This is a genomic window from Bradyrhizobium sp. CB2312 (genome assembly GCF_029714425.1).
GTDB lineage: Bacteria > Pseudomonadota > Alphaproteobacteria > Rhizobiales > Xanthobacteraceae > Bradyrhizobium.
Genome location: NZ_CP121668.1, coordinates 8,040,336 through 8,098,006 on the forward strand (window position 1 = coordinate 8,040,336; position 57,671 = coordinate 8,098,006).

The 57,671-nt window shown below is 59.6% G+C and carries 44 protein-coding genes, 13 pseudogenes and 1 riboswitch (2 of these 58 cut by a window edge); of the genes and pseudogenes, 35 read left to right on the forward strand and 22 right to left on the reverse strand.

The window, feature by feature from the left end; genetic code table 11:
- Positions 1–414, forward strand: partial view of a hypothetical protein gene (locus QA642_RS38855; protein ID WP_283081618.1) — the 3' portion only. 24 nt of this gene lie to the left of the window's left edge; the window shows 414 of its 438 coding nt (coding positions 25–438); its start codon lies beyond the left edge, outside the window; its stop codon occupies positions 412–414.
- A 38-nt stretch (positions 415–452) separates the two neighbouring features.
- On the opposite strand, the gene QA642_RS38860 is transcribed toward QA642_RS38855, so the two are convergent.
- A complete protein-coding gene (locus QA642_RS38860) occupies positions 453–770 on the reverse strand; it encodes a hypothetical protein (protein ID WP_283081619.1) in 318 nt (105 codons plus the stop codon).
- Between the two features lie 1,565 nt (positions 771–2,335).
- Between QA642_RS38860 and QA642_RS38865 the strand changes: the two genes are divergently transcribed.
- The gene (locus QA642_RS38865) at positions 2,336–4,783 is read left to right on the forward strand and encodes an NEL-type E3 ubiquitin ligase domain-containing protein (protein WP_283081620.1); all 2,448 of its coding nucleotides are present in this window, start codon (positions 2,336–2,338) and stop codon (positions 4,781–4,783) included.
- 286 nt (positions 4,784–5,069) lie between these two features.
- Here QA642_RS38865 and QA642_RS38870 read toward each other — a convergent pair whose 3' ends face one another.
- The gene (locus QA642_RS38870; protein ID WP_283081621.1) at positions 5,070–5,438 is read right to left on the reverse strand and encodes a hypothetical protein; all 369 of its coding nucleotides are present in this window, start codon (positions 5,436–5,438) and stop codon (positions 5,070–5,072) included.
- A gap of 445 nt (positions 5,439–5,883) precedes the next feature.
- Between QA642_RS38870 and QA642_RS38875 the strand changes: the two are divergent.
- A pseudogene (locus tag QA642_RS38875) lies at positions 5,884–6,141 on the forward strand (transposase); the annotation flags it as partial.
- A gap of 242 nt (positions 6,142–6,383) precedes the next feature.
- On the opposite strand, the gene QA642_RS38880 reads toward QA642_RS38875, so the two are convergent.
- Entirely contained in the window at positions 6,384–7,436 is a 1,053-nt protein-coding gene (locus QA642_RS38880; protein WP_283079773.1) for an IS110 family transposase, read from the reverse strand.
- 62 nt (positions 7,437–7,498) lie between these two features.
- Between QA642_RS38880 and QA642_RS38885 the strand changes: the two are divergent.
- From QA642_RS38885 to QA642_RS38895, 3 genes and pseudogenes are all read left to right on the forward strand, one after another.
- Positions 7,499–8,428 (forward strand): annotated as a pseudogene (locus QA642_RS38885) (IS3 family transposase); the annotation flags it as partial.
- Positions 8,429–8,431: 3 nt separating this feature from the next.
- A complete protein-coding gene (locus QA642_RS38890; protein ID WP_283081622.1) occupies positions 8,432–8,722 on the forward strand; it encodes a chorismate mutase in 291 nt (96 codons plus the stop codon).
- Between the two features lie 771 nt (positions 8,723–9,493).
- On the forward strand, positions 9,494–10,693 hold the full coding sequence (locus QA642_RS38895; RefSeq protein ID WP_283081623.1) for an IS256 family transposase: 1,200 nt from the start codon (positions 9,494–9,496) through the stop codon (positions 10,691–10,693).
- A 346-nt stretch (positions 10,694–11,039) separates the two neighbouring features.
- On the opposite strand, the gene QA642_RS38900 is transcribed toward QA642_RS38895, so the two are convergent.
- A complete protein-coding gene (locus QA642_RS38900) occupies positions 11,040–11,261 on the reverse strand; it encodes a hypothetical protein (protein ID WP_092219384.1) in 222 nt (73 codons plus the stop codon).
- A gap of 627 nt (positions 11,262–11,888) precedes the next feature.
- On the reverse strand, positions 11,889–12,200 hold the full coding sequence (locus QA642_RS38905; protein WP_283081624.1) for a hypothetical protein: 312 nt from the start codon (positions 12,198–12,200) through the stop codon (positions 11,889–11,891).
- Between the two features lie 63 nt (positions 12,201–12,263).
- Between QA642_RS38905 and QA642_RS38910 the strand changes: the two genes are divergently transcribed.
- Positions 12,264–12,386 (forward strand): hypothetical protein, encoded by a 123-nt coding sequence (locus tag QA642_RS38910; RefSeq protein WP_271611083.1) that lies wholly within the window; start codon positions 12,264–12,266, stop codon positions 12,384–12,386.
- Between the two features lie 1,176 nt (positions 12,387–13,562).
- Here QA642_RS38910 and QA642_RS38915 read toward each other — a convergent pair.
- Positions 13,563–13,790 carry a hypothetical protein gene (locus QA642_RS38915; RefSeq protein WP_271608517.1) on the reverse strand — a complete coding sequence of 76 codons (228 nt, stop codon included), beginning with the start codon at positions 13,788–13,790 and terminating at the stop codon, positions 13,563–13,565.
- A gap of 801 nt (positions 13,791–14,591) precedes the next feature.
- Between QA642_RS38915 and QA642_RS38920 the strand changes: the two genes are divergently transcribed.
- Positions 14,592–14,930, forward strand: a complete 339-nt coding sequence (locus QA642_RS38920) for a hypothetical protein (RefSeq protein ID WP_283081625.1) — start codon at positions 14,592–14,594, stop codon at positions 14,928–14,930.
- A gap of 154 nt (positions 14,931–15,084) precedes the next feature.
- Positions 15,085–15,405 (forward strand): hypothetical protein, encoded by a 321-nt coding sequence (locus QA642_RS38925; protein ID WP_283081626.1) that lies wholly within the window; start codon positions 15,085–15,087, stop codon positions 15,403–15,405.
- Positions 15,406–15,427: 22 nt separating this feature from the next.
- On the opposite strand, the gene QA642_RS46635 is transcribed toward QA642_RS38925, so the two are convergent.
- Positions 15,428–15,634, reverse strand: coding sequence for a hypothetical protein (locus tag QA642_RS46635; RefSeq protein ID WP_167381111.1), 207 nt, complete (start codon positions 15,632–15,634; stop codon positions 15,428–15,430).
- A gap of 258 nt (positions 15,635–15,892) precedes the next feature.
- Here QA642_RS46635 and QA642_RS38935 point away from each other — a divergent pair, with 258 nt between their 5' ends.
- The 3 genes from QA642_RS38935 to QA642_RS38945 all read left to right on the forward strand — a co-directional run bounded on the left by QA642_RS38935 (position 15,893) and on the right by QA642_RS38945 (position 18,144).
- On the forward strand, positions 15,893–16,138 hold the full coding sequence (locus QA642_RS38935) for an ATP-binding protein (protein WP_246790202.1): 246 nt from the start codon (positions 15,893–15,895) through the stop codon (positions 16,136–16,138).
- Positions 16,139–16,150: 12 nt separating this feature from the next.
- Positions 16,151–16,756, forward strand: coding sequence for a response regulator FixJ (gene fixJ / locus QA642_RS38940; protein ID WP_194389483.1), 606 nt, complete (start codon positions 16,151–16,153; stop codon positions 16,754–16,756).
- A 788-nt stretch (positions 16,757–17,544) separates the two neighbouring features.
- A complete protein-coding gene (locus QA642_RS38945; protein ID WP_283081627.1) occupies positions 17,545–18,144 on the forward strand; it encodes a hemerythrin domain-containing protein in 600 nt (199 codons plus the stop codon).
- Between the two features lie 1,187 nt (positions 18,145–19,331).
- On the opposite strand, the gene metE is transcribed toward QA642_RS38945, so the two are convergent.
- Positions 19,332–21,677, reverse strand: coding sequence for a 5-methyltetrahydropteroyltriglutamate--homocysteine S-methyltransferase (metE, locus tag QA642_RS38950; RefSeq protein WP_283081628.1), 2,346 nt, complete (start codon positions 21,675–21,677; stop codon positions 19,332–19,334).
- A gap of 101 nt (positions 21,678–21,778) precedes the next feature.
- Positions 21,779–21,981, reverse strand: a riboswitch (cobalamin riboswitch).
- Positions 21,982–22,921: 940 nt separating this feature from the next.
- Between metE and QA642_RS38955 the strand changes: the two genes are divergently transcribed.
- Entirely contained in the window at positions 22,922–23,704 is a 783-nt protein-coding gene (locus tag QA642_RS38955; RefSeq protein WP_283081629.1) for a nodulate formation efficiency C protein, read from the forward strand.
- A gap of 549 nt (positions 23,705–24,253) precedes the next feature.
- On the opposite strand, the gene QA642_RS38960 is transcribed toward QA642_RS38955, so the two are convergent.
- Both QA642_RS38960 and QA642_RS38965 read right to left on the reverse strand, forming a co-directional pair.
- Positions 24,254–24,436 (reverse strand): hypothetical protein, encoded by a 183-nt coding sequence (locus QA642_RS38960; protein WP_271608525.1) that lies wholly within the window; start codon positions 24,434–24,436, stop codon positions 24,254–24,256.
- Positions 24,437–24,703: 267 nt separating this feature from the next.
- On the reverse strand, positions 24,704–24,862 hold the full coding sequence (locus QA642_RS38965) for a hypothetical protein (RefSeq protein WP_194389490.1): 159 nt from the start codon (positions 24,860–24,862) through the stop codon (positions 24,704–24,706).
- A 605-nt stretch (positions 24,863–25,467) separates the two neighbouring features.
- Between QA642_RS38965 and QA642_RS38970 the strand changes: the two genes are divergently transcribed.
- The 6 genes and pseudogenes from QA642_RS38970 to QA642_RS38995 all read left to right on the forward strand — a co-directional run bounded on the left by QA642_RS38970 (position 25,468) and on the right by QA642_RS38995 (position 33,823).
- Positions 25,468–26,208, forward strand: a complete 741-nt coding sequence (locus QA642_RS38970; protein ID WP_271608636.1) for a thermonuclease family protein — start codon at positions 25,468–25,470, stop codon at positions 26,206–26,208.
- A gap of 10 nt (positions 26,209–26,218) precedes the next feature.
- On the forward strand, positions 26,219–26,956 hold the full coding sequence (locus QA642_RS38975; protein WP_271608526.1) for a carbonic anhydrase: 738 nt from the start codon (positions 26,219–26,221) through the stop codon (positions 26,954–26,956).
- A 2,397-nt stretch (positions 26,957–29,353) separates the two neighbouring features.
- The gene (locus QA642_RS38980) at positions 29,354–30,520 is read left to right on the forward strand and encodes an acyl-CoA dehydrogenase family protein (RefSeq protein WP_283081630.1); all 1,167 of its coding nucleotides are present in this window, start codon (positions 29,354–29,356) and stop codon (positions 30,518–30,520) included.
- A 2,407-nt stretch (positions 30,521–32,927) separates the two neighbouring features.
- Positions 32,928–33,122, forward strand: coding sequence for a hypothetical protein (locus QA642_RS38985; RefSeq protein WP_283081631.1), 195 nt, complete (start codon positions 32,928–32,930; stop codon positions 33,120–33,122).
- 20 nt (positions 33,123–33,142) lie between these two features.
- Positions 33,143–33,539: pseudogene (locus QA642_RS38990) on the forward strand (hypothetical protein).
- The gene (locus QA642_RS38995) at positions 33,494–33,823 is read left to right on the forward strand and encodes a hypothetical protein (protein ID WP_283087156.1); all 330 of its coding nucleotides are present in this window, start codon (positions 33,494–33,496) and stop codon (positions 33,821–33,823) included. Before QA642_RS38990 ends, QA642_RS38995 begins: the two are co-directional and overlap by 46 nt.
- A gap of 412 nt (positions 33,824–34,235) precedes the next feature.
- On the opposite strand, the gene QA642_RS39000 is transcribed toward QA642_RS38995, so the two are convergent.
- Positions 34,236–34,883, reverse strand: coding sequence for an FkbM family methyltransferase (locus tag QA642_RS39000; RefSeq protein WP_283087067.1), 648 nt, complete (start codon positions 34,881–34,883; stop codon positions 34,236–34,238).
- A gap of 207 nt (positions 34,884–35,090) precedes the next feature.
- The gene (locus tag QA642_RS39005) at positions 35,091–36,209 is read right to left on the reverse strand and encodes an IS630 family transposase (protein WP_283081632.1); all 1,119 of its coding nucleotides are present in this window, start codon (positions 36,207–36,209) and stop codon (positions 35,091–35,093) included.
- A 376-nt stretch (positions 36,210–36,585) separates the two neighbouring features.
- Here QA642_RS39005 and QA642_RS39010 point away from each other — a divergent pair.
- The 4 genes and pseudogenes from QA642_RS39010 to groL all read left to right on the forward strand — a co-directional run.
- Positions 36,586–36,760, forward strand: a pseudogene (locus QA642_RS39010) (IS66 family transposase); the annotation flags it as partial.
- Between the two features lie 295 nt (positions 36,761–37,055).
- Positions 37,056–37,157, forward strand: a pseudogene (locus tag QA642_RS39015) (co-chaperone GroES); the annotation flags it as partial.
- Positions 37,158–37,263: 106 nt separating this feature from the next.
- The gene (locus tag QA642_RS39020; RefSeq protein WP_027562730.1) at positions 37,264–37,578 is read left to right on the forward strand and encodes a co-chaperone GroES; all 315 of its coding nucleotides are present in this window, start codon (positions 37,264–37,266) and stop codon (positions 37,576–37,578) included.
- An 85-nt stretch (positions 37,579–37,663) separates the two neighbouring features.
- The gene (gene groL, locus QA642_RS39025) at positions 37,664–39,304 is read left to right on the forward strand and encodes a chaperonin GroEL (protein WP_092219351.1); all 1,641 of its coding nucleotides are present in this window, start codon (positions 37,664–37,666) and stop codon (positions 39,302–39,304) included.
- A gap of 255 nt (positions 39,305–39,559) precedes the next feature.
- Here groL and QA642_RS39030 read toward each other — a convergent pair whose 3' ends face one another.
- Positions 39,560–40,141, reverse strand: coding sequence for a hypothetical protein (locus tag QA642_RS39030; protein ID WP_283081633.1), 582 nt, complete (start codon positions 40,139–40,141; stop codon positions 39,560–39,562).
- Positions 40,142–40,360: 219 nt separating this feature from the next.
- Here QA642_RS39030 and QA642_RS39035 point away from each other — a divergent pair, with 219 nt between their 5' ends.
- A complete protein-coding gene (locus tag QA642_RS39035; RefSeq protein WP_283081634.1) occupies positions 40,361–40,690 on the forward strand; it encodes an alpha-L-arabinofuranosidase C-terminal domain-containing protein in 330 nt (109 codons plus the stop codon).
- Positions 40,691–40,955: 265 nt separating this feature from the next.
- Here QA642_RS39035 and QA642_RS39040 read toward each other — a convergent pair whose 3' ends face one another.
- The 4 genes and pseudogenes from QA642_RS39040 to istA form a co-directional block, all read right to left on the reverse strand.
- On the reverse strand, positions 40,956–41,195 hold the full coding sequence (locus QA642_RS39040; protein WP_283081635.1) for a hypothetical protein: 240 nt from the start codon (positions 41,193–41,195) through the stop codon (positions 40,956–40,958).
- Positions 41,192–41,359: pseudogene (locus tag QA642_RS39045) on the reverse strand (transposase domain-containing protein); the annotation flags it as partial. The pseudogene QA642_RS39045 and the gene QA642_RS39040, both read right to left, overlap by 4 nt.
- Before the next feature lie 121 nt (positions 41,360–41,480).
- Positions 41,481–42,293 carry an IS21-like element helper ATPase IstB gene (gene istB / locus QA642_RS39050; protein WP_208764263.1) on the reverse strand — a complete coding sequence of 271 codons (813 nt, stop codon included), beginning with the start codon at positions 42,291–42,293 and terminating at the stop codon, positions 41,481–41,483.
- The gene (gene istA / locus QA642_RS39055; RefSeq protein WP_283081636.1) at positions 42,290–43,840 is read right to left on the reverse strand and encodes an IS21 family transposase; all 1,551 of its coding nucleotides are present in this window, start codon (positions 43,838–43,840) and stop codon (positions 42,290–42,292) included. Before istA ends, istB begins: the two co-directional genes overlap by 4 nt.
- 122 nt (positions 43,841–43,962) lie before the next feature.
- On the opposite strand from istA, the gene ltrA reads away from it, so the two are divergent.
- Both ltrA and QA642_RS39065 read left to right on the forward strand, forming a co-directional pair.
- Positions 43,963–45,147, forward strand: coding sequence for a group II intron reverse transcriptase/maturase (gene ltrA / locus QA642_RS39060; RefSeq protein WP_283081637.1), 1,185 nt, complete (start codon positions 43,963–43,965; stop codon positions 45,145–45,147).
- Between the two features lie 79 nt (positions 45,148–45,226).
- Positions 45,227–45,786 (forward strand): annotated as a pseudogene (locus QA642_RS39065) (transposase); the annotation flags it as partial.
- 17 nt (positions 45,787–45,803) lie between these two features.
- On the opposite strand, the pseudogene QA642_RS39070 reads toward QA642_RS39065, so the two are convergent.
- Positions 45,804–46,976 (reverse strand): annotated as a pseudogene (locus QA642_RS39070) (IS110 family transposase); the annotation flags it as partial.
- A gap of 251 nt (positions 46,977–47,227) precedes the next feature.
- Here QA642_RS39070 and QA642_RS39075 point away from each other — a divergent pair.
- From QA642_RS39075 to QA642_RS39090, 4 genes and pseudogenes are all read left to right on the forward strand, one after another.
- Positions 47,228–47,497 (forward strand): annotated as a pseudogene (locus tag QA642_RS39075) (transposase domain-containing protein); the annotation flags it as partial.
- Between the two features lie 93 nt (positions 47,498–47,590).
- Positions 47,591–47,860 carry an IS66 family insertion sequence element accessory protein TnpB gene (gene tnpB, locus QA642_RS39080; protein WP_283081638.1) on the forward strand — a complete coding sequence of 90 codons (270 nt, stop codon included), beginning with the start codon at positions 47,591–47,593 and terminating at the stop codon, positions 47,858–47,860.
- 80 nt (positions 47,861–47,940) lie between these two features.
- Positions 47,941–49,462 (forward strand): annotated as a pseudogene (locus QA642_RS39085) (IS66 family transposase).
- Complete coding sequence (locus tag QA642_RS39090) at positions 49,459–50,061, forward strand: plasmid pRiA4b ORF-3 family protein (RefSeq protein ID WP_283081639.1); 603 nt, start codon at positions 49,459–49,461, stop codon at positions 50,059–50,061. The pseudogene QA642_RS39085 and the gene QA642_RS39090 overlap by 4 nt, the downstream one beginning before the upstream one ends.
- Positions 50,062–50,097: 36 nt before the next feature.
- Here the strand turns inward: QA642_RS39090 and QA642_RS39095 are convergent.
- A pseudogene (locus QA642_RS39095) lies at positions 50,098–51,093 on the reverse strand (IS256 family transposase); the annotation flags it as partial.
- Between the two features lie 793 nt (positions 51,094–51,886).
- Here QA642_RS39095 and QA642_RS39100 point away from each other — a divergent pair.
- Entirely contained in the window at positions 51,887–52,177 is a 291-nt protein-coding gene (locus QA642_RS39100) for a hypothetical protein (protein ID WP_283081640.1), read from the forward strand.
- Positions 52,144–52,575, forward strand: a complete 432-nt coding sequence (locus QA642_RS39105) for a reverse transcriptase domain-containing protein (protein ID WP_283081641.1) — start codon at positions 52,144–52,146, stop codon at positions 52,573–52,575. The genes QA642_RS39100 and QA642_RS39105 overlap by 34 nt, the downstream gene beginning before the upstream one ends.
- Before the next feature lie 222 nt (positions 52,576–52,797).
- Here QA642_RS39105 and QA642_RS39110 read toward each other — a convergent pair.
- Positions 52,798–53,727, reverse strand: a pseudogene (locus tag QA642_RS39110) (IS3 family transposase); the annotation flags it as partial.
- Between the two features lie 62 nt (positions 53,728–53,789).
- On the opposite strand from QA642_RS39110, the gene QA642_RS39115 reads away from it, so the two are divergent.
- Positions 53,790–54,842 carry an IS110 family transposase gene (locus QA642_RS39115; protein ID WP_283079773.1) on the forward strand — a complete coding sequence of 351 codons (1,053 nt, stop codon included), beginning with the start codon at positions 53,790–53,792 and terminating at the stop codon, positions 54,840–54,842.
- A 242-nt stretch (positions 54,843–55,084) separates the two neighbouring features.
- On the opposite strand, the pseudogene QA642_RS39120 reads toward QA642_RS39115, so the two are convergent.
- Both QA642_RS39120 and QA642_RS39125 read right to left on the reverse strand, forming a co-directional pair.
- Positions 55,085–55,342: pseudogene (locus tag QA642_RS39120) on the reverse strand (transposase); the annotation flags it as partial.
- Between the two features lie 697 nt (positions 55,343–56,039).
- Positions 56,040–56,516 (reverse strand): Lrp/AsnC family transcriptional regulator, encoded by a 477-nt coding sequence (locus QA642_RS39125; protein WP_283081642.1) that lies wholly within the window; start codon positions 56,514–56,516, stop codon positions 56,040–56,042.
- 17 nt (positions 56,517–56,533) lie between these two features.
- Here QA642_RS39125 and QA642_RS39130 point away from each other — a divergent pair, with 17 nt between their 5' ends.
- Together QA642_RS39130 and QA642_RS39135 are read left to right on the forward strand one after the other, a co-directional pair.
- Entirely contained in the window at positions 56,534–56,842 is a 309-nt protein-coding gene (locus QA642_RS39130) for a hypothetical protein (RefSeq protein ID WP_283081643.1), read from the forward strand.
- A 461-nt stretch (positions 56,843–57,303) separates the two neighbouring features.
- Positions 57,304–57,671, forward strand: partial view of an extracellular solute-binding protein gene (locus QA642_RS39135; protein WP_283081644.1) — the 5' end (the start) only. It continues 655 nt past the right edge of the window; the window shows 368 of its 1,023 coding nt (coding positions 1–368); its start codon is at positions 57,304–57,306; its stop codon lies off the right edge, out of view.

Here is a 57,671-nt window from a genome sequence, read left to right on the forward strand (position 1 = left end):
AAGCATCTCGCGACTTTGGCGCCGCGACAGACAGCGCAGGATGAGCTCACTTTTGATGAAAGCGGCATTGACCGATCAAGCGAGTTCATTGCCAAGGCTGCTACAGTGAGACATCGCCCGGAATGGGCCCGCTCTGGCATTCAGAAGACCAAACGCACGACTGTCAGAAATGGAGCTCGCTTCATGAGTCTCCCATTCTTCGAATATGTCTTGAAGCAGCGCGGTCGAAGGTGGTTGTGGTCCGTTCACAACGCCGACGGCGCGCAGGTGATGACGGGTTCAGGACGTAACCGCTCCGCCGCCATCTACCAAGCTAACAGAGCGCTTTTTCAATTGCTGCTGAACGCGCCATATCGCCTCGGAGCTCGAGCTATCCGACAGGCTCGGCGAGGTCGGCTTACGCCCAAGCTTTAGGCGTACGCCTACGACGGAGCTTTCGATTACCCACATTTCTAGATCTGCGATTCTTTAAGCCGCGCACTTAGAGCACCAAGTCGTGCAGCCCGCTCCAGGGCAGATTTCCTTAGCTCTGTAGTCAGAACTTTAGGGGCTTTCAAGGCTTCGTCGAGCGCGTCATTGATGAGAGCGGCGTCTCCGGGATCAATTTCGTATATCATCTTCAAGGCCGCAGCGAGATCGGTATCACTCCGCTTCGGCGGACGCTCAGGAATGTCAGTGGACGCAATCGGATCAGACTGCGCATCAACCAGCAACAGCGACCAGTGATTGCCGCGCTGATCTCTGTCCGTATTGCTGGCATCGCTTACCATCCGCCTTGAGCCACCGCGCGCAGAGATTCGTCCATCATCTTCAATGCAGTCAGGAGGTTTTTATTGTTCGGAAACAGCTCTGCAGCGCGCTTGATGCGTGAACGCTAACATGCAAGGGGCCCCAATGCGCCAGCAGAAGAACGGTTATGATTGCGGCGTCTTTGTCGTAGACGAGAATAGTAAGGTCCGCCCAGACATCGCCGCAGAACGACTTCTCAACATCGATCAGGCCTGAGGCGGATACGCCGGATGCTATTTGATGAGGGCATCGACCTTCGGCCGCAAAGCATCATCGATGCCGCCTGTAAGCGATTGCGGCAACTGCATGTCGGCCATATCCCGCCAGGCGTAAGCGGGACTGGCCAGCCCCATGAAGACGAAAACAATACCCGGGAACGCGCATGGCTTGGCTCCCCTTCCGCACAGCAATGGCTGGAAATAAGACCTCTCAAATCAGTCCGTAATTCGTGCCGACGGGGTTACTGCCTTGACGGAGACCAACTGGCATTGATTCCTCAGAAAGGCACAAAGGTCTCTGGCAGGCGATTTGGGACTTCAACGGAAATGACCATCGCCACGTGGGTCTGCTGTTTGGCCTCTCGAGGCAGCGTGCAACGCTTCTACTCCGCTGAAGGCAACAAAGTGCCCGGCGTGATCAATTGTACGGTCTACAAGAGTTTGCGAAAACTCCGACCTTTAAGAGCGACGACCGCGAAGGTCACATTTTCTTCGAAAACTCGTGCTAACCATCGTCTGATTGTTCCGGCCGGATGTACGCTGTGGCATGACAGGAGCCCCGGCCTTCATGCCGGGGTTTTTCGTTTCCCTCGCGAGAAGTCCGCCGATACACTTTGTGAAAGAGCGCCTTTCCATATTTGCGCAAGAACAAGGCAGTGGCGGCCTCACAGCCTTCGTATGCCAACTTCCAATCCCCAGCCTCCCCGGCGGTGGCCACCGCATGCGCGTGACAAATTGCAGTTTTGCGCAGTGTCTACTTCCCTGCTGCTGCCGTGAGAGCAATCGGCATAGCCATCTTGCACCACCCTAACCGTCACCCCGCGAGCGTGGGCACGATTAGCGGATAACATCCCGTTACCTGATCTTCTCCAGCCGGTGGTTGCCAGAGCGCATCTGGTGATTTTCGAGGTGAGACGATAGACTTCGGCCCGCCTCCGATGAACTTACTGGCGCAGCAATCGGTCCACCAGTCACCTAGAAGAAGGTGCGCAGCGTGGCGTCAAGTTAAGGTGATATTTGCTGTGCGACCTAGCTGCGCAGTGATCGGATTGCCGGATGCAGGGCGGGAGATGCAATTTGCTGACTTGCTCTCGCGGAGTATGAGCACGTCTTCCCTCGAGATCACGCCGGCAAGGCTCAAGTCTGCGTAGCAGACATACGCAAGCTGTCACTGCAGTGATGCATCCAGCAATAAGTGTTCCACGAAGGCTTACGGGACAGTTACGATCATTCTGATTCCTCGTCAGCTTCTAGAAAGCTAAGCCTCTTAGCGTGAACGTACTTATCCAGACCGGCGCTAGCTGCTCAGATCTGACTCGGAGGGTGGGATGGATGCGCTCAATAACCTCAACCCGTTCGAGACCCGTGTCGATCAGACGTACTACGATCGGCGGCAACAGCAGCAGGCCGACCAAGCCGGGTTTCAGCAGCACGTGAATGACTTGCGTCTTCATGGTCGCCTGCCTCCCAATTCAATTAGCCTCGGCGAGCCACCCTGTGTTGCTTCGAACAGAGGTGCGGATCGTTTGGGAATGCCGCACGAGGATGTAGTCCGACAAGGCACCTCGCGGTCGCCGTCGGATTCGTTCGCCTGCTCTGAACAAGACGATCAGCGTGTGCTTTTTCCGGTCGCTGATCGCGACGGGCAGTTGCCGGATGGCAATTTCAGTCTGACAGATGATTGGCACGCCATGGATTCAGCTGCCGATTGGCCGCCGTATAGTGTCGATCAGGAGGAGCATTCGTGGGCCGAGGCCGGTGATGTAGCGCCGGAGTCGTCAACATCCGCCGCAAATCGTTCCGAGCAAAATTTCGGGGCATCGATTCTAGGCCGACAGCCCCGGCCGGGCGATGGCAATACCTCTAGACTGACCCCGGCCGCAGCGCAGTGGACCATAGCCTTGCAAACGGGGGCTCCGGGGCGCGCAAGCGGTCAGACGCATGAAGACCCTGTCTTCAGCGAGTCGCGGCTTAACCAGATCCTGGATGGTTGGGCCGAGGAGGAAGGGCAGTCGCAAGACGAGAACCGCGAAGAGGCTGTAAGACGAATAAAAGCCTGGAGTGAGGCGGGCGACGTCTATGCAGGGCTGGAGCTCTTAAATCTATCCCTGACGACACTGCCGGCGGCCCTTCCGCCTGGGCTTCAGTCGCTCAACGTGAGCGACAACGAGCTGGTGCACCTGCCTGACGCCCTCCCGCCTAGACTGCGGGCGCTCGGCGCCAGCGGCAACCGGTTGACCCGCCTGCCCGACACACTCCCTAACGGGCTTCAGTCACTTGCCATCGGGGGCAACCGGCTGACCAGTCTGCCTGAAAACCTTCCAGAGGGGCTTTTGACACTCGCGGTCGGCAGTAGCCGCTTGACCAGCCTGCCAGATACTCTGCCGGATGGGCTGCAGGACCTCGACGTCCGCGGCAACCGGTTGACCAGACTGCCCGACGCCCTCCCCATCGGACTTCAATCACTTGCCGTCGGCGGCAATCGCTTGACCAGCCTTCCCAACACACTCCCGCCTGAAATCCAAGAGCTCGAAGCCGATGGCAACCGGCTGACCAGCCTTCCCGACACACTCCCCGTCGAACTGCAGGTGCTCTTTGCGCGCGACAACCAGCTGGACAGTTTGCCCGAGACCCTCCCCCCCGAGCTCCAGAGACTTCACGTCAGCGGCAACCGGCTGACCAGCTTACCCGACAATCTCCCCGTCGAACTGCAGGTGCTCGAGGCACGCAATAATCGGCTGAGCAGCTTGCCGCAGGCGCTGCTAACCCGGCTAGGTTTTGGGTGCATGGTTTATTTGGAGAATAATCCGCTGCCCGAGCAGGTGCGTACGAATTTGGCGGAAGCCCTCAATTCCCCGGGCTATGACGGCCCGCGGGTCTTCATCTCGATGGGTGAGGGACCGGCGGTGGATCAGGAACGGTCGCTGGCCGAGGTGGTAGCGGACTGGATGGACGGGGAGCCGGAGGTGATCGACGCCTGGCAAAACTTCGCCGGCGAAGCGCGGGCGCCCGAATACGCGCTCTTCCTCGATAGGCTACGGAACACCGTAAATTATGATAATCCTCATTTCCGGGAGGCCGTCGCCGAGGATCTGCAGCAGGCTGCGATCAGACCGCACTTGCGCGAGCAGTATTTTCAGTTGGCTTTCGGGGCGAGCGAGAGCTGCCAGGATCGCATCACTCTGACCTGGAACAGCATGCAGACCGCACGCCTGAACGCTGATGTCGAGGACGGGGCCTATGACGATCGGCTCGGCGAGCTCATCCAGAAGGCCCGAGTCTTGTTCCGCCTGGGCGCACTCGAGCCGATTGCCCGTCAGAAGGTCAACTCACTCCAGTTCGTCGATGAGATCGAGGTCTATCTCGCCTATCAGGTCAAGCTACGTGACCGGCTGGACCTGCAGCTCATCGCTCCGGACATGCGGTTCTATGACATCTCGTACGTCACTGAGCACGACCTCACCGCAGCCGAGACGCAGGTGCGGAATGAGGAAGCGGCGGGGTTCGCCGATTTTATGGCAACTCGCTGGCAGCCCTGGGAAACGGTGGTGAGCCGGATTGCCCCCGACGCCCATGCAGAGATGCAGAACCGGCTCGCCGAGGCGATGGACGGGGAGTTTCCGAGCCGGCTCGAGCAGCGACTCGCCGACCATCACCTGACCGGAAACAGCGACGCCGAGTTGCAGTTCGGAGCCCAGATCCGCGACGAGATCGCCCGCGAGATCAAGGGCGCACTGATGCGGCAGGTGCTCGCGGATCATGCGCTTGAGCTGTGAAGCGGCCGTCCACTTGGCGAGGATTCCGGCGCGCCGAACGGGCTGTTCGTTGAACGTTATGCCGGCAGGATTAGGCACGTGGCAGTCACGAGGCGCGCAGAGGAGCTTCGACGACCGCTTGACGAGGAGCCCGCAGAGGAGCTTCAGGAATGGCGAGATGGATCACTTCACCTCGTCGGCTTTCGCGCAAGCCGAATTGCATTCAGAGCAGTTCTCTCAAGGAGAGCTTCGGCGAGTGCTGGATCATCTGGATGATGAAGCCGTGCCGTCGGCGGCCTCCGTCGCTTCAGAGGAGCTTCGGCGTCTGGAAAAACAATCGCATGATGAGCTTCACGACTAGGAGACAATCATCCTGCTGCGTCGGTTTAGCGCTGTAACCGGCGACGGTCGCCGGTGAGACGTAAAAGATGATGACCAAGAGTCGGAGCCAAGTCCATGTCACGAGGGCGAGCGCGAGCTGGCCGATGCTGAACGTCGCGGCGCCAGCGACGAGGGCGACAGCGATGCCGCCCGGAGCGCCGGCTCCCGTGTGGAAGGCCCAAAGACCAACCGTTACGCCGGCGAAGACGGGCAACGCGAAGACTGCAAGCGTGAAGAGCAGCCACGCGAAAACGCCTATGACGAGGAAAACGAGCAGTGGTGCGAAGGTGATCATGTCGGTGGGCTCCGTGAATCATAGGTCTGACGGTTGCGCCTTTCACCACCGCGGCGCGAGCGTGAGTATAACCGCAAATAGAGGCCGTCGGGAATGGCATCCGTCGGACGTTCTGCTACACCCGAAAAGCGGCACCCGATCCGATGACGTGGCATTGGCCTTCCGATGTCAGAACCCGGTTAATCGGCTCGGATCCAGAAATCACGTCCACTCGCTAAGGTGCTTGCATAAAACTCTTGAGCGGGCCCATAAGGCGTCAACGTTAGCTCGCACTCGAGGTCTGACTCAAGAACAGTAGTACAGAGGCTCGTTATGAAGCCCGAAAAACATCGTGCGCATCGAAGGGACCTGAGACGTTGGAAGCTCCACCCGAATTGAATGTGAGCTTGCCCCCCGGGCTTAATCCAGTTTGAAGTTCGTTCTGGCCCACGACAAGGACCAGAGCATGAAGCGCAGCCGCTTTTCGGAAGAGCAGATCATCGGGATTTTGAAGGAGCATGAGGCCGGCGTGTCGGTCGCCGATCTGTGCCGCAAGCACGGCGTCAGCGACGCCAGCATCTACAAATGGAAGGCCAAGTTCGGTGGGCTGGAGGTGTCGGAGGCCAAGCGGCTGAAGACGCTGGAGGACGAGAATACGCGGCTGAAGCGGTTGCTGGCTGATGCGATGCTGGACAATGCGGCGTTGAAGGACCTCCTGGGAAAGAATGTATGACCCGCCCCGCCCGTGCAAGGGTCGTTTCGATCAGGACGATGCAGTCTGCACAAATGTATCCGGCCTCTTGCAAGTGGGCCGCTGTTGCGGCCAGGCCATGATGAGATCCGCGCGTGCCGTTCCCAGATAAATGGTCCGGGCTCAAAACCCGCTTTTTTGCACAGGGCTTACGGCGCGCCGATCGACTGTCTCGTCATCACTTTCACGAGCCTCGCAGTCTGGAACAAACGGGATCAGCTAAAGGCCGGATCCCGCCGTTCGTAGCTTGCGCCGGGCTTGGTCATCACCACCCATGCGATCCGCGCAATCTTTGCCGCCAAGGCGACGGTGACCTTGTTGGTGTGCATGCGTGCCTGAAGTCCATCAAGCCAGGCGCCAAGGTGATATCGCGAGCGATCAAGATGTGTCACGCAGGAGCGGGCGCCGTGGATGATCATCCGGCGCAGATATCGGTTGCCGCGCTTGCTTATCCCCAGCAGCTTCGTTTTGCCTCCCGTAGAGTATTCTCTGGGAACAAGACCCAGCCAAGCTGCCATATCGCGGGCCTTTTTGAACTGTCGGGCAGATCCAGCTGCTGCCAAAAGCGCCGTCGCCGCGAGTGGACCAATGCCCGGGATAGTCATTAATCGACGTGCGGTATCGCTTTGAGAGGCAACCGCCTCAATCTCGCGGTTGACTTCAGCGATCCGCAGCTCCAGCTGCCGCAGCTCGTCGAATGTAGATGCCAGAATGCGACGCATGGCCGACGTTAGATCATTCGATTCATCTGCCAAAACTCTCGGCAGATCTGCCTTGAACTTGCCGGCGCCCTGGTGAATAGCGATCCCATATTCCAGGCAAAAAGCGCGCATCTGATTTATGAGGCACGTCCGTTGCGACATCATCCGATCGCGAACACGATGCAGCGCTTGCAGGTCAATGTGCTCAGGCGACCTTAGCTCGACGAAGCGCATTGTTGGTCTCGTCACGGCTTCGGCGATCGCCGCGGCATCGATGATGTCATTTTTGTTGGACTTCACATATGGCTTCACGAATTGAGCTGGGATAATGCGAACGGTGTGCCCCATGGCGGCGATCTTGCGGGCCAACCATTGCGAGCCGGAGCAGGCCTCCATCCCCACCAAAGCCGGTCCTGCACGTTCGAAGAACTGCAAGAGCGTATCGCGCCGAAAGGTCGCCTTCTGGATCGGCATTCCGGCGGCGTCGAGTCCAACGACGTGGAAAAGGTTCTTGCCAATGTCGATCCCAAACACCGTTGCCGGCCTGGGCTTGTTCCGTGTCCTCATTGCTTCCTCCTTTCAAAAGCCAACTCAGTCTGACTGAGAGGACGGGGCGGGTCATCCCATTAGTGGTGACGCCCGCCGCCGAGCGGAAAGCAGTCGCCCATCTGCGAACGGCATTCGGGATGAGCGAACGGCGGGCGTGTAAAGCCATCGGCTGCTGCCGTATGACAGTGAGATACCAGACGGCCCGAGCGGACGATGCCGGCCTTCGCCAGCGCATGAGGGCGATCGCCCAGGAGCGCCGTCGCTTCGGCTATCGGCGCCTGCACGTTCTGCTCAAGCGAGAGGGTTATGTGATCAACCACAAGAAGCTGTTCCGGCTCTACCGGGAAGAGAAGCTTGCGGTGCGCCGCCGCGGCGGTCGCAAACGGGCGATCGGGACCAGGGCGCCGATGACCGTGCCGATGGCGCCCAACGACCGCTGGTCGCTCGACTTCGTGTCGGATCAGCTCACCGATGGCCGCCGCTTCCGCGTCCTGACCGTGGTTGATGATTGCACCCGCGAGTGCCTGGCGCTGGTGGCCGATACTTCGCTCTCCGGTACCCGGGTGGCGCGGGAACTGGACCGGCTGATGATGGAGCGCGGCAAGCCGAAGATGGTGGTCAGCGACAATGGCAGCGAGTTGACCAGCAACGCCATCCTGACATGGGCCGATGAGAGCCGTGTCGCATGGCACTACATCGCGCCGGGCAAGCCCATGCAGAATGCCTTCATCGAGAGCTTCAACGGCCGTCTGCGGGATGAACTGTTGAACGAGACGCTGTTCACGTCGCTGGCCCAGGCCCGCGTCGCGCTCGGATGCTGGCGGGCCGATTACAACAACGCACGACCTCACTCGCAGCTTGGATGGAAGACGCCGTCCGAGTTCGCCTTTACCCGCCACCCGCGCCGGGATCTGGCGCTGCGCTATGCCGAGGGCTCCGCGCCAGCTCCCGTCGCTACCACCGCCCAACCGGGCAAACCCAACCGTCAGGGCGAACTGAGGACTGGATAAAACTTGGGGGCAAGGTCAAATGCTCTTCGGAGCAGCATCGACAATCTGGACGCCGCCCTGATTCACATTCTCGCGGAACGTTTTAGGTGCACTCGAGAGGTGGGAAAACTAAAGGCTCGATTGCAAATGCCTGCTGCCGATCCAGGTCGGGAGGAGAGACAGACAACAAGACTGCGTGCGCTCGCACAGGCCGCCAACTTTGACCCAGACTTTGCTGAGAAGTTCCTGGCCTTCATCATAACAGAAGTGATCCGGCATCATGATCTTGCTCGTGAAGAGATCGGTACAGTGTAGAATTGCCTCGTTCAGCATGCGACGCGCGGCCCGTAAAGCTTGACAAGCAAATCCTGCTTCGAAGGATGCGCTGCTACTACGCGGATGTGGACGACTATCCTTGCGTTGCGGGCGCCTCGGTTTTCCTCTCCGCATACTCGGCCAGAGTTGAACCGGCGTCGGATCGACGCTTGGACGTTCTGCGGTAAGGTTCATGTGGGGGATCAAAGCGGTGCGCGGGTTAGTCTCACCAGCTCGCCGCAGAAGCATTGCGTCAATGCCTTCCGGCAGCAGTCTCGGCAACGGAGCGCCAGATCGGTGTTCCAAGCCGGCAAGTCTCGCGGGAGGCGCCAAGCCTCATCGTCGGCAGAGGCCTAAAGAAGGTCGAACGTCGGCCCAGTCAATTGATGAAGGCGCCGCAAGGCCGCTCAGTGGCGCGCCGGGTAAAGCGATCAGCCAATGAGTTCGGCCCAGCCCGACCAAGACTGTCTCGCCGAATCTGAAAAAGCTGCTGGCCGAACGGATGTTAGATTCGGACCTAGGAGTTCGTTTAAGACTGGTTAGATTCTCGGAAGCTAACGCGCCTAGAACTGGGCGCTTTGGCCCCATCGCCTGCGTCCGGAGACGAGCGTTTCGGTCGTGTCCTCGGAAGTGGTGTAGCTCGGTAGAGCAAAGCCGCCCGGACGCGCGCCCTCAAATAGCGCCGTAGCGGGCGGGCGGCTTTGCGGTGGTCACCGGCAGTTCTCCGGTAGGATCGGGTTGCGACACGCCAACGCAACCGAGGAACCACCGATGACCGACGATATGATGAACCTGCGCACGCTCGTGGAGAAGACCCCCGATGCCGATCTGTTGCGCGAGATGATTGGCTTTGCTGCCCAGCGCCTGATGGAGCTGGAAGTCGAAGGCCAGACCGGAGCGGCCTACGGCGAGAAGAACCCCGAGCGTCTGGCCCAGCGCAACGGCTATCGCGACCGGATCTGGGAGACCCGCGCCGGGTCAGTCGAACTGCGCATCCCCAAGCTGCGCAAGGGCTCCTACTTCCCGGGCTTCCTGGAGCCGCGCCGGATGGCCGAGAAGGCGCTTACCGCCGTGGTGCAGGAAGCCTATGTGCAGGGCGTCTCGACCCGCTCGGTCGACGATCTGGTGCAGGCGATGGGCATGAGCGGCATCTCCAAGAGCCAGGTGAGCCGGCTCTGCGGCGAGATCGACGAGAAGGTGAAAGCCTTCCTCGCCCGCCCGATCGAGGGCGATTGGCCGTACCTGTGGATCGACGCCACCTATGTGAAGGTGCGTCAGAATGGCCGCATCGTCTCGGTCGCGGTGATTGTCGCCGTCGGCGTCAACAGCGACGGCCGGCGCGAGGTGCTCGGCATGGATATTGGTCCCTCCGAGGCCGAGACGTTCTGGACGGCGTTCTTGCGCAAGCTCGCCCGCCGCGGCCTGCGCGGTGTCAAGCTGGTCGTTTCCGACGCCCACGAGGGCATCAAGGCCACCGTCCGAAAGGTGCTCAACGCCAGCTGGCAGCGGTGCCGCGTCCACTTCATGCGCAACGCGCTGGCGCATGCCGGCAAGAGCGGGCGGCGCGTCGTCTCCGCCTTCATCGCTACCGCGTTTGCCCAGGACGATGCCGACGCCGCAACAGCGCAATGGCGCAAGGTCGCCGACCAGCTCCGCCCCAAGCTGCCCAAGCTTGCCGGCTTCCTCGACCAAGCCGAGACTGACGTGCTCGCCTACATGACCTTCCCGCCGCCGCATCGGACCAAGCTGCACTCCACCAATCCGATCGAGCGCCTCAACGGCGAGATCAAGCGACGCACCGAGGTGGTCGGCATCTTCCCCAACGAGGACGCCATCGTCCGCCTCATCGGAGCGATCCTGCTCGAGCAAAACGACGAATGGGCCGTCCAGCGTGCCCGTTACATGACGCTGGAAACCATCGCACCAATGAGCGATGATCCAACCGTCAGCCTTCCGGCGATCGCCAGCTGACCAGCCCGGCTCTCGCCGGCGAACGCGGTGACCCGCCGCCACCTACACCACGCTAGGGGACACGATCAGCGTTTCGGGGGTTCATCTTCGAGACAGGCCTATGGGCTAAGGGTATCTCTTCACTCGCGATCATACATCGCTAGCGGCCGTCGAAAGCGCCTTCCAAAAAACTTGATCAAAGATGAGGACGCGTTGGGGCCCGTTCCGCGACGTTGAAGGCCATCCAGCACGTGCGTGAAAAACTCTCTCAGCGCAGATCGGCAAAGCTAATTTGCGACGAAGTTTCTGCGACCAAAGAGGGCGGCCCGCAAGCCGCCCTACCCCCATTAGCCAGTGTTGCTCAAAATCACCGCTGATGTCCGAGTCCAATTCCGAGATTTAAGGCCTTCTGGCGCAGCGCGCCGGCGCTGCGCCTAGTCATTTTTGCTAACTTTATGACCGGGGTCCGAGCCTTCGAATGAACTTTGAGCTCTTTGATATCTGCCTTCGTCCACTCGCGCCGCTTGACGCGTTTCTTTGTTGCTTTTTTCACGATGAATGCTCCTTCTGAGAAGAGCGCTTGTAACATAGTTTTTTCGCAGCGACGACCGTAAAAAAAGAACAGTCATCGGAACTCGCGCCAGGTATTAGCTCGGTCATGCTTTCGGAAGACAACGTCTGGACTAGTGCAGCTGTGGAATTGTAAACTTCGTGCAGACTCTGTGTAGAGAGGCTTCGTTACAATTAAATGCTCAATCCACGCCTTTCTATTCGAAACTAAGCACGTAGACTAACATGTTCTGGAATGAGCAAGCCAATCGCGATGAACCTGAACAGCTGCATCTCGGGGAGGTTCGTGATTTGTATTAAGCCTAGAGTGATCAAACATCGAGGCCCTGAGAACATCGGGGCGGTCTCTTGCTATGGTCACCTTATGACGATTAGCGCACTTTATCTAAACGCCAGAGCTCCCTTGGGGCGTGCGCGAATACTAGATCGATCGGGTCTTCGTGTCGGCCGTTCGGGCTCGGCTCAACGCGTTGGAGTGCACGAAGACATCAGCTCCTCCATTCCGTAGGTTGGATGAAGCCAGTGGCCATCAGCAAGGGATTGAGCGGCAAGCCGTCACGCCGATAGCCCTTGCGCGTGCTCAATCGCTTGCCGGGGAGCGCTTTCTGCGCGCGCTGGTTCGTAGCTGCGAGCACACCGGGGGCGGCTACCCATCTTCGCGCTCTTGCGCGATCTCCCGCTTAGCCTGACCCTGCATAGCACCCACATCTACCAATTCGAGCCTTTCAAGAGTCTTCCTTCCCTCGTCGGTGATAATCCAGCACCCGGCCTCTCGCTCGATCAGCCTTTGGCCAAAAATATCGAGTTGGGGCGCTCGGCTCGCGATACGCTTCATACGCGCCGGCCACTCTGGGCCGCTGCTGTAATAAATGGCCAAATGCTGTTTAACGACTTCGATGCTCGCCCGTCCGTGTGGCTGGCCGGCAAGTATCTTCAGTATGGACAGCTGAAAACTCACGCGCGCACGCCATCGAGTCGGGGAAAAGCTCCATAATACTTATCGGAGGGAAGCCGCAGCGCCGTGCGCGGCTTTTCAAAAGAAACCTTGCGCCATAAGCCTAATGAAGCAGAATACCCGCCTGCCGTCGACGCGGTAAACAAGGTTCTCGACGGGATCGGCGACATCCTGCCAGAAGTGTTTTGAAGAATGGGTCAGCGGAGATAGCCGCGTTGGCTACGCGTCTGACGAGGTCTCGACCGCCGTCTTCGACCGATTCGAGATCAGACTACGTCGGTGGTAACCGCGCTGTTGCACATCTTGGCGAATAACATCGCTCACTGAACACACCGCCCGCTTCTTTCGCTTCCAACTGCCGGCCACCCCCGCAGGGATCGCCCCCCCTCGCGGAACGACCAAAAGATCGCGTCTTCCGTTCACATAAATATCGAACATGTCGTCCCTCGGTTGACACCAGCGTAGATCGCCGGTTCATACATTTGGTGACATCGAAGCAACAGTTGCGCTTAAAGAACTACGCGAGTTGCCTCCGGATTTCGCCTGCACTTGACAGTGCACGGCGCAAACTCGCTTCTCCTTCACGTGCTCCGCATTGCCGAGAATGCAGGAGCCTTCGCGCGCGCCTTATTGTCGCTAACAGATTCCCCTTGTCCGGGCGTCGTTCAAGGCAATAAGCCTTGCAGGCTACCGTCGGATCGATAGCGAGCCGGTGAACTGAATTGTCCTTTGGACAGAGGCCTGATCTGTGATGCGAGGGACTTTTGCCGCTCGGACGAATTTGATTGAGCATTTGTCTGCCGTGGCAATTCTCTTTCGTTCTGAGTTTATCCCTGGTCGCGCGATCGAATCGTACTCGGATGCTGATGTTACAATGTACGTGAGGACTGTCGTGGGTCCGATGGTGCCGACGGACGCGAACGTGTTCACGTCCCAACTTACCGCCCGTTCATAGCGGTGATTGAGGATGACGGCTGCGCTGGCAGGCTGGCGGCGAAAGTGAGCAATACGCAGAAGGTAAACGCCGGATCGTATTAACATCGCCGCCAGAAACAGCGAGTACAGACACAAGGGCTGTCGTGGATTCCGAGGCGGCAATGAGGCTTGTCCTGTGTCGACTCAGGGGCATTGATGTGTGCAGATTGGCTAACCACGCAGACCCTTTGAGACAGCCATGGCTGCCAGAGGCAGACTTGTTCTTGTCACGAATCAAACAACACCGATTTGTGGGAGCGGATCCTTTGATCCGGATGGCCCTGCCGGTATGACGCTATCGCTGTGGTCGAGGCGACCCTGTCCGGGACCACGCTTAGATTACAGATTGACCCACAATCCAATTCGCAGACTCGCTCCGCCAAAGTCAAGCTAACCAGCCCATGCCGGCGGCAATGCAGTCGGGGTTCGGAGCTCTATCACATCGGCGAAGACGGTCCAATCGCGAACACTCTTTTGCTTGCAGAAATCACTCTCCGCCTGCTGTGCAGCAGCGCACAGCGAGGTGGCATTAACCTTGAACGTCGCCTGACAGGCACGATGTTCGTGCCCGGTATCGTCACAAACGATCTTGATGAACCGAACATCAAATGAAATCATGGCATCCTCTTCTTGTGGGTTTGCTTATGCACCATTCTGCCATTCGCTCCACAAGTGTATTTGATCTGCCTCAAGCGGCATCCCCAACCGGTTGTCCGTCGAGATAAGTTCGAAGCTTTGGTAGCGCGTCTCGCGCGCTCCTGTTGTCGCGCAGACCACGCGGCCACTACTTTTCCAGCTTGGCGGATCGCACTCTGTTTTGCGAAGAGGGATAACGCCTTCTGGTCTGCTCATGCCCTCGACTGACAAAATTGAACGACCGATGACTCGAGGACGTCTGAAGAGACGCGCCGTCATGCCCGAGATGCCGGCTATTGATCTCTATCGATCCATACCCAACCGCTGGCAATATTGAGAGGCCGCTAACTTTACACGCGATACTTGGTGGTCCCACGAGACATTGCCGCAAACACCAGGTCGTCGCGCCAATCGCCGAGCAGAGCCATTTCCCCGAGGCGCGCCGGCGGCCGAGACAATCGACGGCGAGACCTATGCGCACGTGATCGTGGGGCAAGATGAGGCAAACTGCCCCTGCGGCCGCGACAGCACAGCCGATGATCACGCTTGTCGCAGCCAACGTTTCGATGAGCCCAGGGCTCAGACTTCAGCGCCAAAGCCTTTGGCTGGGATCTGCCCGGCAAGGCCACCGATATTGCGAGGCGAGCGATCAATTGAACATCCGCTTGCCGGCTACCGCAACATTGAGGACAAATGCCGTCGTGCCCCATTCGCGAGTGGTGCGCCTCAAATCAACCCCGCTACACGCTGGCGTGTCCCCTCGCGGATCGCCCGACTTGGGACATGTCGCCAGCCAACGCGGGCCTGTGGGCCCGCAGCAGCCGCTGGAGCTCGGCCATTCTGGATGCGCATCAGCTCTTTTTGACCTGTATCAAATACTGCAGCGACTGCCTACTGATAGAAGTGAGCTTCCCGTCCAAGGTCACACACATGGCAGAAAGAAAGACTTGGCGCCCCATCATCTTTTCATGTCCAGATACCGGCGACCGAGTTCAAGGACTGCTGCCGGACGTGCCCGAGCGGCGTGCCGATGACCTACACACAATAACCTGCGCCGCGTGCGAAGGCGTCCACTTCATCGACCCGCGGACGGGCGCGATGATCGGCGTCGAGCGCAGCTAGGCTCATCCGAATGGGTGTCAAGCGAGCTCCGGCGTCTTCCGGTTCTCGGGGATGCCGCCCCGCTCACAAGGGCGCGGCTGACGTCATCACAACCCAACGCCCCACGTCGACGCCGTGGGACAAAGAGATTTTCCACCAACGAAGGATGTTCGACATGACAGACCACGGGGACATTCGTCCCGCCGCCGGCGAGATCGCGGGAGCGGCAGTCCAGTTCCACTTCTGCAGAACAGCGGTTAATACCAAGCGCCAAGGACCTGAGCTGATCCATATCGATTCCACCAAGGCCCGGGAGTTGTTTCGCGGGGCCAATCCTAATATTTCGGGTGGCGAGCCGATCAAGTCCCAGTACGATAGGTTCAACGGCGCCGCGGTCGATAAAACCCCGGCCGCGGCTGGCGCAATCGGGACCACGCCGCCTGGGCAATATTGGGCTGAGCCAGCTCTCGCGGCGGCCAAGCCATCTCGTGCGTAGTTCAGAAGGTTGCCTGAATTTGTCAGCCGGCAGCGATGAACACCGTCCAAGATCTACTGGCGACCTGACCTGGGAGCGGGTCGAAACGGCGCCGCCCTTTGATCAGGATCTGGAGATTGCCGTGATCGAGGGGAATGCCATTCACCGGGTGGTCTTTCCTTGCCGCCGGGCCTTCGGCGGCTGGATCAAGGCCAAGACCGGAGAACACGTAGCCGTGCAGCCAACGCACTGGCGCATATGGCCAGATGGCGACGGCCGTCCTGCACAATAGATTGGTGTGAGCTGAGGCGCGTTCTGCTCCGGTGGCCCTCGTGGGAAACAATGTATAGTCGATCGAATGAGAGGGTCTATCAGGAAGCATGTCGGACCACATCTGGTAAGGCTATGGCACTGCCGCGGCAGCCGCCGCGCTGCCTCTCGTGCTGTCGTCGACAAGATCGAGATGCAGAAGGTCGCGGTGGACTTGATACGCAATGCAATCGAGGCCATGGCTTCCTGCCCGCGCGCTGAAGTTGCTGTCGACAGGTTTACAGTTGCTAATAAGGGCCCCGGCATCAGCGCTGATATCGCCGACCGACTGTTGCAGCCCTTTGTCACGACTAAAAGGCATGGCATGGGTGTGGGGCTATCAATCTGTAGGACGACCATCGAGTCATGGCAGCCATATCGTCGCGCAAGCAAATCCGGGTGGCAGCGCGATCCTTCAGTTCACCGCGCCATTTGTCGAGCTTAGCGAACAGACAGCATGATTGGGCGGCGCATTCTTGTGATCGACGATGACGCCGCAATGCGGGACTCGCTCGCGTTTCTTCTTGATGTTAACGGTTTCTACGTAGCAACCTATGAGACGGCGACCGCGTTTCTTAATGACGTCGCGAGCGGTCCAGTTGATTGTATTGTGTCGGACATCCGCATGCCGGGCATGAGCGGTCTCGAGCTAGTCGGTAAAGTGAAGGCCAATCGTGTCAACTGCCCCGTCGTCTTAATAACTGGTCATAGCGACGTATCGCTCGCAGTTGAAGCGATGAAAGCGGGTGCGGCCGACTTCCTCGAGAAGCCGTTCGTGGAGGAGGTGCTATTGCGTGCGATCAATAGTGCTCTGGAAGCGCGACCAACAAAACCAGCCGATGACGCAGCAAAACTCCAGGCGGAAGCCCGCCTCGCGTGCCTCTCGTCGCGCGAGCGTGACGTCCTGCAGGGACTATTAGCGGGCAAGATTAACAAGGTGATCGCCTATGATCTCGGCATCAGTCCCAGGACAGTCGAGGTTTACCGTGCAAACCTCATGGCCAAGACCAATGTCCGCAGCGTGTCCGAGTTGATGCGGATCGCCATTGCCGCGGGACTCTAGCACCAGCGCAAATGCCGCGAATGGCTTATTCATGCATTCAAGCTGCGCACTCCAGACGAACGGACGGTTTTCAGGCGCACCGCACCAAGTGGGTCATGTTGTCGATGACGGCTACCGACGCAACACAGGCTGCTGGTTAGATCAATTACGTCGGCCCACATTTGTGCTCCGATGGACAGCGGGTCTGTCGCCCCGGAGAACTGGGGCTACGGCAGCGTATCGCATGATCATCGAGCGCGTCGACCACGTCGGTCAGCGTACATCGATGAGGATGCCGTCAATATCTGCCTGGTCACCTCCGCGGCCGACCGATGCTGATGGGGATCAGAGCCAAGACGCCAGGAACCCAGCATGCAGCTTTCTAATCCGGTTTGGCCATGTTTGAGCAAACAAGGGACCGCGGCGCCCCCGTTCAAAAACGCCCTGCTCGTGGCACTTACGGGTAAATACTTAGGGACTTCTACCTAGGGAAAACATCCAAATTTTCGAGTTCGTCAGGAGCAGCCAATCTGCGTCCCATCGATGTCCGCAAGATAGGGTCCGCCATGCACGCCCAGACCGCCAAATTTACCGAAACCAGCCGTTATCCGACCAGCGTCTTGCGAGGGCAACCTCAACACTTCGGCGGCTAAGTTAATTTACGCCGGCTCGAATTCAAAGCGCGCTACGTTTTTGCGTCGAACAGCGCAAAAAATTGCGGCGTCGCGAAGGACACCGAATTCGGCCTGGGCGATCTTGTAAGTGGCAGAAACGCTTCCGGCCTACATTGTGCCTCCAGGAGCACCGGAATGATCATCGACCTTTTGCTTCGAGAGCATCGCAACATTGATCTGCTTTTGGCCGCTCTTCAACGCGAATTGGAGATTTTTGAGGGGGGGATCGGTCCCGATTATGAGGTCATTCGCGCGATTATCAGCTATTTCGAGGTTTACCCCGAGCTGTACCATCATCCACAGGAAGACTTGATTTTTTCGAAGCTCAAGGCACGCGATCCCGATGCAGCTGCAATCGTCGGCGATCTCGCGCTTGAACACCAGGAAGTGGCCGACCGTTTGCTCCACTTCGCGCGAGCTATTGACGCCATCCTCGCGGATCGTGAACTCTTTCGGCAAGACGTCGGCGATATCATACGCGACTTTATAGTACGCGAGCGGCGTCACATGATGTGGGAAGAACGAGATTTCTTTCCGGCCGCACTGAAGACTCTCTCGGCACAGGAATGGACCGAAATCGCTTCCGCCGTCACCGATGATGGAGATCCCCTGTTCAGCGAGACAGCGGCAGCCACTTCCGATGCGCTAAGAGCGCATATTCTGCAATTGGAGCAAGAAGCTGAGGCCGAACGGAGCTCGGTCGCATTTTCGTCCGCCAAGGCCGGCAACCCCTGACACGGCGCCGAGACGTAGGGGCCGTATTGATCAGCGCCGTCTTACAGCAGGAATTAGACCTCATGCTCATCCTGTCGAATGAAAATGGGGGTGTTCGCGGGCACGTAGGCTGCCGCACCGCCAAGATGGCTTTCTCCGCACGATGATCGCTTCCGGTGCCAACGGCATGGCCGAGCCTTCCTGAGCTCTGGTTCCGGCACGTTCCACAATGTGATGTCGCAGGTCTGGCAGTTGCGCAGTGACATCGCGCGAAACGGATGCCTCTCATGACCGCCGCCGCACAACGACGGACGATTACCGCCGCGCGGGTGGGGCGAAGCACTCCCAGTCTTTCCCAGCCTGGCAGGCTCTGAATGATCCGACCGCGGCCGGTTTGACCCACAGCACGTCAATTGCCAGGCACTGCTCGCCCGGGTACGTTTAGCACGAACGGCAAGGCGCTGGACGACGTCGGGTCTAACTCTGCGCCGAGCCGTGCCGGATCGGAGATCGCCATCATTCAACTGGCCCTGTGCTGAGGGCAGGACCAGGCTCACGGCTGAGGAGCACCCTGTCGGCACCAGTGCCATCTTCAAGCTCGTGACATCCTCCGCGTGGTCCGCTCATAGACCCTCAAACAGAGACCCAAGACGAAACCCGACCATCGGGTGGAACCGGTCGAACCAAGGACCGCCTAAAGCAGGGGTCAAATCAATAGCAACCGCTCATGCATTGTCTACGCTTGCAAGATCCTTGGAGCCGGGTTTTTCATATCGTCGCGCTGATCGGGCATAAGGTTTCCAGGCAGGAAAGCGCACCGAGTTTGCGGCTCGTGCCCTGCGGTGACGCCCGGCATCACCGTCCTCGTCGCGTCGTAATCGTTGCCGACGTGCTCTTGACCGACAAACCTTGGTGTAACTTTATAAACCTCAGGCTAACGGTCGCATACCACGGCATAATTGAGCTACGCTGAGCTTGTGCTTCAACTGAGTTCAGATTTTCGGCGAATGTCCTTGCCGTGATCGAACCGGCGGTTGTCCTCTCTCCGCCGATGGAAGTCCGCGCGATGCGTCAGCGTCGCTCCTCCCGGACTTTCGCCCGGCCCGCTCAGCGAGGCCGGGCCTTTTTTATTCCCAGGGCTCCATCGATCATCGACAGCGCAAATCCGCAAGAGGATCCGCTTTGTCGAGAAGAGACCCAAGCCCGGATCAATGGCCTCGCGGATCGAATGCAGCGCGCAGTTGGCGGGCCGCAGCGACCATGTTCGCTAGCGCCGGACGCACTTCCTCCCATTTGCGCGTCTTCAGGCCGCAGTCCGGATTGACCCAGAGCTGCGAATCCTGCAGCCGGGTCCGAGCCAACACCATCAGTTCCTTCATTTCCCCCGCCTCGGGAACGCGTGGGGAGTGGATGTCGTACACGCCCGGTCCGATCTGATTTGGATATTCGTAGTTCCTGAACGCGTCGAGTAGTTCCATTTTCGAGCGCGACGTCTCGATCGAGATGACATCTGCGTCCATTGCAGCGATCGCACCGATGATGTCGTTGAACTCCGAGTAGCACATATGTGTATGAATTTGCGTTTCATCGGCGACGCCCGATGAGCAGATGCTGAAGCAATCCACGGCCCAGTCGAGATAGGCCGTCCACTCCGATCGACGCAACGGCATTCCTTCGCGCAGTGCGGCTTCGTCGATCTGGATCATTGTCGCACCAGCATTCTCGAGATCGCGGACTTCGTCTCGGATCGCGAGCGCAATCTGGCGACAGACCTCGCTTCTGGGAATATCATCGCGGACAAAGGACCAGTTCAAAATCGTCACCGGTCCGGTCAACATAGCCTTCATCGGCTTCCTCGTTAGTGATTGCGCGTAGCGCCACCAGTCCACGGTGATAGGCTTCGGCCGCACCACATCGCCAAACAGGATCGGTGGCCTGACGCAGCGCGAGCCGTACGACTGCACCCATCCGTTCCTGGTAAATGCGAAGCCGGCGAGGTGCTCGCCGAAGTACTGCACCATGTCATTGCGCTCGAACTCGCCGTGCACGAGGACGTCGAGACCGATGTCCTCCTGCCAACGTACGGCGCGCGCAGTCTCCTCCTTGAGGAACCTGTCGTATTGCTCGTCACTTATCGCGCCTCGCGCATGCGCCGCACGGGCATTTCGGACCTCTGTGGTCTGCGGAAACGATCCGATGGTCGTGGTAGGAAAAGCCGGTAGTCCGAAACGATTGCTTTGGATCTCGGCACGACGGGCAAATGGGCTCCCGCGTCGACGCATGGTCTGATCGATCGCTTTCATCCGGACAGCGACATTGGCATCACGAATTTTCGGCGAAGTCCGGCGAACAGTCGCGGCACATTCCGACTCGGCAAGAGCTTGCGCAACATTCTGGTCGCCTGCGAGTGCCCGCGCCAGGATCGCAAGCTCCCGCATCTTCTGGACCGCGAAAGCAAGCCAGCTCTTGACGTCGGAAGCGAGCCCGGTTTCAAGTTCAACATCGACCGGTACATGAAGCAGCGAGCAGGATGGGGCAATCTGTACACGGTCCTTGCCGAGCTTCGCAATCGCGGGTTCGAGCCGCTGGCGCAGCGATGACAAATTCGACCGCCATACATTCCGGCCGTCGACGACACCGAGCGACATGACGAGATCACCTCGGCCGCCAGCGATGATCTGGTCCAACAACTGTGGCGCTCGAATTAGGTCGAGGTGTAGTCCGGCAACTGGCAGGCTCAACGCGGTGTTCAGATTGTCCCCGAGGTCGCCGAAATAGCTGGCAACTAAGATCTTGATGGCCGGCGCCTCCTTAGCGAGCCGATCATAGGCATGTCGCAAAGATTGCCGCGCCCTCTCATCCAGATCAAGAACCAGGCAGGGCTCGTCGAACTGAACCCAATTTGCCCCACGTTTGGCCAATTCCTGCAGAACCTCGATATAGATCGGTATCAGTTCATCCAGCAGTGAGAGTGGCTGGAACGCAGGATCGAGACTCTTGCCGAGCTTTAGGAATGTGACCGGCCCGATCAGGACAGGACGGGTCTGAAAGCCAAGGGCCTTGGCTTCCTCATACTCCTCGATCGGCTTGCGAGAGCATAGCCTGAAAGTCTGTCCCCTGTGAAACTGGGGAACCATGTAGTGGTAGTTGGTGTCGAACCACTTGGTCATCTCCTGCGCGGGTGCGCCAAATCCGCGCGGTCCGCGACCGCAACTCGCATCCTGATCGCCGCATTGTGATCCGCGGGCCATGGCGAAGTACGTCTTGAGCGAAACGGATTCGGTTTTCGAGCCGTAGATCTCCGGGATGGCGCCAACCATGACACTTGTGTCGAGCACTTGGTCATACAGCGAAAAATCGTTCGATGGAATGACCGTGACGCCGATAGATTTCTGACGAGCCCAGTTGGCGGCACGCAGGCCAGCTGCGTCCTCGAGCAACTGTTGTTCGCTGGTTTTTCCCGCCCAGTAGCTTTCAAGAGCAAGTTTGAGCTCGCGCCTTGGACCGATGCGTGGCGTTCCAAGCGTGGCAACCGGAAGGGAGAGAAGAGACATAGCGTTAACCCCTTGATGGGGGCAAAGGCCGTGGCGGACGCAGGCAGGGGAAGTCGCGCGGTGCGACGGCTGCTTGACGCACCACCGGGACACCCCGCCCGTGGACGAATAATTGTCGGGGCAGGTCTCCTGGCTCGCGGGTCATCGCTTCTGTCCGGCCTTCCCGAAGCCGCGCAGGCTTCAGTGACATCGTTGGACAGCGGCTTGCCGCTCACAGTTGCGGGGGCAGCGCCGGCATTGTCACCGGCTTCCCTCTTAGCTCCGGATCAAGTGGGACCGGAGAACCTCGACGACTTGGATTATCGGCAAGACAAGTCTTCCGTCAACCTCTCAGATCATGTCGCAAGCTGGTGCTGCGACATCCGTTACGCGAATGACCGCGCATCCTTATCGCTGAGTCGATGTAGATGCGCTCTTCAGTCAGCGATATTGTAATGACCATCGCAGCTGCCCCCTGGCCGCACGCCAGATCGGTGGAGGGGATAAAAGCGGCTTCCGCGGTCGGGACTGCTGCCTGGAGCAGAACGCATTTGATGCGTGTCCCAGGCTTCCCAACAGGTTCTTCGAGCGTGTCCGCCATCCAGCCGCGCTCTCGACCAGCTGGATCCGTGCTGCATAAGCCCAAGACACGTGGCAAAGTCAGCAACATACCTGACCGGCACGTTGATTTGCGGTGCCAGCCAGACTCCAAATGCTCGGCGCGAGTGCCGGATGTCGCGAAAGAAGCGCCAAACGCGCTCTGGCCTCTCGGCCGCGAGTACCCAGAGGCATGCCAGAGATCGAAAGCTCACACTCCGGTAACGATAGCGAGCCAAACAGTTCTGTGGCGGCAAACGTGCTCCCAATTCTCATCAGGAACTTGGTCGAGGCGTTCAGCTGCGCCCACCGAACATTCGGCGCGTGGCATAAGCCGCGCTGAACGGAAACATCGAGACGCCCGCAAGTCGGAAAGCCGACAAAGGGGGCATAGAAGCGGTGCGAATTGCCGTCTATTAACCTGGCACGAGGAATGCAAGTCTTCGGCATGCCCAGTCTCCTCCTGCTGGGCATGTCCAGCACAGCAACTTGAGGCTGTCGCCGGCAACGAAGTTAGCGGCGCGTGACATAGAGCGGGAGCGCCTGCTCGCACGGGACACCATCGGCCTCCCCGTCGCGTCGCCGCTAACTTCTTGCGCTCGCGCATAACAGGCTGAAGTTGCCCGCTCTGGAATGACGGGTGGATGAAACCAGATAGGCCAACAGTCATGAGAAAAGTGTCTGCAAGACGCGCGTTATTGTTTTGTCTCGGTCGATCCCTGATCTGCCTGGCCGGGCTGGCTGTGACTGGCAACAGTGCTCGCGCTATCGAGAGCCCCCATATCGAAAGATTCAAGTCAACGTGGCGAGCGCAAGACGGTGAGACAATAGAACAAATTATCTCCAACGTCTCGAAAGTTGCACGGTTCGTCCCTCGAATGTGGGGCGTCGCCGAACTTGACGGAAACGACTATGTTTTCGTTTCGTGGACCAGGCACGCGGATGATGTATTAGACGAACAGTACGTTATCACCTGGAGGATCGCGCTCGACGGCACGTTTCAACTTGCGTCGACCTATGCAAAGCCGATCGAATTGGGCTGGCACGCCCTGGCGCTCGGGTTGATCGCCAGTGAAGTCAAGGATGGCGAAAGGGACGCAAATCTTCGCTTTCTGCATGATCCGAGCAACTTCAACTTCGTGACGACCACCCAGGGCCGGCTCGGCGATCTCCTGCGGCAGGGCCGCTGCACTATCGTTGAGCCTGTTGGAGTGGACTACTTGCCGAAGCAGAAGGACAAGCCGACCGAAAAAGGTGATCTGTGGCGCGTTTTGCTTTTAGTGAACTGTAATATCCCAGGGCCCCGTTTTTACACCCATAACGGGGTCATCACTTTCGAGAAGAGCGAAGGGCAAGATTGGGAGCCGCAATCCTCCTTTGCCAAGCGTATCGCGGCCTTTCCTCCTGGCTCCTGGTTCGCTCGAATGGAGCCCAAGGAACGGGAAGAGTAAGAAAGGAGCGAAAGCCCTCGGTTTAATGGTCGCGCAGAGCAAGATCGCGCCGCAGCTCCTGACCGCCTCAGAGTAACTGCAAGACATATTAGCCCTAAAGTGTCGGTGCTTACGCCTTCGCAACAGTCGCGAGCCTTTCCCCGCAGCCTTCAGCCCGTCAGGCAAAAATCGGGCAGCACGACTACTCGAGCCTCTCCGCGACAGTCGAGCTCAGCGGCGCGTACCAGTTGGCGAGATTTTGCTCCCAGCGCACCTGACGCCGTGAGAGAACACCGTCTGCGAGGGAACCAGCTCTCCATGCCACTCTTCAAGGGACCGGGCCTGGAGATGCCTCGGGCCCAAGTCTGATCCGGCGTGCAGGCCGCGCATCGCGCGATTGACTGGTGAGCATGCCGACGCCGAGCCGGCACGATCGAGTGCTGCGACAAACCCATTAAGAGGGTAATGCGGCAGTGTCGGCATACCCTTGAACATCGGCCGTTTTCCGAGTGGCCCCGGCGACGAGTCCCGGAGCCGTACGCGAGGCATCGAGGAACGACTGATTCGGCGCTAAATTTCCTCGCGCGCATTCGTCTGCGCGTCATAGATCCGGACTTGAAGCATGGGAAAACGCTTCTTTAGTTCTGCTCCGCCTGCCCTGGCGCCGTCTTTAGTTGCGAATTCAGCTCTGAGTCGGCCATCCACTTCAAGCGCGTAAGAAGAGACCGGCAATTCCCGTGCAGCTGCAGCCATTTGATTCCTATTGTGTAGTGAGGTCGTTGAGAACGATTTGTAGCTTGAGTCGGCTAAACCGCGCCAGAGCAGCCTGCCCGAGTGCCGCGATGAGGCAACCATGATGCGGATTGACGCCTCCTACCGAATGGCATCAGGATGGTGCTCGCGATCGTCCGAACACGCGGGCGGCATACCCCTCGTGCGGTGCGTATACGACGAAGCCTCGCAGGTTGCCGTTCCACATCTTCTGGCGCAAACGCACGCCCTCGTGTCGGGCTTGCTGGGTCAATCTTCACCTGTGATCGGGGTGAAGCGCACTACGACAGAGCGGCCGCCAGTCGCGCCGCCCATGACATCGGGTTCTTCTATGAACGGGGCGGCGGCACCACGAAGATTGTGGCGCACAGCAGAGGTGCGAAAGGCCACAATGCGATTGGCATCCACGCGTGGCTCTCCAAAAGATGGCTTGGGGATTGGCGGTTTGAGCAAACGATACCGATTCATTTACGCAGCGAGCCTCGAGCTGAACTCCGCGGCGCCTTTGTCCAGATCTCAAGGGAAGCGAGATCAGATTTCTTTCGAACATCAATCTTGTCCTGACAAGAACTTACAGCGAAATGTCATCCCCCTCCCTGAAACCGTCGGCAGCCTTCTGTCTGCCGATGCGGGTTGCCACAAAGCATAGCCAGGTTGCTCCTCCCCGCCTGACTTCCAATCGACGTCAAGATTCACACGCGACTTCATCTTCAAGTGCGTGAGACAACAGCGTTCGACGCTTGGCCTTCTCCCGCATACCAAGTTTGCCGCCGAGCGATGGAGATCTCCTCCTCAGGTCGAGAGGGTGCAGTACGCGCCCCGACACAGAGACCGACGAGGCTACGGATACCGCGACACGCACACCGGAAGAAATCGCTTGAACCTCACGCAGCGTCAGGTCGTAGCGTGGAAATGAAGGCCACGCTTTCATAGATCAAGCGTCGAAAGATGCGGCCGAATAATGGACAAGCGTTTAAGCAGTCGAATGCGGCAGCGCCGGATCGCGCGTGAACATGAATCAAGAGCGAGAGGTTTTTGTCGGGATGAAACACCGCGTAATGATGGTTGCATTGTTCGCTGTCATCACATCTCCGGTCTGCGCAGCGAAGCTCCGCGGTCCTCCGCGCATCCTCGACGCCAATACGATCGAGATCGAGCGATCCAAGCTTCGGCTCTCAGGCATCGAAGCTCCGGAAACTGACCAGATTTGCCTCGACGCCCACGGTCGGAAATGGGCTTGCGGCCTAGCTGCTCGCGACGAGCTGATCAAGCATTCGAACGGACGAACGTGGGATTGTCATACCACAGGAGGTGATGAATACGGCAGGTCACGCGGCAGTTGCTTCATAGAAGGCGAGGACGTGAACGCCTGGATGGTACGCTCCGGTTGGGCACTCTCGTCGGGGCCGTACGTCATCTATGAAGTTGTGGCGAGCAAAACCTGCGCGGGGCTGTGGTCGGGGGCGTTCATCGCCCCCTGGGACTGGCGTCGCCGCCATAAGGGGACGATCATCATCGGCGCGAGCTCGGTTCCCGTCGACGCTCAGGCGCTCCTGCTCGGATCCGCGCTGCTATCGGACCCGCCCTCCTCCGAGTGTGTGATAAAAGGCACTATGGGCCGCGATGGCGAGCGCATTTATCACCTGCCCGGGCAACTCAGTTACGAACAAATCGACATGACGAAGCCCGGTGAACGCTGGCTCTGCAGCGAAGCGGAAGCCGAAGCCACCGGGTGGCGTAAAGCCGCGCGATGAGGTGAGATGCATGAAGGCAGGCTGTTCTCTGACCTATCTGACCAAGATCGCGCCGTCGCGCCGCTCGCTGTTGCTGTTCGCTTTTTCGGCGGTTTGCCTACGGGTTGGCAACAACATTGTCGATGCAAAGGAAGCAAAAGCGCCGCCCAAGCCGAATAACCTGATCTCGCCGGAGGCTGCCCTGAAGCGGCTAATGGAAGGGAACGATCGCTATGTCCAGGGCGTATCACGACGCGACGATTTCAAGCGCGAGCGTGAGGTTTTGGTGGATGGGCAAAATCCATATGCCGCGGTTCTGAGCTGCGCCGATTCTCGCGTGGCGCCTGAACTTGTCTTCGGCAGCGGACTTGGTGATCTGTTTGTCTGCCGCCTAGCCGGTAACTTCGTCAACGATGACACGCTCGCCAGTATGGAATATGCGGTGGCCGTGCTGAACACGCCGCTGATCCTGGTACTTGGCCACGATCATTGCGGTGCGATAGACGCCACGATCAAGTCGCTCCACGACGATAAGCCGCCGCCGGGGCGCATTTCATCCCTCGTTGCTGCGCTTGCGCCTGCGGTAAAAGGATCTCGCCAGCAAACCCGTGACACGTTCGCCGAAGCAACCCGACAAAATGTAATCGATAACGTCAACAAACTAAAATCGACGGGGCCGATTCTGAACGCGGCAGTTGAGCAGAACAGACTAAAGGTCGTCGGGGGCCTGTATCGGCTCGACACCGGCAAGGTCGAGTTGCTGAGCTGACGCTGGCACCCTCGGCGGCCTGCTATCGTTTGCCGCCTGTTGCAGAGCTTCGGTCGAATTCCAGTAATTCACTCGTGCATCGGCTTCCTCAAATGCACCGACTACAACCGCTCCACAATTGTCACAGCTTCGGGAAGATCCTTGGTATGCGCGGCCTCGTAATTCTCCTTGCATTCTACGTGCTCATATTGGCAACGCGAGGCCAGCACCAGGAAGCACTCATACCGCGGGCGACAGTATTCATGCCTGCACGTTAATGCGCTAGACCAACAGAGGCGGTGCAAGCGCCAGATCGCGGTGCGAGGCATGCGGGTCTGGGCTCTCGGCCCAACGGAACACGTGACAATTCCGGCAGGCTCTCACCCGCGACCCGGCAAGCCAATTATAGTCCTGCTATGATCACCAGGCTCAGCAGGTCCGAAGATCAAAAAGAGCGGAATTGCGACCACGACGACTGCCCAGCCGACCGATGTAAAGAAAACTGCTATTCGCGCCGGCATCGGACAGTCTCTCCTGCATCAGCCATTTGGGAGATCGCGTGTCGGACAAGCAGCCTCGTCGCATCTGTCTTGGCCTGTACCTCGGACCAGCATAAAGAGAAACTTGTCGCGCGTACGACAATTGCGACCATAGGCTCAAGCGGTGAACACTCTTTTTGTCCTCGCCTCAGTTCGTCAAGCCTGGCGGTCAGCTATGCACGCGCGCCTTGACGTGTCATCGAAAGAGCGTTCCGGGCCCTGCGCAGACCGGTCTTGTCATTCGTATTTCCGAGGTGCGCATCGGAAAGGCGCATCTTCGCGCGCCGACGTACAGCTTTGAGGATCGTTTGCCGATACGGACATCAGCCTGATGAGGGCGGCTCGCGCCGTCAGTGCACCTCCCCCTAAACTCTTCGACCAAACGCATCGATCACATAGGATACATCAACCTGCCCGACGTTAAGCGTCAGCGAGATCCGCAACCCTGCCGTTCCCACAATCACTGTTGGGGCCGCGTGTCGCGGATATCAAACTCTCGGCTGTGATGCAGAGTCGAGCATCTCGCGGCCGTGGACGCCCACGACGTCAGGAACAATCCGTTCGAACGGCTCGGTCGCCCGCGCGCAACGAGCTGACTTGTGTAAAATCGACCAGATCGATCAGGCGCTGCTGCCGTTCAGGCTCCTCCTGCAGGATCTGGAGTGCTTCTCCACCGCGACAGCCAGAAGGGGTGATGGCGCCTTGGCGAAAATGAATGGACGGCACCGATCGACCATGAAGTTGCGCAAGACGCCGGAAGCAGTGACAAGCGCGCCTGCCGCGCCCAGCACCTTGCCGCAGGTGTGGACCACCACCAGATCTCCGCGCCCTTCGTAGGACGCGCTGAGTCCCCCGTCCCTGCTCGCCGTAAACGCCAGTGGCATAAGCCGCGTCCACGACAGGAACGCCTCTTAGCACTCCGCGACTGCGACCAGATCTTCTTTAAGGGGCGCGAAGTCGCCGTCCATTCTGTAGAGGCTCTCCACCGCGATCCAGATGCGCCTATTCCGACCTTGGCGCGCCCGTTGCCAATCGCATCTGCAACCGACTGTAGATCGCTATGGGCGCTCATCCGAAACTCCCCGACGCCGCCGTCACGTTTGTTGAATACCTGCCGTGTGATGTCCACATCCAACCAACAGCTCACCCACAGTCGCGAGCACGGTAAATTGCGCTGTTGGTAATGTCTGGAGATCGGAGCGGGCCTGAAACTCCAGCAGGCAAGCCGAGCCCGACTGGTTCGCAGTCGAGGTCCACTTCAGTCGTTCTCCTTCCGCCGTGTCCGGTCGATGACGCGTTGTGCCTGGAATCAGACACGAAGGCGCGAACAACCTCCCGGCGCGGCGGCACGAGCCAAGTGATCTCGCTCGATTCAGACACGGCCGGCAGACCATGATTGATGGCACGTCGATTGCTGGGGACATGCAAAAGAGCCGCAGGGCATCGTCGACCTCGCGGTTGCCAGGTCAGGAATTCACAACGTGGTTCGACCCGGCCGGGCGCAAGTGTGACAAATCTCCGTTGGAGGACACATGGCAAAACCAGCGCTGTCGTCAGCCGTCGGAGACATAATGCAGCAGAGGTGGATCGATTCTCGACGCCGCATATCAGTTGCTTTGCCGGCTCAGCCTCAACGACGGCAATGACAGCCATATCTATGTCAGTCTTGCCGGCCTCCAACACCTTTTCTTTGAGTCAATGCGTTCGGGGGGTAGTTTGGACTGGCAACCGTCAGTAATCGCATCACGGTCAATATCAACTACGACAGTTTCGACCGTCCCTGCCGACTGGGTATCAATCCGACCGGCTTCGCCGTGCGCGCGCAATCGAAATCAATGAAGTGCGGCAGCGATCGGCTCAAAACACCGAGGACAGCTTTATGAACGCTCCACCAGAGACGATCACTCCAGTAACCGACGCTACGGCTGCGACCTGGGATAATCTGTCGCCGCTACTGGTTGATATCCGCGCGCGTCGAAACGAATTCGACCGAGCGCAGAAGATTCCAGACGAGATCATCGACGGCTTCAAGCGCGTTGGCGTCTATCGAGCTTTGGTCGCCAAGCGATTCGGCGGCGAGGAGCGAACACCGGCCGATTTTTGTCACCTGATCGAGCGCATTTCCGAAGCCGACGGCTCCGCCGGTTGGGTCGCCAGCTTCGGCGATGGGGCTCGCTACCTCGCTGCTCTTCCGGAGGACACGCTTCACAAGGTATACGCGAATGGACCTGACGTGGTGTTGGCAGGCGCGCTTTTCCCGCTCCAGCCCGCCAGGCGAAGCAGCGACGGGTTTGTCGTGAACGGCGTATGGCCATTCGCCAGCGGCTCACCGGGCGCGGATCTGATAGGCGTCGGCATCACTCTGGAAGACGATCCGACCGGTGGCCTTGCGCGTGTAGCGGTGATGCCGGCCGAGAAAGTGACAATCCGCCCCAATTGGGACGTCATCGGTCTGCAAGGCACCGGCAGCCACGACGTCGTTGTCAACGATGTCATTGTGCCGGAGGAATGGACCTTGATCCGCGGCGGTCCGCCGACACTCGACGCGCCGATCTATCGTTATCCGTCCGTGACTTTTGCTGCCCAGGCGCATGCGATCGTCGGCATCGGTATTGCGCGCTCCGCGCTAGACGAGGTGGTCGCGATGGCCGGAAGCCGCGCCTCAATCACAGGAGCGCCCGTGATGGCAGACCGCGGCTATGTCCAACTGGAGATGGCCAGAGCCGAATCCATGCTGCGTTCCGCCCGTGCCTTCTTCTATGAGGCCACCGAGGAGCTGTGGAAGGAAGCGCTAGAGGATGCGGTAAACCAGAGCACCGCGACCCTGATGCGACTCGCCGCCACAAATGCCGCGCGGCAAAGCGCTGAGGTCTGCAACATTGCGAGCGTTCTCGCTGGAAGCGCGTCGCTCTACACAACCAGCAATCTGGCGCGAGCGATGTGCGACAGCTTCGTGGTTGCCCAGCACGCAGCTTTAAACGAGGGAACCCTCCAGAGCGCCGGCCGACTCCTGCTCGGAAGTGCAGCACAGCCGGGATTTCCATGAAGTGGTTCATCCACGTTCCGCACCCCTCCCAGCAACTGATTGCCGCATCTGCGATATCATGCTGTCTGCAGCTACAGAACCTAGCGGCCTGGCGGCCTTCTTCAAAGGAAGAGTAGAGAGAGAGACAGAGAGCCTTGCAGTCAGGCTCTTCTCAAAAACACCACTTCATATCCGTGGAGCAAGCCTCCCCTCGCAGTCGCAAACATAACGAGCGCCTCTTCATAGGTCTCTACACACCCGCCTCTATCACTGGCGTGTCGAGCACGATCCACATGCAACAGCGCAACGGCTCGCGGTTCAACTCACAAAGCTTCCGAGTCCGACTTTTTTTGATGTCGCACTCCATGCGCAGCCGTTCGCTCTCCTCGCGTAAGAGGCCGATGCCCGAATCCTGGTCCGCCGACATTGGCCTCGCCTACGTGGTGGAGCGCCACCACGCCCCCCGGACACGACTCCTGGAGCTTATCCAGCGTCGCGGCACCTAGTCGCGCAGACCGAGTTCGTTGACGAGGTTCCGATCCGTCGACCGCTAGATATTTGCTGGCGTCTCCTTCGTGCCATTGGCGGTATCGAATACTCCATCTGGGTAGGCACCCGCTGAGCTAATTAAGAAACGCATTGTTCTTTTTCTCGGTGAGTTGTGCGCCGAGTTGAACTTCGCGCTTAATTCCTTGGGCTTCCCTGAGAGCCCAAACCTGAACCGAATGGAATGACGTAGCGCAACGGCAACGTTTGATCTGACCTCCGACCACGAACACTGGGGTGTCGACGTCACCATAGATTGAAGGACTATAGGGGTCAGCGAACGATGTCCGGCCGTCCCCCCCCGCCAAAGTAGCGCCCCAACGTATCCGCCGGTCCAGCTCTATATTGCTGCGGGCGCCTTTACTGTGGCTCCACAATCGGCCGAATGAGCGGCGGCGCTTGCAACGATTGCGGCTGTTCCGGCAACACAACGAGGACGTTTGAATCGCATATCACCTCACGTCGCCGCCATCTTGCTGCGGCGAATGATCCGGCTCGCTGGCGTCGCGTCACGGCGCGGTGCAGGAGTTATGCTAGCGGCCGCAATGCGCGTTCCTATGCGCTTGTGCGATTGCACTGTCGTATTCCCGATAACAGGTGATCTGGCGAATGTCTGGTGTTTTGAGAAGGAGAGAATTCGCAGGACGAACGTCGGCGACCGGAGAGCACTCGGTTGCGCCAGGAGAACGGACGGCTGCCAGGCGCGCGACCTTTCAACACGGGTGATGCCAGTCGGAAGCCGACAAGCTCGAAATGATGACCAGACGATTCGTGATCGCCAACGCACGCGATCTTCTGGACAAGACGAACACACGACATGCCCATATGACGTGCAATGTGTCTGGAGCGCTCACGTGCATATGCCCATCCGAAACGGTATGCGGGACGCATGTCGACCGGTCGCGGATCACTTGCTATCGGCGAGAGGTCGGCGGCTTGAGCTTTATGCGGGTCAGCTCAAAAGACCTTGAATCGCACGTAGCGTCACGTTGTACCATTTTGAAGTAGCTGACGGGGATGGCCGGCAAGCCGACTGGGCCGCTGTTTGCCGCCGACGTCGGTGAGACGAAGATATTAGTGCGGTCGATGTGTATACGGCAGAGGGGGACTCTGGTGCGCCAATCACTGCCTACGAATTGCTCTAACGCGCTCCGAGTGCTCGCATGCGATAACAAGGTACTTCTTCCCAGACATCGGCGATGGTGGGGCGCTACGCTCTTCGGCCGGCACGTTGATGGCATGCGAACAGCCGCGGATCAACTATGTTCAGCGCCACTCACGTAATCAGCATGACTTTGACGATCCTCAGGACAACGGACAATACCTCCTTCCAGCTGTGCGAGCCAGTGTTGAGCCACATTCCGCCAATAGTCGGCGTTTTTTGAAAAGAAGGAATGAAGCCAGGTTTCTGCGACCATTGATCATTCCGTGATTAGAATTTGCGGCGAACGTTTTGCCGCAAATCATCGTCGGCAGCGCTCCCTCTGTCGACGACTAACTTCCGCCCGGCCATCGACATGAGGCCGGGCGCTTTTTTTTTGCGTCGATGAATGACCGCTTGTCGCGCTCTGGTCCGCGGTGCTTGATGATTGCGAAGGGTTTAGGGAGAGAGACAAACGTAAGCGATCGATTGGGAGGATAGTTCGTCACATACTGAAATCGATTGATCCGATCTTAGCGCCCGCGTTGCTCTGGCCTCTCCCATCCATGGTCCATGGCCGCGACCTCGTGGCCGTCAACGCCAACCACCCGGCCACCCGCATCGCCGCCGCGGCTCTGCGCGGAGCGCCTGATTTAGCTGACGCGCATGAGTTATGGAGAGGACCGTCCGCGTCATCTTAACGCTCCATCCGCGCGACGATCTCGTCGATCCCTGCGCGTGATGATGGACTACCAGCGCACGGTGCTGCCCGGAATCGACCGCTCGGTCGGCCGTCCCATCTGTCCCGGTAAGCTCTCGCGTGCGGATTTCTCGCGCTACGGATTCGACGTCGTGCGGTGGGTGACAGCAGGGATACGCGTGCTTTCTGATCAGGAAGGACGTGATAAGAGAGCACTTCTCTTCGTGATCACGTGACACTCTGCACCCAAATTTGAATGGCCTTCGCGCAACCGAGCGACTATCGTCGATCCATGTCTCGCCTTTTGTGTCTAACTGCTACTATCATCCTGCCGCTGCTGCCGGTCGTCGCGAACGCTGCGCCAATTAATAAAAAGGGGACCCAAGCCGGTCTGGCAAGGCTACGGCTTCCTGCCCGGCTATCGCCCACCGCCGAGCAACAGCATTCCGCTCTCCAAGCAGAAGGACTTGATGCGCCGGTTCTCGCGCGTCGACCGACGCTGGTATATTGACCCGGTTCCTCAGTATTACGGTTGGGACGGCGAGTGGCACTATTTCGGCCAACCCGGCTTCTGCGGCGGCCGCTACAATGGAGGCAGTTTCGGACCGTGCTGGACGCGGACGCCGATCGGGCCGATCTGGAATTGTGGGTGATCGCGCGCGCCGCTAGGAAAAACTTCGCGCCATTGCGCCGGAAATACGTCGCGGCGTTTACTGACGTCCTGCCCCGATCTTCGTCATCGCGCTGCAGCCCACAGGCAGAGCGTGCTCGCAGATTCGATGATCAGGTCTGCCTGCGGCAAATGAGCAGCCAAGTAACCGCGATTGCGATGACGATCCTGATCCGATCCGGCGCGAAATCGGCCGCTGTTGATCGCCGCCTTTCTGCGCTGCAACCCAGGACCCCTTGCCGGAAAACGTATCGGCCTCCGCAGTGATGCTGGACTCTCGCGGCAAGTTATTCTGGAATGAACACATCCTTCAGCTCGCTTTCCCATTGACACAACAACAGCGACGCCACGCGCGTGCTGAAATCCGCTCAGCTCAAGGAGTTATGAGAACCGATGCAATTGTTTGGCATTTGTTCGAAGCAGTGCACCAGCTCCTCGAGGACAAGGCCATGCGGCAGCCGCTCAGACCATTCAATGCTTCGAGCGCCGGTTGGCAGTGTTAGAAATCCACCACCCGCCCGATGTGGACCTCGTGCGCCGGGTCTGTAATGCAACCCGGAAACCGGAGTGCCCGTCGGCCATCGATATCCGCTCAAAGATCACCCGTTGTGCAGCTTTGGGCGCCTAAGCGCGATGGTCAGGTCTTTCAGCGATGAATGAGGCGCTCCAAGACTCGTCACTAGAATCGCGTATTTTTGAGCAATGCATCACCCTCCACCGCGCGGGGATAGTGGGACGCCACCTCGAATGATGGCAATAGGTCAAGAATAGCTTGCAGCGACAACTGCCCTTCGTAGAGCTCGCGGTCGCTATATTCCGTGTATACGAAGCGCGTGTTGCTCAAGGTCTGCATGCCGCCGGCGATAACATCGGCTTCGGCTCCCTGGACATCCATCCAGATGAAATCGATCATATTCAGCTTGGCTTCGCTGCACCAATCGTCCAGCCGCCGCGTTTCAACCGAGACAGGGCGATCGAACCGAACCCAATCATATTCAGTAAGATGATTCTTCGGGCGGCGTATTGAGCCGGAGAGGTCCCATTCCTTCGCATCACCATCTGCATTGCTTGGATGGAAGTCGATCATCCCGTTTCGATCACTAATCGCGATTTCAAGCAGCTTCACCCTATTGAGGGATGGCCCCAGCTTCTTCTTGAAGCGCGCGATCGCTCTGGGGTCCGGCTCAAAGCAGTAGAGCTGAGCTCGCGGGCAGAGGTTTAGAAACTGTTGCGTATCGGACCCATCATTACAGCCGATATCCAGGATGACGGGATTCGGCTTCTGAAGAAGTGAAACAATGTGCTGGTGTACTTCGATAGACGACACGGGTGCTTTTTCCATTGGGCGCGGTGATCGGTTGAATTTCGTCTTTGACGCCGCAATCACACGCCAAACGCGCCGGCACAACGCATATCAATGTATATGATTCATATACCTGTCGGTTCCCTTGAATTATGACAGCCATTTGGGGGCCTGCAGCGACTGCCCTGCAATCCAAATTGACCCTCTATCGGGAGACGAGCGAACTGCGAGCTAGTGTCCTGAACCAGAAGTTCGCACCATCGCGTCGTGTTCTGCCGGGGCATTGTATCGGCAGAAGCGCTCGATGGAAGCAAGGATATCATCGGCGGATTTGGTCCATCGGAACGGTTTTGGATCGGCGTTGTGTCGTTCGATGAACGAGGCGATGTCGGCCCTGAGGGCGGCTACGCTGCGATAGACGCCGCGCCTGATCTTCTTATCGGTGAGGAGCGCGAAGAAGCGCTCGACTTGGTTGAGCCATGACGAACTGGTCGGGGTCAGGTGCACGTGCCAACGCGGCCTTTTGGCCAACCATCTCCGGATCATTGGGGTCTTGTGCGTGACGTAATTGTCCATGACGAGATGGACGTCGAGTTCGCGCGGTACGGCAGCCTCGATCTCGTCAAGGAACTTGCGGAACTCGGCGGTGCGGTGGCGCCCGTAGCACTTGCCAATGACGCGTCCGGTCGCAATATCGAGAGCGGCGAACAGCGATGTGGTGCCATGCCTTTTGTAGTCATGGCTCCTTCGGGCCGCCTGGCCGGGACGCATCGGCAGCATCGGCTGGCTGCGGTCCAGCGCCTGGATTTGGGACTTCTCATCCACACACAGAACGATGGCGTGCTCCGGTGGTGAGACGTAGAGGCCCACGACATCGCGTACCTTGGCCACGAAGTTCGGGTCGGTCGAGAGCTTGAACGTCTCCATCCGGTGCGGCTGCAGCCCGAAGGCCCGCCAGATGCGTTGTACCGTCGATACCGATAGGCCGCTGGTCCTGGCCATGTCGCGGGAGCTCCAATGAGTGGCGTTCTCGGGGCAACTCTCCAACGTCCTCACGATCACGGCTTCGATACGGGCATCGTCAATCGTGCGCGGTGCGCCGGAGCGCGGCTCGTCGTGCAGCCCAGCGACGCGCTGCTCCATAAAACGCCGTCGCCACTTACCTACGGTCTGCCGGTCCAGCCCCAGCTTGGCCGCCACTTCCGTGTTCTGACCACCTTCCGCACAGGTCAGCACGATCCGGGCTCTCAGAGCCAGCGCCTGCGCCGTCTTCCGCCGCATCGTCAGCGACGTCAGTTCGGCATGCTCATCATCGCTCAATATCAGGGGAGCAAGTTGCTGGACCGCCATTGCAGACTCCGTCGCTGTTTGCCTCCATCCTTGGCACAGCGACGCGAATCTACCGCGAATCTATGATTGCGAACTTGTGACTCAGGACACTAGATCGTCTTCTCCGGCCCGTCTTTCGGAGCGGCAGAAAGATCGGCTTCGTACTAGTGTAAGTCGTCGGCTCAAAGCGTGCCCGCCAGACTCATCTCTCGTGCGCAGGAATAGCCAACCAGCTCGATCCCGGTTGCGACAGGCAAGATGTGCCAGACCGACCGCTGCCATCTCGGATTGGCTGACGCAACGTGTGAACCACCCAGTGGAATCACCTGATCTTCGGAATACCATACGAGGTCAAGGGACGACGACGGGTTGCTGCGCGCAAGCAAAACACTGCACGGCGGTCGTCGCGGATCTCTTCGACTTCTGGCAGGAGACCTTGCTGCGGATCTCCGGCAAATCAAAGCTGGCCGAGGCGATCCGCTATGCCGTCTGTCGGCGCGCCATCTCGAACGCTTCCCACCGGCGCCCGCATTGAGCTCGACGCCACCACCGTCGAACGCGCCATTAGCTAGCAGCCATTCGCAACCTGCCGCAAACGCCGTGGAAATACGCGACGCTTCGATCGGTGTAAGGGCCGTGAGAAACCCTGGGCTCAACCGGTGTTTCGGCGAAAGCAATGTCATTTCCGCAACAGCTTGTCGGCCGTGTATCTAAGCGCGTCTGCTTCCGGACAAAGACACGCGCAGCCCCGCCAACGGATCAGCAGACCTGCAGGCACGGATCGTTCAGCTCATTTTTGGCCTGACTCTTGCTGTAATTTGGCTTGTCACAATGTGACTATCACCAACTTGAGCTCAGGAGACCTGTATGAATTTTCGTCCGCTTCGCGACCGCGTCGTGGTCAAGCGCACCGACGCCGATAAGAATACCGCTTGCGCCGTTATCATTCCCGACACAGCCAAGGAAAAGCTGCAGGCATGGGTAGTTCAGCTCATTATTGGCCTGACCCTTGCTATAATTGGACTTGTCACAATGTGACTATCTGCAACTTGTTCAAAACGCTCAGGAGTCTTGTATGAAATTCCGTCCGCTTCACGACCGCGTCGTAGTCAAGCGCATCGACGCTGATGAGAAGACCGCTGGTGGCATCATCATTCCCGACACAGCCAAGGAGAAACCCTCGCAGGGCGAAGTCATTGCAATTGGCCCGGGCGGCCGCGATGAGACCGGCAAGCTGATTCCGATCGACATCGAGGTCGGAGACCGCGTGCTGTTCGGCAAATGGTCGGGTACCGAAGTCAAGATCAATAGCGAGGAGCTGTTGATCATGAAGGAGAGCGACATCATGGGCGTTCTCACAGATGTGTTTTCCAACAAGAAAGCCGCCTAACCCAGCGCTCGCACAGCTCACTCCCTGAAGAGCGCCCACTTAGGCGCGCTGAAGGGTGAGAAAATAAGAACTGAGGGAATTCTTAATGTCAGCCAAAGAAGTCAAATTCGGAGTAGACGCGCGGGACCGCATGCTGCGCGGCGTCGACATCCTCGCCAATGCCGTGCAGGTCACGCTTGGTCCGAAGGGCCGCAACGTCGTGCTCGACAAGTCGTTCGGCGCGCCTCGCATCACCAAGGACGGCGTTGCCGTCGCCAAGGACATCGAACTCGACGACAAGTTCGAGAACATGGGCGCCCAGATGGTGCGCGAGGTCGCTTCGAAGGCGGCGGATGCTGCCGGCGACGGCACCACCACTGCGACCGTCCTGGCCGCCGCGATAGTCCGCGAAGGCGCCAAGTCAGTTGCCGCCGGTATGAACCCGATGGACCTAAAACGCGGTATCGACCTCGCGGTCGAAGCCGTCGTTGCGGACCTCCAGAAGAACTCCAAGAAGGTCACCTCGAACGAGGAGATCGCCCAGGTCGGCACCATTTCGGCCAACGGCGACCAGGAGATCGGCAAGTTCCTCGCCGACGCCGTGAAGAAGGTCGGCAACGAAGGCGTGATCACGGTCGAAGAGGCCAAGTCGCTCGAGACCGAACTCGACGTCGTCGAGGGCATGCAGTTCGACCGCGGCTACATCTCGCCCTACTTCGTGACCAACGCCGACAAGATGCGCGTCGAGATGGATGACGCCTACATCCTCATCAACGAGAAGAAGCTCTCCTCGCTGAACGAACTGCTGCCGCTGCTCGAGGCCGTGGTGCAGAGTGGTAAGCCGCTGGTCATCGTCGCCGAGGACGTCGAGGGCGAAGCGCTCGCGACCCTGGTCGTGAATCGCCTGCGTGGTGGCCTGAAGGTCGCGGCCGTCAAGGCTCCGGGCTTCGGCGATCGCCGCAAGGCCATGCTGCAGGACATCGCGATCCTGACCGGCGGCCAGGCGATCTCGGAAGACCTCGGCATCAAGCTCGAGAACGTCACGCTCAACATGCTCGGTCACGCCAAGAAGGTGATGATCGACAAGGAGAACACCACGATCGTCAACGGCGCCGGCAAGAAGGCCGACATCGAGGCGCGCGTGGCCCAGATCAAGGCGCAGATCGCGGAGACAACCTCGGACTACGACCGTGAGAAGCTCCAGGAGCGACTTGCCAAGCTCGCGGGCGGCGTCGCGGTGATCCGCGTCGGAGGCGCGACCGAGGTTGAGGTGAAGGAGCGCAAGGATCGCGTTGATGACGCAATGCATGCGACCCGTGCGGCTGTCGAGGAAGGCATCCTGCCGGGCGGCGGCGTCGCCCTGCTCCGCGCTTCCGAGCAGCTCAAGGGCCTGCGCACCAAGAACGACGATCAGAAGACCGGCGTCGAGATCGTGCGCAAGGCACTGTCCTGGCCGGCCCGCCAGATTGCAATCAACGCCGGTGAAGACGGTTCGATCGTGGTCGGCAAAGTCCTGGACAACGAGCAGTACTCTTATGGCTTCGATGCGCAGACAGGCGAGTATAGCAACCTTGTCTCCAAGGGCATCATTGACCCGACCAAGGTCGTGCGCATCGCGGTCCAGAACGCCTCCTCGGTGGCCGCTCTCCTGATCACGACGGAAGCGATGGTTGCCGAGCTGCCGAAGAAGGCCGCGGCTGGTCCAGCAATGCCTCCAGGCGCCGGTATGGGCGGTATGGACTTCTGATCTACTCTGCCAAAATATCAATGACCATGCAAAACCCTGGCGGGAATGCCAGGGTTTTGCGTCGGCGGGCTTGCAACATAGCCCTAGCAAGCCGCTGTGTGTCAGAAGGTTGCGTAATCGATGCTGTTGCGCATACGGTCGGGCAGATCACGGGGAATGACTTTCTTGAGGATGCTAACGACTCTGAACGTGCTAGCGGGCTGGCTGGGCCACGTGGTTTTGCCGTAAAATTGGCGATTTGTTGCCGATTGCTCTCTAGGGGCTTTTTTGTTGTAGTGTTTGCGCCAAATCTCCGCCCTTTTCTGTGCGTCTGCAAGGCGGAGGCACCGATCGTCGCTGAGATTCCGCCCGGAAGCGGCCGTTGAAAGCCTGGATGAACGCATCATCGTTTGGCTTGCCGGGCAGGCAAACCAAGCATAACGCCGCGCTCTCGCCCTCAGTCAAGATTGCGCGAGACAACTCGCTGCCCTGCTCGATGCGGATCGTCGATATCCCACTTCTTTGTAGGCCCTTTCCGGTATCTCTACGACGCCGCTGCCGAAGGCTCGTACTGCGCAAATGCCACAATAGATGCGGATCGGCTTCATGGAGTTCTCTCCCGTGTCGGCACGCATTTTCATTCGCTCCTTTCGCAGAGCAGCAGGCCACGTCGTAACTGTCATCAGCCGCAGGCCAGCCGAGAAGAACATCAGGAAAGCCACAGTTCTCATCGATCGCGACTTCACCATTGGTCACACGAACTCTCGTCTGTTTGGTGCTTTCGTCGAACATCGGGGCCGATGCATCTATGGTGGCATCTACGAGCCCGGCCATCGGAGCGCAGACGGTGCGGTTCATCGTTGCGCAACATACCTAGTTTTGGCCAATGGGAAGAAACGGTCCTCGAACACAGCTTCGATTACGTCGACTAAATTTCAATCCATACTTAACTCGGGAATTACAGTCAGGACATCGCCTCGTTTCTCGCGAGCACCGACGTGAGGACTGCTTTACTGATGAGGTCGTCGTCCTAGCTGATGCGGCTGCGGCCACGCGGCGCTCCAAAAAAAGCGTCTTATGCTCAGCTTCGACGAATGGAACGTCTGGTATCGAACGCGCAACGAGGCTACCCCGGCGGTAGACCGCTGGCTAGTGCCCCCCATCCTTGAGGAAATCTATACAATGGAGGACGCGCTCGCCTTCGGCGGCGCCTGCATTTCCCTTCTGAATCACGCCGATTGGGTAGGAGTTGCCTGTCTGGCGCAACTGGTGAACGGCATCGCGCCGATCATGACGAAGACAGGGAGGTGCGTGGCGCAAGACCATCTTCTTTCCTTTTGCGCATATGAGCCGCTTTGGTCGCGAAAGACTTTTGCACGCGCAAGAGCCACGGAGGACATGTTTTGAATGCCATATTTCACGTTCGCCTCGCTATGCCGCCCAATGTTGCATGACAGACCTCTCCTCGGTCGGCTCGCTTTGGGACGAGACACCAATCGACAACGCAGAGCGAGTCTTGAGAAGAATGGGAGGTTACTGAGAGCGTGTGCCTCCGATAGGGCCGACAAGACTTATCTTAATGAGAGCCCACGCAGCGGTTGCAATAGGTCGAAGTCCCGCAGAACGTGCTTATACTGCACTTACATCGTACCGTTCGGCGTAGGCCGCAGCGTCACCGCCTGAGCAGTTCAGGGTTTTCTTTGTAGAACTTGATGAGTTCGATCAGGTTGTCGATGCCGAAGTCGGTGAACGCCTGGACGCCGTCTTCTCCGACGCCATAGACCCAGATGACGCCATCTTCGATCTCCATCTCGTTGGCGATGTCCCACAGCCAATCTTCATCTTCGCCGAGATCTTTGGCGACCTTGGCGAGGGTGGTGACGTGATGGACCTTGTTGACGTGCGTGGTCATGCTGCTTGAGCGGAGAGTGTTGATGCCGGTGTCCAATTCCAGGGCAGGAGCTCGTCCAGGCGATGAGCCGGGTGGGTGGCGATGCGAGCAAGGACATCGGCCAGCCACACCTGCGGGTCGATGCCGTTCATTTTTGCCGTGACGATCAGGCTGTACATTGTAGCGCGGCAATCTGGGTAGGAAGTGCGCGGCGATCAGGATGGCGAGGCAGTGTCGCGGCCTGATGATGATTGCCGCGATGATTGTCGCGCGCAAGAGTTTTGTTGAACTCTGATTGTCGCAGCGTCAATCAGCCACGGTTTTAGGTGTCGCGTGCGATGGCGGCCGTCCTGGACCGCGTTTTCGTTCGAGGGCGGTCCGTCTGCGATAGCTCTCGACGTTCATCTCGACGATGGTGGCGTGGTGAACGAGGCGATCGATAGCGGCGAGGGTCATGGCGGGATCCGGGAAGACCCTGTTCCATTCGCCGAATGGCTGATTGGCGGTGATCAGCATCGAGCGGCGCTCGTAGCGTGCACTGATGAGCTCGAACAGCACGCTGGTCTCGGCCTGATCCTTGGTGACGTAAGCGAGATCATCAAGAATCAGGAGATCGAAGCGATCGAGACGATTGATGGCCGCCTCGAGGTTAAGCTCGCGTCGCGCTAGCTGGAGCTTCTGCACGAGATCGGTGGTCCGGGTGAAGAGGACGCGCCATCCGTTCTCGATGAGGGCCAGGCCAATCGCTGCCGCCAAGTGGCTCTTTCCGCCGCCGGGCGGGCCGAACAACAGCAAATTGGCGCCCTTGCCCAGCCAGCTGTCACCGGCGGCGAGCGCCATCACCTGCGCCTTCGAGATCATCGGCACGGCTTCGAAGTCGAAGCTGTCGAAGGTCTTTCCGGCGGGCAAACGTGCTTCGACAAGGTGTCGTTCGATCCGACGGCGGCCGCGTTCGGCGATCTCGTGCTCGGCGATGGTCGCGAGGAAGCGGCCGGCCGGCCAGCCTTCCTTGTCGGACTGTTCGGCAAATTGCGCCCACAGCACCTTGATGGCAGGCAGCCGGAGCTCATTGAGCAACAGATTGAGGCGCGCGGCATCCACCGTGTTCGTTACGCTCATGCGGCACCTCCGGTCTCGGCGGTACCGATGAGGCATTCGTAGGTCGCAAGCGGCACGAGCTGCACCACGACGTTCGGCAGGTTGGCGGGATCGGGGGCGAAGTGAGCACGTAGCCGGTTGAGGTCGGGCAGTCGGCCGGCCTCGAGGTCGGCGGAGAGCTGATCGGCGAGTTCGGTCTCGCAGCCGCGTTCATGAGCGAGCGCGAGGAGATCGACCATGATCCGGCAGGCTTTTTTGTCCGGCAAGCGTTCGCGCAAGCGATCGAAGGTCTTCCGATAGGCATCGCGCGGGAACAGCCGATCTCGGTAGACCAGATTGAGAAGCGCCATCGGCTTGCGCCGCAGGGAATGGATCACGTGCCGATAATCGACGACCTGGTCGTACTTGCCATTGGGATGCGGCCGCCCACGCGGCAGGGTGACGAGATGGGTGCCGCCGACGAACACGTCGAGACGATCATCGTAAAGGCGCACCCGCAGCCGGTGACCGATCAGGCGCGATGGCACCGTGTAGAACACCTTGCGCAGGGTGAAGCCGCCGGACGATGTCACGCGGACGATCACCTCTTCGTAGTCGGAGGTGCGCCGATCGGGCAGCTCCTGCAACACCACGCGCTCGCTATCGATCCGCTTGGCGTTGCGGGCATTACGGCGGCTGACGATCTCGTCGACGAAGCCGCGATAGGTGGCAAGATCATCGAAGTCGACAGTTCCGCGCAGCAGCAAGGCATCCGCGATTGCTCGCTTGAGATGACCGTGGGGCCCTTCGATCGAACCATTCTCGTGAGCAACACCTCGATTGTTGCGGGAAGGCCGCATGCCGTAATGGGCACAAAGGGCCTCGTATCGCTGCGTCAGATCGTCCCGTGCATCACGATCGAGATTGCAGAATGCGGCCGACAGACTGTCGGTCCGATGCTCCCGCGGCGCCCCACCGAGCGACCAGAGGGCATTCTGCAGGCCTTCGGCCAAGGCAACAAAGCTCTCGCCGCCAAGCACGACATGGGCGTGCTCGAACCCGCAATAGGCCAAACGGAAGTGATAGAGACGATGATCGAGCGGTGCACCCGCAATCGTAACACCCAACTCGTCCATGTCTGTGAAGTCGGAGAGGCCGAGTTGGCCAGGCTCGTGGGTTTGGCGGAAGATCACCTCCTGCTCCTCGCCGTGGATCGCCCGCCATGCACGGATCCGACGTTCCAGGGTACGACGGATACCGCTGCCGAGATCCGGATGACGCCGTAGCATCTCCTCGAACACCGCCACCGGCCGTAAGCCAGGTGCCGCCTTCAAGATCGGGACGATCTCGGTCTCGAACACGTCGCTCAGCGGGTCCGGCCGTCGCCGGCCGCGGGGCGCCTTCCTTTGCGATGGAAATCGGGGGTCTCTCTCGATCCGATAGGCGGTCGACGCACTGAATGATGCCTTGGCCGCCGCCACTGGCGGGCTATCGGTCTGACGGTACTTCATGTAGAGCCTCATCTGGTGATCTGTGATGTGTCGGCCGGGCACGCGAGTGATTCCTCTTGGCGGAAGAACCACTTGCATAACCCCGCCGGCCGCGATCACCAGTCGGCGCGGTCCTCCTCGGGATCGCGCCGACCCTGGGCTCGTAACTCCGGTCGGGCTACGCCCTCCCTACGTCACGAGCCCAGCGAAACTCTCTCACCTTGATTGACGCTGCCTTCCATCCTGATCGCCGCGCGACAGAGCAGTTCGAGTCCGACTTGAAGGGAAATCTCTACAAGATTTTGAATCGAATGAGCTCAGGCGCTTACTTCCCGCCGCCTGTTCGGGCCGTCTCCATTCCAAAGAAGAGTGGAGGCCAAAGGATCCTCGGGGTGCCTACCGTAGCGGACCGCGTGGCACAGACCGTTGTTAAACAACTGATTGAGCCGGCTCTCGATGCAATCTTTCTAGCAGATTCCTATGGCTACAGACCCGGAAAATCGGCTCTCGATGCCGTAGGGGTCACGCGACAGCGGTGCTGGAAGTACGATTGGGTTCTAGAGTTCGACATCAAAGGATTGTTTGACAATATCGACCACGGGCTCTTGTTACGGGCCGTCCGGAGACATGTAACGTGCGCATGGGCGCGGCTCTACATCGAACGATGGCTGACAGCGCCGATGGTGCAAGAGGATGGAACAGCGATCGAGCGAAGCCGCGGCACCCCACAAGGGGGCGTGGTGAGCCCGATCCTCGCCAACCTCTTCATGCACTATGCATTTGATCTCTGGATGGCACGGACGTTCCCCGATCTCAGGTGGTGTCGGTATGCGGATGACGGGTTGGTGCATTGTCGGAATGAGGTGGAGGCGCAAAGCGTTCGCGAAGCTCTCCAGGCTCGGCTGGCGGAGTGCCATCTGGAATTGCATCCTACGAAGACGAGGATCGTCTACTGCAAGGACGATCGACGCCGAGGCAAGAGCGAGAGGGTCATGTTCGACTTTCTCGGTTATTGCTTCCGGCCGCGATCGGTCCTGGGGCGGCATTCGCGGAAGATGTTCTGCGGGTTCACGCCAGCGGTCAGCAAACCAGCGCTGAACGCCATGCGTGCGACGATCCGAGGCTTGAAACTTCGCAAGCGAACCGAGGTGACGTTGGACGAAATTGCCCGCGAGCTAAACCCTATGGTTAGGGGGTGGATCGCTTACTATGGGCAATACACGCGCTCAGCGCTTTATCCTTTGGCGCGCTACATCAACCAGACGTTAGCAATCTGGTTGAAGCGAAAGTACAAGCGCTTCCATCACCGTTTGGGACGCGCGCGTCTCTTTCTGGAGAGGATCGCGCGTGAGAACCGCAGGCTCTTTGTGCATTGGCAACTCGGCGATGGCGGCAAGCTTGCCTGATGGGAGCCGGGTGAGGCGAGAGTCTCACGCCCGGTTCTGCGAGAGGCTGGAGGTGAAATCCCTCCGGCCTACTCACCCCACGGTGCCGGTCTTGGCAAAGGGCAAGACCCGGACGGGCCGGCAGACCGTCCGTTTGCCGGCCCAGATCCGCCGGCGGCGGTTTCTTCTACTCGCCCGATCGTGGCGGTGCGCATCCGGAGCAGCATCTGGCGGGTTATGCCGGACTGATGCAGGCCGACGCCTACGCCGGCTTCGGCAGGCTCTACGAGGCCAATCGCAAGGGCGGTCCATCATCGAGGCCGCGTGCTGGGCGCACGGCAGGCGCAAGTTCTTTGATCTCGCGCGCTCAGCAAGGCGCCGATCGCGGCCGAGGCGGTAAAGCGCATCGATGTTCTGTTCGCTATCGAGCGCGAGATCAACGGTTTTACTGCGCAGGAGCCTTTGCGTGTGCGCCAGGAGCGTAGCCGCCCTCTGATCATCGAGCTGGAGGCGTGGTTGCGCGAGCAGCGCGCCAAGCTCTCCAGGAACAACGACACGAGCAAGGCGATCAATTACCGCCTCAGCCGGTGGGATGCATTTAGCCGCTTCCTCGATGACGGACGGCTTTGCATGACAACGGATGGTGTTGAGAAGTCCTTACCTTCAGTTCGTGGCAACTTTTTTGGTTTTTCCTTCCAGGCAGCCACCATGCGTTCGTAGGCCTGCTCGACGCGTGCGACGTAACCAGCTTCCCGTTCGCGGATTTCCTTGATCCAATAGTCCCGGCCCGGGCCAGCCTTGCCGTAGGCACGGGGAGCCCCAGCCTTCAGAGCCACCTTCCGGAGTTTCATCGCCGTGAACGCTGGCCGCGCGTAAGCGTAGTCCTTCCCGGTCGTCAGGACGTGCCAGATCATGACTGCGAGCTTGCGCGCCGTCGCGACGGCTGCGACCCCGGCCCCGTGCTTTTTCTGCGTTCGGTTGAAGAATGCTCGCAACGGACCCGGCGCCGTCTTGGCTGACCACGCCGCCTCAACCAGCATCTTGCGGGCGTCACGGTTGCCCTGCTTCGAGATCCGGCCATGCCGTGCCGGGTGCTCGCCTGACTGCCGAACCCGCGGAGTCAACCCGAAATAGCTGCTGAGCTTATCCGGCGACGGGAAGCGTGCGATGTCGCCGATGGAGGCCAGTACACTCGATGCGACAACCGAACTCACGCCGGGGATCGTCATCAGCTTGAGAGCCCGTGGATCGTCCAGAGCCTGCTGGGCCACGACTTTGTCGATCTCCGACAGTTGCTTCGTCACGCGTTCGAGTTCCACGATCAGACGCCAGAGCATTGCACGCTCCTCCGATGGGAGAGGCAGACTGTCCAGCCAATGCTGTCCGCGCTTGCCGAAGAGATAGCCTTTGTAGGGCGGGATGAGGTTGGCATGCAGGATAGCCTTCATGCGTCCTTTAATCCGGATGATCTGCGCCAAGACGCCAGCGCGCTCGGCCATCTGGCGCCGGCGGCTGTAGGTGTCCTCGTCAGCAACCCAGACCTCCGGCAAGAAGCCGGCAGCATGCAACCTTGCCAGGGTCCCAGCATCGACCTTGTCCGTTTTGACTCGCGCATAGGCAATCGCCCGAACGAGCCTCGGATTGGCGACCGCGACGCGCTTAACGTGCGGGCGCAGAATACGTTCGACAGCCGCGCTGTTGCCCGTCACCTCGATGACCACCTCATCTTCGAGGCTGAGTGTCTTGGCAAAGGCGACAAGCCGATCGTGGACGAGATCTACGCGGAGCTGTCTGATTATTGTTCCGTCCTCCAGGATCGCCACCTGGGCGAACGATCGGTGGATGTCCATGCCGACGATTTGCATGCTTGGTTCTCCTTGTCTCAGGAGCCAGTGGCTTGCACGACATCTACGGATCCGCGCTCGCAGCGCAGCCGGGCAAGTCGTAGGGGGCGGCCAAGTAACAAAGCGAGCTCACAGCTCATGGTCATGGCGGCCTGCCACCGTTTCGTGCTCCAGCGCCCCTATCCCGGCTTCGACAGACTAATCCGGACGACCAGTCCTCTCCACCGGGTTTGAGCGCTGAAAACATCATGCCCTTTAACAATTGCGCTGAGCGTGCATTGAGAGGCATTGCCTTGGGAAGGCGCAACTGGACCTTCGCCGGAAGCCAGCGAGGCGCCGACCGCGCCGCCATCATGCTGACGATGATCACGACCTGCCGCCTCAACGACGTCGATCCCAAGGCCTGGCTCGCCGACGTCCTCGCCCGGATCGCCGATCTTCCCACGTCGAGGCTCCACGAACTGCTGCCCTGGGAATGGAAGCTCCTGCACCAAGCCGGCAAGTCCGCCGATCGGCAAGCCGCCTGACCTTCACGAAACGCCATCGTAGAACTCGCCGTGCTCGCGCGCATGCGTCAATCAGGCGGCCTCCGTCGTATGCGTACGGAGGGCTTGGCGCTTTTGGCGAAGGAGACGCTGGGCCATGATCCGATGAAGGGCGTGGCGGTGGTGTTCCGTGCGAAGCGCGCTGACCGGGTGAAGATCGTCGTCTGGGATGGCAGTTGCCTTGTGAGGTATTGGAAGCGGCTCGATGGCGGCGGCTTCAAATGGCCTCCCATCGTGGCCGGCGCGATGCGAATGAATGCCGCCCAGCTGTCCGCGCTTCTGTCCGGCATGGATTGGACGCGGATGCACGCGCCTCGGATCCCGCAGCCGAAAGCACTTGCGTAAAGATTCAGATCTTCGCTGCATCGGAGCACAAAGCATGGCAGACTCGGGCCCGCGAGTGATTTGCCTGCGATCCTGCCGAGTTGCGTGCCTTTGCCGCGGCTCTGCTGGATCGCTGCGCCAGGCTCGAGCGGTTGCTCAAGCTTGCGAAGGATGCGCAGTTCGGTCGGTCCTCGGAAAAGCTGGATGTTGATCAGCTGCAGCTTGTTCTGGAGGACATCGAAGAGGCCGTCGCGGCCCTCGAAGCAACGGAGGATCGCGCCAATCCCAGAGTTTGCGAGAAGAGAGCTGCCGCGCGCAGGGCCAACCGTGGTCAGTTGCCGGAGCATTTGCCGCACATCGTCGAAACCCTGATGCCGGCCGAGACCTGTTGCCCGTGTTGTAAGGGCGACCTCTTCGAGATTGGTCACGATGAGAGCCAGAGGCTCGATGTCGTTCCGGCGCAGTATCGCGCTATCGTCACCCGCCGGCCCAAGCTGGCCTGCCGCGCCTGTCACGGCGTCGTCCTCCAGCACGCTGCTCCCGAGCGTGATCAGGGGAGGATTGCCCACCGAGCGGCTGGTCGCGCATGTGATCGACGCCAAGTATCATTGGCATTTGCCGCTTTACCGCCAGGCGCAGATGCTGGCGACGCACGGTATCGCCATGGAGCGTTCCACGCTCGCCTTCTGGGTCGGCTATGCCGCCCAGGAATTGAAGCCCTTGTGGCATCGTTTGCGCCAGCTTCTGCTCGACTCTTCGAAGCTCTGTGTCGATGAGACCCCGGCACCGGTGTTGGATCCGGGACGCGGCAGGACGAAAACCGGCTACTTCTGGGCGTTATCACGCGATGACAGGCCCTGGGCCGGACCTGAACCGCCTGGGGTGGTTTATGCCTATGCACCGGGCCGCGGGGCCGTTCATGGCTTGCGCTTGCTCGAGGGCTATCGCGGCATCATCCATTGCGACGGCTATCAGGCTTACAAGACCATGACCCAAGAGACGCGTGCGGACGCCCTGTCCGGGACGCTCACCTTCTGCTGGTCGCATCTGCGGCGCCAGTTTGTGAAGATCGAGCGCGAGGCTGCGCCTGCGCCAGCTCCGGTTGCCCGCGAGGCCCTTGAGCGCATCGCCCAGCTTTACGCGATCGAGAAGGCACTCCGCGGCCGATCTGCTGCCGAGCGCCGCGCGGGGCGACAAGTGCATGCCCGACCTCTGGCTGCAGCCTTGAAGCAGTGGTTTGAGGCCAAGCTTGATCACCTCGCGCAGAAGAGCGACACGGCGAAGGCCTTGCGTTACGCACTGCGTCATTGGGCTGGGCTGACGCTCTACCTTGATGATGGGCGCATCGAGATGGACACGAATGCTGTCGAGCGTGCGATGCGGCCGATCAAGCTCAATGCGAAGAACTCCCTTTTTGCCGGGTGCGACGAGGGTGCCGAGAATTGGGCAGTCCTGGCTTCGTTAATCGAGACCTGTAAGCTCAATGGCGTCAATGCCGAGCGCTGGCTCGCTGACGTTCTTGCGAAACTCGTCAATGGCTGGCCTATGGCGCGACTGGACGAACTACTTTCCTGGGCATCGACGTACACGATGCATGCTCACGATCCGAGGCTGGCGGCATGAGCCTGAACACGACCGCGGTTCGGATCAAGGTGACCCTCAAGGATGTGAAGCCGGAGGTGATGCGTCGCCTTGTCGTACCCGTCACCTTGCGCCTTGATCGGCTACATCTGACCCTCCAGGAGGCATTTGGTTGGACGAATAGCCACCTCTTCGAGTTCTTCGCCGGTGAGGTCCGCTGGGGGATTCCTGATCCCCACAACGATTACGGCCACCAGCCCATGGATGCCAGCAAAGCGCGGCTTTGCGATGTCGTTCGCGAGACCGGCGCCAAGACGATCCATTATCTCTATGACTTCGGCGACAGCTGGGACCATGTGATCAAGCTTGAAAAATGGTTCGACAACACCACGACAGAGGGCCTGCCCCTCCTGCTCGAGGCAGCCGGTCGTTGTCCTCCGGAAGACGTCGGCGGTGCGCCGGGTTATGCCGAATACCTCGAAGCCATCGGCAACCCCACCCATCCAGAGCACGAACATATGCGCCTCTGGGACCCGGAGCGGTTCGATCCCAACGTCGTCGACCGGAAGGCGCTCGAAGCCGCGGTCAACGCGTTGTCCGACACATGGAAACCGCGGCGACGCGCCACGCGAACAAAATAGGCGTCAAGCGCCATTCAAAAGGGCCGCAGAGCTACGCTTACGCTTGATCTCGCCGTTGAGGCGCTCGATCGGATTGGTCGAATGCAGCTTGGCACGGTGCTGAGGCGGGAAGCTCATATAGGCGAGCACGTCCGTCTCCGCCTCATCCATGAAGGCGGCGAGCTTTGGCAGTTTGGGACGGAGCTGGTCGGCGACCTTGCGCCACTGAGCCCTGGCCGCTTCGGCATCGTCCTGGGCAAAGGCGGTGGCGATGAAGGCGGAGACGACGCGTCTTCCGCTCTTGCCGGGATGGGCCAGGACGTTGCGCATGAAGTGGACGCGGCAGCGCTGCCAGGCGGTGTTGAGCACCTTGCTGACGGCGGCCTTGATGCCCTCATGCGCATCGGAGATCACGAGCTTGCGCAAGCACGCGGTCCAGAACGTCTCGGCCTCCGAGGGACCGATGTCCATGCCGAGAACTTCAAGCCGGCCGTCGCTATTGACGCCGACCGCGATGATCACCGCGACCGAAACGATCCGGCCATTCTGGCGCACCTTCACGTAGGTGGCGTCGATCCACAGATACAGCCAGTCATCCTCGATCGGGCGGGCGAGGAAGGCCTTCACCTTGTCGTCGATCTCGGCACACAGTCGGCTCTCCTGGCTCTTGGAGATGCCAGTCATGCCCATGGCCTGGACCAGATCATCGACGGATCGGGTCGAGACGCCCTGCACATAGGCTTCCTGCACCACCGCGGTGAGCGCCTTTTCGGCCATCCGACGCGGCTCCAGGAAGCCCGGGAAGTAGCTTCCTTTGCGCAGCTTGGGAATGCGCAGCTCGACCGCGCCGGCGCGCGTCTCCCAGGTCCGGTCACGGTAGCCGTTACGCTAGGCAAGGCGCTCGGCATTCTTCTCGCCGTAGGCCGCTCCGGTCAGCCCGGCGACCTCCAGCTCCATCAATCGCTGGGCGGCAAAGCCAATCATCTCGCGAAGCAGATCGGCGTCTGGGGCCTTCTCCACGAGCGCGCGAAGGTTCATCATCTCGTCGGTCATCGGTGGTTCCTCGAATCAGGTTGGTGTCAGCAACCCGACCCTACCGGCGAACTGCCGGTGACCACCGCAAAGCCGTCCGCCCGCTACGGCGCTATCTGAGGGCGCGCGTGCGGACGGCTTCGCTCTACCGAGCTACACCATCGCTGGGGAGTACGTCATGCCAAGCTGATGATTGCTTGTGGGTGCAAGTCCCATCCGGCCAAAGCCGTAGCAGGCAAGCCGGGACCGAGTCTTGCGGGCGTCGCGGCAACGCGGGGTCCGAAGTGTAGATAGGAGCCATGCGGGGTACGGGAATGAGCCTCGAAAGGTGGATGTTCGCGGAGGCCGAGTGTGTTCCCTAGTCACGAAGGCTGCATGAGCATCGTCGATATGCGAGACGGTGCCATTCCGCCGGGGTCGATGGCCGCATCACGCATGGAAGGCAATCATCGGAACATGAGAGGCCCGACCGGGTCCGCTGGATTGGTCTCCAGCGGGGGACAGCGGCAAGGCACTGCCAGAGCCGTTGACCGAGCCGAGGTCGGGAGTCGGACTGGTCCATACTACCTGTGAAGTCGTCGAAGGTAACGAGACGCATGGAGGGAAGGGACCAGCCCGAGGGGAGCCTGCGTGAGAAGGTCAGGGTCCGGACACAGGGCCGGGTTGCCCTGTTACCAAACCTTGAGCGGGTGAACGCGGCGGCCAAGCAGGCTGCCCAAACCCGGTTCACGGCCTGCTACACCATGTCGATGAAGCCGCTCTTCTTCGGGCGTTTCGGCGATAGAAGCGGCAGGCCAGCGCGGGGGTCGATGGGGTGACGGTGGCGACGTACGAAGAGGGGCTGACGGATAACATCCGCGACCTCTGCGCACGGGCCCACACCGGTCGCTACCGGCCACAGCCGGTGCGGCGCGTCTACATCCCCAAAGCCGATGGCGGTAAGCGGCCTCTCGGTGTGCCGGCGCTTGAGGACAAGATTGTCCAAGGCGCGGTGGCCGAGATGCTGAGTGCTGTCTACGAGGTCGACTTCGTCGGGTTCTCCTACGGCTTCCGGCCGGGCGGAATCCTCATATGGCGCTTGATGCCCTGCATACGGCGATCATGAGCCAGCGTGTGAACTGGGTGCTCGATGCCGACATACGCAGCTTCTTCGACTCGGTCGACCACGAGTGGCTGTTGCGGATGGTGGCGCACAGGATCGCCGATCCACGCATCTTGCGGCTCATCGGGCTGTGGTTGCGGGCTGGCGTTCTTGAGAGCGGCGAGAAGCAGGAGACGGACAGGGGTACGCCGCAAGGGGCGGGCATCAGCCCGCTCCTTGCCAACATCTTCCTGCACTACATCCTCGATCTCTGGGTCCACCAATGGCGTCGTCGCCATGCATGCGGTCGCGTTGTGACCGTGCGCTATGCGGGCTTCGAGAGCAAGGCAGATGCACTGGCAGGCCGCACAATTATCCAGCGCTCAACGGCTTCTACCGCGAAGTGCGTCGGACCTGGCTAGGCTGTCTGAGGCGGCGTAGCCAGAAAAGCCGGCGCATGCGCTGGTCGGAGTTCGAGACCCTGACGGCACGCTTCCGCCTGCCTATTCCACGCATCACTCGCACATGGGCGCAGGCGCGGATATGACGCGGGTTACTCTCGGGAAGAGCCGGGTGCGGGAAAGCCGCATGCCCGGATCTGTGAGGGCAAAGCCGAATGGCCGAGCTGACCTTGCCCCCAAGTTTTATCCAGTCCTCAGTTCGCCCTGACGGTTGGGTTTGCCCGGTTGGGCGGTGGTAGCGACGGGAGCTGGCGCGGAGCCCTCGGCATAGCGCAGCGCCAGATCCCGGCGCGGGTGGCGGGTAAAGGCGAACTCGGACGGCGTCTTCCATCCAAGCTGCGAGTGAGGTCGTGCGTTGTTGTAATCGGCCCGCCAGCATCCGAGCGCGACGCGGGCCTGGGCCAGCGACGTGAACAGCGTCTCGTTCAACAGTTCATCCCGCAGACGGCCGTTGAAGCTCTCGATGAAGGCATTCTGCATGGGCTTGCCCGGCGCGATGTAGTGCCATGCGACACGGCTCTCATCGGCCCATGTCAGGATGGCGTTGCTGGTCAACTCGCTGCCATTGTCGCTGACCACCATCTTCGGCTTGCCGCGCTCCATCATCAGCCGGTCCAGTTCCCGCGCCACCCGGGTACCGGAGAGCGAAGTATCGGCCACCAGCGCCAGGCACTCGCGGGTGCAATCATCAACCACGGTCAGGACGCGGAAGCGGCGGCCATCGGTGAGCTGATCCGACACGAAGTCGAGCGACCAGCGGTCGTTGGGCGCCATCGGCACGGTCATCGGCGCCCTGGTCCCGATCGCCCGTTTGCGACCGCCGCGGCGGCGCACCGCAAGCTTCTCTTCCCGGTAGAGCCGGAACAGCTTCTTGTGGTTGATCACATAACCCTCTCGCTTGAGCAGAACGTGCAGGCGCCGATAGCCGAAGCGACGGCGCTCCTGGGCGATCGCCCTCATGCGCTGGCGAAGGCCGGCATCGTCCGCTCGGGCCGTCTGGTATCTCACTGTCATACGGCAGCAGCCGATGGCTTTACACGCCCGCCGTTCGCTCATCCCGAATGCCGTTCGCAGATGGGCGACTGCTTTCCGCTCGGCGGCGGGCGTCACCACTAATGGGATGACCCGCCCCGTCCTCTCAGTCAGACTGAGTTGGCTTTTGAAAGGAGGAAGCAATGAGGACACGGAACAAGCCCAGGCCGGCAACGGTGTTTGGGATCGACATTGGCAAGAACCTTTTCCACGTCGTTGGACTCGACGCCGCCGGAATGCCGATCCAGAAGGCGACCTTTCGGCGCGATACGCTCTTGCAGTTCTTCGAACGTGCAGGACCGGCTTTGGTGGGGATGGAGGCCTGCTCCGGCTCGCAATGGTTGGCCCGCAAGATCGCCGCCATGGGGCACACCGTTCGCATCATCCCAGCTCAATTCGTGAAGCCATATGTGAAGTCCAACAAAAATGACATCATCGATGCCGCGGCGATCGCCGAAGCCGTGACGAGACCAACAATGCGCTTCGTCGAGCTAAGGTCGCCTGAGCACATTGACCTGCAAGCGCTGCATCGTGTTCGCGATCGGATGATGTCGCAACGGACGTGCCTCATAAATCAGATGCGCGCTTTTTGCCTGGAATATGGGATCGCTATTCACCAGGGCGCCGGCAAGTTCAAGGCAGATCTGCCGAGAGTTTTGGCAGATGAATCGAATGATCTAACGTCGGCCATGCGTCGCATTCTGGCATCTACATTCGACGAGCTGCGGCAGCTGGAGCTGCGGATCGCTGAAGTCAACCGCGAGATTGAGGCGGTTGCCTCTCAAAGCGATACCGCACGTCGATTAATGACTATCCCGGGCATTGGTCCACTCGCGGCGACGGCGCTTTTGGCAGCAGCTGGATCTGCCCGACAGTTCAAAAAGGCCCGCGATATGGCAGCTTGGCTGGGTCTTGTTCCCAGAGAATACTCTACGGGAGGCAAAACGAAGCTGCTGGGGATAAGCAAGCGCGGCAACCGATATCTGCGCCGGATGATCATCCACGGCGCCCGCTCCTGCGTGACACATCTTGATCGCTCGCGATATCACCTTGGCGCCTGGCTTGATGGACTTCAGGCACGCATGCACACCAACAAGGTCACCGTCGCCTTGGCGGCAAAGATTGCGCGGATCGCATGGGTGGTGATGACCAAGCCCGGCGCAAGCTACGAACGGCGGGATCCGGCCTTTAGCTGATCCCGTTTGTTCCAGACTGCGAGGCTCGTGAAAGTGATGACGAGACAGTCGATCGGCGCGCCGTAAGCCCTGTGCAAAAAAGCGGGTTTTGAGCCCGGACCATTTATCTGGGAACGGCACGCGCGGATCTCATCATGGCCTGGCCGCAACAGCGGCCCACTTGCAAGAGGCCGGATACATTTGTGCAGACTGCATCGTCCTGATCGAAACGACCCTTGCACGGGCGGGGCGGGTCATACATTCTTTCCCAGGAGGTCCTTCAACGCCGCATTGTCCAGCATCGCATCAGCCAGCAACCGCTTCAGCCGCGTATTCTCGTCCTCCAGCGTCTTCAGCCGCTTGGCCTCCGACACCTCCAGCCCACCGAACTTGGCCTTCCATTTGTAGATGCTGGCGTCGCTGACGCCGTGCTTGCGGCACAGATCGGCGACCGACACGCCGGCCTCATGCTCCTTCAAAATCCCGATGATCTGCTCTTCCGAAAAGCGGCTGCGCTTCATGCTCTGGTCCTTGTCGTGGGCCAGAACGAACTTCAAACTGGATTAAGCCCGGGGGGCAAGCTCAGAGCTACTCGACCACGACCCAGTGGAGAACACTCTAAAAGTCTCGCAATCACCGTTTGGGGACCAGCTTGCTTGCGCCGAGATCAACATCTTGGAAGCTCGCAGATCAAGCTGGATGCCGTTTAGTAATGGTTAGCGAGTCCTATACAAAACTGTGGGGTCCCACGATCTACCCGGCGCGGCAAAGCGCGCCCTCGTCGGCCAAGACCTGCTGGCCCTCGTCCTGTTCGAAATCGCTGTTGCTCAGAACCGGGGGGCATCGACGTCGCTTCCGTACGAAGCGAGTTGGCTCTTCATCAGTTGAGCTTGTCTGAGCCGCTCCAATGGCGAGTTCCTAACTTCGATGGCGTGGCAGAAGGCATGCATCGTGAAGCCGAATGAGGTAGTCGCTGCCGTAACTTTCTTCCAATTCCCGAAGAGCACGATCGGTGGCTACCCGAATCATGCGGACGACGGCGCCGCCGCATCTCGGTGGCGAGCCAGCCGGCGGCCTGCTCGCTGGGCCAGGACTCCAGATCAGTCCCGGGACCAGCTGTAGTCTACATCAATGTCGCAATGCTGCTTCTTCGCGCGCGCCAGAGGAGCATGATGAGAGAGCGCAAAAAAGCGCAGCTGCGTGGCCAACGTCAACGCATTACTCCTCTGGGGGAATCTCTATTGGAATAGCAAAGCCGGATTTTACGCGGTCCATTATGACCATCGTTTTGACAGCCTTTATGTCCCGTTTCTCATAGAAGAATCGTCGTGTGAACTGTTCGTAGTCTTCCATCGTACGCGCGGTAATATAAAGGACGAAGTCCGCGTCGCCGGTGACATAGAAGCCATTCACGACTTCAGCTGACGATTTGATGGCCTTCTTGAACCTGTCGATGATGTCTGAACGCTCCCGCTCTAGAGTGACCAGCACGAGCATTTGAATTGGATTTCCGACCGCCTTCGGCGACAGGATAGAGACATCGGCCTCGATGATTCCTTCCGAACGGAGCCTCTTCAGTCGCCGTTGACACGCGGTAGCAGAAAGACCGGCGAGTTCGCCGATCACCTCGGAGGTTAGACGGTTGTTTTTCTGCACTATCTCAAGGATACGGGCGTCTGTTCGATCATACTGCATATTCGGCACAACCCTGAGTGAATGCGCTGAAGAATGCCTATCAGATGCAGAAAATCATCCGAACGGCGGGAAAGCCCGATGGAAATGCGTCAAACGTGACATATCCCGAACGCGTAGGCAATTTTTCGCGGGCGGGATTAGGGAGTTTAGGTGAAGCAAAACATCCGATCGCCCCGATTGCTTCACGAAAGCAATCGATGTCGGCGCCGTCTTTTCAGGCGAATTACGGCCTGGCCAGCGCCGCAGTTTCCTCGCAACTTATACACAAAACAGACGAGTTGCGGCGGAATGGCGCGGTATTTCTGCGCTATTGCGCTGCATTTTGATGAAAATCAATTTTGAGAGGCAGGTAGTGTTTTAGGTGAGGGATGGAAGTCCCGGCTGAGTTAAGATGGTGGCGTCAAGGGCGGAACTTACGAGATCGCCGACATGTCCGAGCACGTCTCCCGATGGGCGCCACTTCTTCTTGCCTCATGCCTCACCTCATCCTCGCGCTGAGGTTCTAATGATCGCCAGTTCGGGCAGTACTAGAGAACCCGCAAGCGTCGGCTCGCCTGATGAGGGTGTCTTTCGATCGTGGACAGCTTCTTCGCTGCCGTGCCATGTTGCCGTCTCGGACGCTGGCTAGTCACCTGAGTGGCGATGGACCCTCGAATCGTCGGGCGGGCAGCCGCCAGCACAGGTGTGTCGACCTTGCTTGCACTGACGGCGACTGTCTCGTTCAACTTCACTGAGGGGCAAGAGAGGAGATCGTGAAATGAGACGGCGGGCATTCTTGAAGTTCGCAATGACAGCGGCAGCTGGCGCCCTGGCGGCGCCCAATATCCATGCTCAATCCACAAAATTTGCCAGCATTACGTTGCGCGTAAACGGATATGGTGGCCTTTACGACGAGGCTCTTAAAAAGAGTGTCGTGGCTCCGCTCGAGGAGAAGTACGGACTGAAGGTCCAATTCGTCGCCGGCAGTACGGGAACAGACCTCGTTAAAATGATCGCGAACAAGGACAACCCTCCGTACGACATGTTCATGGCCGATAGCTCTTTCATGGTCGAGCTCGTCAAGGCCGGTGTCGTTGACGAAATCAAGCCGTCAGACGTTCCAAACCTCAAGCGGATTCTGCCCGGCTTCCGCGAATTCGGTGATTACGGCGTGCC

Excerpts from the sequence above, each read along its gene's own strand:
- groL (WP_092219351.1), top strand. The coding sequence starts at position 37,664 with ATGTCAGCCAAAGAAGTCAAATTCGGAGTAGACGCGCGGGACCGCATG.
- fixJ (WP_194389483.1), top strand. The coding sequence starts at position 16,151 with ATGATTGGGCGGCGCATTCTTGTGATCGACGATGACGCCGCAATGCGG.
- QA642_RS39040 (WP_283081635.1), bottom strand. The coding sequence starts at position 41,195 with ATGACCACGCACGTCAACAAGGTCCATCACGTCACCACCCTCGCCAAG.
- QA642_RS38945 (WP_283081627.1), top strand. The coding sequence starts at position 17,545 with ATGATCATCGACCTTTTGCTTCGAGAGCATCGCAACATTGATCTGCTT.
- QA642_RS38960 (WP_271608525.1), bottom strand. The coding sequence starts at position 24,436 with ATGGCTGCAGCTGCACGGGAATTGCCGGTCTCTTCTTACGCGCTTGAA.
- QA642_RS38985 (WP_283081631.1), top strand. The coding sequence starts at position 32,928 with ATGATGGACTACCAGCGCACGGTGCTGCCCGGAATCGACCGCTCGGTC.
- QA642_RS39125 (WP_283081642.1), bottom strand. The coding sequence starts at position 56,516 with ATGCAGTATGATCGAACAGACGCCCGTATCCTTGAGATAGTGCAGAAA.
- QA642_RS39020 (WP_027562730.1), top strand. The coding sequence starts at position 37,264 with ATGAAATTCCGTCCGCTTCACGACCGCGTCGTAGTCAAGCGCATCGAC.
- QA642_RS39090 (WP_283081639.1), top strand. The coding sequence starts at position 49,459 with ATGAGCCTGAACACGACCGCGGTTCGGATCAAGGTGACCCTCAAGGAT.
- QA642_RS38970 (WP_271608636.1), top strand. The coding sequence starts at position 25,468 with ATGAATCAAGAGCGAGAGGTTTTTGTCGGGATGAAACACCGCGTAATG.
- QA642_RS38865 (WP_283081620.1), top strand. The coding sequence starts at position 2,336 with ATGGATGCGCTCAATAACCTCAACCCGTTCGAGACCCGTGTCGATCAG.
- QA642_RS39030 (WP_283081633.1), bottom strand. The coding sequence starts at position 40,141 with ATGAACCGCACCGTCTGCGCTCCGATGGCCGGGCTCGTAGATGCCACC.
- QA642_RS38925 (WP_283081626.1), top strand. The coding sequence starts at position 15,085 with ATGACAGACCACGGGGACATTCGTCCCGCCGCCGGCGAGATCGCGGGA.
- QA642_RS39115 (WP_283079773.1), top strand. The coding sequence starts at position 53,790 with ATGAGGACACGGAACAAGCCCAGGCCGGCAACGGTGTTTGGGATCGAC.
- QA642_RS38980 (WP_283081630.1), top strand. The coding sequence starts at position 29,354 with ATGAACGCTCCACCAGAGACGATCACTCCAGTAACCGACGCTACGGCT.
- QA642_RS39105 (WP_283081641.1), top strand. The coding sequence starts at position 52,144 with ATGGCGCTTGATGCCCTGCATACGGCGATCATGAGCCAGCGTGTGAAC.
- istB (WP_208764263.1), bottom strand. The coding sequence starts at position 42,293 with ATGAGCGTAACGAACACGGTGGATGCCGCGCGCCTCAATCTGTTGCTC.
- metE (WP_283081628.1), bottom strand. The coding sequence starts at position 21,677 with ATGTCTCTTCTCTCCCTTCCGGTTGCCACGCTTGGAACGCCACGCATC.
- QA642_RS38870 (WP_283081621.1), bottom strand. The coding sequence starts at position 5,438 with ATGATCACCTTCGCACCACTGCTCGTTTTCCTCGTCATAGGCGTTTTC.
- QA642_RS38900 (WP_092219384.1), bottom strand. The coding sequence starts at position 11,261 with ATGTTACAAGCGCTCTTCTCAGAAGGAGCATTCATCGTGAAAAAAGCA.
- QA642_RS38880 (WP_283079773.1), bottom strand. The coding sequence starts at position 7,436 with ATGAGGACACGGAACAAGCCCAGGCCGGCAACGGTGTTTGGGATCGAC.
- istA (WP_283081636.1), bottom strand. The coding sequence starts at position 43,840 with ATGCAAGTGGTTCTTCCGCCAAGAGGAATCACTCGCGTGCCCGGCCGA.
- QA642_RS38920 (WP_283081625.1), top strand. The coding sequence starts at position 14,592 with ATGTCGCCAGCCAACGCGGGCCTGTGGGCCCGCAGCAGCCGCTGGAGC.
- QA642_RS38935 (WP_246790202.1), top strand. The coding sequence starts at position 15,893 with ATGGCTTCCTGCCCGCGCGCTGAAGTTGCTGTCGACAGGTTTACAGTT.
- QA642_RS38975 (WP_271608526.1), top strand. The coding sequence starts at position 26,219 with ATGAAGGCAGGCTGTTCTCTGACCTATCTGACCAAGATCGCGCCGTCG.
- QA642_RS39005 (WP_283081632.1), bottom strand. The coding sequence starts at position 36,209 with ATGGCGGTCCAGCAACTTGCTCCCCTGATATTGAGCGATGATGAGCAT.
- QA642_RS38915 (WP_271608517.1), bottom strand. The coding sequence starts at position 13,790 with ATGATTTCATTTGATGTTCGGTTCATCAAGATCGTTTGTGACGATACC.
- QA642_RS38955 (WP_283081629.1), top strand. The coding sequence starts at position 22,922 with ATGAGAAAAGTGTCTGCAAGACGCGCGTTATTGTTTTGTCTCGGTCGA.
- QA642_RS39035 (WP_283081634.1), top strand. The coding sequence starts at position 40,361 with ATGCTCAGCTTCGACGAATGGAACGTCTGGTATCGAACGCGCAACGAG.
- QA642_RS38860 (WP_283081619.1), bottom strand. The coding sequence starts at position 770 with ATGGTAAGCGATGCCAGCAATACGGACAGAGATCAGCGCGGCAATCAC.
- QA642_RS38895 (WP_283081623.1), top strand. The coding sequence starts at position 9,494 with ATGACCGACGATATGATGAACCTGCGCACGCTCGTGGAGAAGACCCCC.